Below are 56,837 nucleotides of genomic sequence, written 5' to 3' on the forward strand. Positions count from 1 at the left end.
CTCGACGGTGTCCCCTACGACCCCGCCAAACACGGCGCCGCAGCAGCGCTCAACGAGTTCGTTGCTGCCTGAGGTTGACACAGGGAGTGTCATGGTGTCTCCTGGTGTCGGATGCCGGGCTCGACGCCGAGGGCGGCGAGCAGGCGGCGGCGCAGAGCCGCGAAGCGGGGATGGTCGGTCGATCGGGGACGGGGCACGTCGACGGCGAACTCCCCGGCGATGCGCCCGCCGTCGAGCACCAGCGCCCGATCGGCGAGCAGCAGCGCCTCGTCCACGTCGTGGGTGACCAGCAGGACGGCGGGCCGATGCCGGCTCCACAGGCGGGCGACCAGGGCCTGCGCCCTGATCCGGGTGAGCGCGTCGAGCGCGCCGAACGGCTCGTCGAGCAGGAGCAGGTCGGGGGTGCGGACGAGGGCGCGGGCCAGGGCGACCCGCTGCGACTCGCCGCCGGACAGGGTGACGGGCCAGGCGTCGGCGCGGGCGGCCAGCCCAACCTCGCCCAGCGCCTCCAGGGCTCTGGTGCGGAGTCCGCGGCCGGTGAGGCCGAGCGTGACGTTCCGCCACACCGTCGTCCAGGGCAGCAGGCGGTGCTCCTGGAAGACGACGGCCCGCCGCTCGGGCACGTCCAGCTCGCCCTCGGCCTGGGTGTCCAGCCCGGCGACGGCCCGCAGCAGCGTGCTCTTCCCCGACCCGCTGGCGCCCAGCAGCGCGACGAACTCGCCGGGCGCGAGGTCCAGGTCGGCGCCGGTGAGGATCTCCCGCCCGGCGAAGCCGCGCCGCAGCCCGCGCACCCGCACCCCGGTGGTGGTCATCGCGCCACCAGCCCGTGGCGCCAGCCCAGCGTCTTGCGTTCGATCGCCCGTACGGCCAGATCGGTGGTGAGGCCGAGCAGCGCGTACACGACGAGCACGACGAACACCACGTCGGTGCGGAGGAACTCCTTGGCGTCGGTGACGAGGAAGCCGATCCCGGCGGTGGTGGCCGTCATCTCCGCGACCACCAGGCTGAGCCAGCCGACGCCGAGCGACTGCCGCAGGCCGACCAGGATCTGCGGCAGCGCGCCGGGCAGGATCACCTTGCGGACCAGCGCGAGCCCGCGCACCCCGCAGGAGCGGGCCGACTCGACGATCCGCTCGTCCACGCCGCGGATGCCGTGGAAGACGTTGATGTACAGCGGGAAGATCGGCCCGATCGTGATGAGGGCCACCTTGGCGGTCTCGCCGATACCGAACCAGATGATGAAGACGGGGACGAGGGCGAGGTGCGGCAGCATCCGCAGCGCCTGGAGCGGCGCGTCGATGACATCCTCGGCGACCTTGAACAGGCCGGCGGCCAGACCGAGCAGCAGACCGGCGGTGAGCCCGAGCGACAGCCCTTTGGCCACCCGCTCCAGGGAGGCCAGCAGGTGAACCGGCAGCTCACCGGAGCGGATCAGCTCGGCACCCGCCTCCAGCACCTGGGTCGGCGGCGGGGTGGCCGCACCGAGCAGCCCGCGGGAGGCACCGATCTGCCAGACGGCCAGCAGGACGGTGAGACCGATCAGGCGGCGGCCGCGCGCGGCCAGCCGGGGGACGAACGCCGGCGGAGCACCGCGGATCACGTCCGCGGGCACGCCGGAGGAGACGGCGGGTGATGACATCGTGAAACGGCTCCTTGAGGAGGACACGCAGGCACGTCAGGACGGACGGGGGCCCGTCACGCGTGCGGTGGATTCGGGGTGGATGCCGTGGCGCGGGACGGCGATGTCCCGGCGTGCGCGGTCACACGGTCAGCGACAGGTACGAGCGTGCGGCTGGAGGAGGCGACAGCAGGGGTGGCAGCTCATGGCCCTGACTTTAATCTCTGCTTTCCCTACTGTCCAGGTGGGTAATTAAGGAATTTGCTCAGTTCTGGCCTGTGGCTGGGGCGGCTGCCGGGATCAGGGGTACGACTCCACGCAGGACAACGGGGGGAGCGGCGATGAGAGCGCGTCGAGTGGGTGCGGGTGTGGCGCTGGGAGTGCTGGTCACGCAGGCGGTGATCGGTTGCGGGGGGTCGGAGCAGGTGCTGGACGCGTATCCGCCTGAGACGAGCGTGTCCGCGGCCCGCTCGGCGGAGCCTCCCCCGAGTCCGTCCGCCGTCGCCGCGCCGCCGGTGGCCGGGCAGGACGTAAGCGAGTGCGCGGACGGCGACTGCCGGATCGCGGTGTCGGAGGCGGTGAAGATCCGGTTCAGGGGGCCGTTCGGGCCGGCGACGCTGGCGGTGACCGAGGTGGGGCCTGATCTGGTCGAGTACACGGTGAAGTCGCACGGCGGGCAGTCCACCGGTGTGGTGAGCGGGCCGGGGTCGGGGTGTGTCACCGTGCTGCGCCGCGACGGTTCCGGGAACTCGTGCGGCGGGGTGGCGGACGCGCGGCCGAGTCCGCGGCCCGGCGCGGTGGTGATCCAGCTCGCGGCCCGGCAGGACGGGACGGCGGTCATCGACATCGTGTCGGGCTGACCCCCGGGAGAAGATCTGCCGGGGCTTGGCGATCGGCAGAAACTGGCACGAACCCGGCATGCCTAGCGTGGGGTGCAAGGGGGGCTGTCATGACTGCTGGAGAATCCCGCTATCTGCCGATCGGGGACCACGGTCTCATCGGCGACCTGCGGACGGTCGCGCTCGTCGGCACGAACGGCACCGTCGACTGGTACTGCTGCCCGCGCTTCGACGCGCCCAGCGTGTTCGCCGCGATCCTCGACGCCGACCGGGGCGGGTCGTTCGAGCTGGCCGCCGACGCCCCGGCCAGGACCAAGCAGTTCTACTTCCCCGACACCAACGTCCTCATCACCCGCTTCTTCGCCGACGACGGGGTGGGCGAGATCCAGGACTTCATGCCCGTCGCGGACGACTCGCGCGAGGCCGACCGGCACCGGATGATCCGCCGGGTGTCCTGCGTGCGCGGTTCGCTGCCGTTCCGCGCCCGGGTGGCGCCCCGTTTCGACTACGCGCGGCAGCCGCACACCGTCCGCACGGAGGGTGACCGGGTGCTGTTCGAGTCGGCGTCGCTGTCGCTGTCGCTGACGGCCAGCGTGCCGATGGAGACCGACGGGCAGGACGCGTGGGCCAAGTTCGAGCTCGCGGAGGGTGAGCAGGCGGTGTTCGCGCTCGACCGGGTGGGCCACGGGCTCGCGGCGCGCGGCTGCCCGATCGCGGAGGCCGAGGAGGAGTTCACCGCCACGGTCCGCTACTGGCGGCGCTGGCTGTCGTCCTCGCGCTACCGGGGCCGGTGGCGCGAAGTGGTCCACCGCTCGGCGCTCACGCTGAAGCTGCTCACGTACGCCCCGACCGGCGGGATCGTCGCCGCGCCGACGACCAGCCTGCCCGAGCGGCTCGGCGGCGAGCGCAACTGGGACTACCGGTACGTGTGGATCCGCGACGCCGCGTTCTGCGTGTACGCGCTGCTCAGGCTGGGGTTCACCGAGGAGGCGGAGTCCTTCATCGGCTTCCTGTCCTCGCACGTGCCGCTCAGCGACGACGGCGACACCGGCCCGCTCCAGATCATGTACGGGATCGACGGGCGCAGCGACCTGCCCGAGGAGGAACTCGATCATCTGGAGGGCTATCGGGGCTCCGCGCCGGTACGGATCGGCAACGCCGCCGCCGGCCAGCTCCAGCTCGACATCTACGGGGCGCTCATCGACTCCATCTACCTCTACAACAAGTGGGGCGACCCGATCGCCAGCGACCGCTGGGACGAGCTCTGCACCCTGGTCGACTGGGTGTGCCTGCACTGGGACCAGCCCGACGAGGGCATCTGGGAGACCCGCGGCGGCCGCAAGAACTTCGTGTACTCGCGGCTGATGTGCTGGGTCGCGATCGAACGCGCCATGCGGGTGGCGATCCAGCGCGGCCTGCCCGCCGACATCGCGCGCTGGCGTGAGGCCCGCGACGCGATCTACCGGGAGATCATGCGGCGCGGCTGGTCGCCCAGGCTGCGGGCGTTCGTGCAGCACTTCGACGAGGACGTGCTGGACGCGTCCCTGCTGATGATGCCGCTGGCCAAGTTCGTCTCCCCCACCGACCCCAAGTGGCTGTCGACCCTCGACGCGCTCGGCGACGGGCTGGTCTCCGACTCGCTGGTCTACCGCTACGACCCGGAGGTCAGCCCCGACGGGCTGAGCGGGCCGGAAGGCACGTTCTCCATCTGCTCCTTCTGGTACGTGGAGGCGCTGGCCCGCGCCGGCCGGGTCGACGAGGCCCGCCTGGCGTTCGAGAAGATGCTCACGTACGCGAACCATCTGGGCCTGTACGCCGAGGAGATCGGCCACACCGGCGAGCAGCTCGGCAACTTTCCGCAGGCCATCACCCACCTCGCTCTCATCAGCGCGGCCTTCAACCTGGACCACGCTCTCGGCTGAAAGCCCGCCGCTTTGTACCGGGCGGCACCCCAAAACGTGGGATGATCTGGATCGTGATGGGTCTGTCAGGCATGGTCTGCCATATCCGGCGCTCCAGCGCCGCCGCGGCGTCTCCCCGGCATCGCCTCGCCCGGAGTGCGATCACCGGATGAGGCACCCGAACGACGCCGACAGCGTCGGGCGGCTCGAGGGCCTGCACCGGCGGCACCTCAAGGCCGACGTCGAACTGATCGACGCGCTGGACCCGCTGACCCGGCGCACCGTCGCCGCCTGGCTCGCCGACCGGCCCTCCCCGGCGCGGCGGCAGGCCTGCCTGCGGATCCTGGCCTCGTGGCTGCGCTGGCTGCGGGCCGCCGAACCGGCGCTCGAACCGCTCGCCACCTGCGGCGCCCACGTGGACGCCTACTGCTACGCCGCCCTCACCACCGGCGTCGGCCCGTCCGGCCGTCCGCTCGCCCCGGCGACGGTGTCCCGCCGGCGTGCGATCCTGGCGTCCTTCCACGCGTTCGCCGTACGATGCGGCGCCGTCCGTCAGCAGCGCCTCGCGGACAGCGCGTCCCCGGTCACCCGGGAAGAACGTCGCCTGCTGCGGAGCGGGGTCGCGCGGCTGGCCGACGACGGCCGGTGTGCCGAAGCCCTGGCGGTCGCGCTGCTGGAGGCCACCGGCGCGTCGGTGGCCGCGCTGGCCGCCCTGACGGTCTGCGACCTGCATATGACGCCCGGCGACGACCCGCTCGGCGTGATCGTGCTGCGCGACGGGGACTGCCCGGTCCCGTACCCCCTCTCCCCTCAGGTCCAGCGCCTGCTGGCGGCGGTGTGCCGGGATCGGCGCGAAGGCGACCTGCTCATCAGCCGGCCGGACGGCCGCCCCGCCGACATCGGCTGGGTAGCCGCCGCACTCACCGACGCCGCACTCGCCGGCGGCTTACCCCGCCAGCGGGCCACTCTCCTCCACCCCCACCTCCTGTCCCGCCCGGCACCCCGCGGCTGACCGCCCACCCGGCGTTGCAGGACACCCTTCCGCGACCCGGATGATCGTCCCCCTGCGGATGCGGAGCCACCCTCCAGCATCCGCAACCACCGGCCACCCCCTCCACGACCTGGGTGACCGTTCTGACTGCGGACCCCCTCCCGGCTGCACGCCCTCCGCAGGACTGCGAGGCTCCTCCCCCGCCCGTCACCGGCTGCTCACCTTCCACGACCATGAGGAGCTACTCGCCCTCCGCAACCCGGATGATCGTTCTGCCTGGGGTGCGGTGGGAGGGGGTGAACGCCGACGGGGCTTCGGCGAGGGGGCGGACGGCGCCGATGAGGGGGCGGAGGCGGCCGTCGCGGACTCGGCGGACGAGGTCCGTCAGGCGGGCGCGGTCGGGTTCGACGACGAAGAAGACCGCGTGGCCGTCGCGGGGCCGGGCCGGGGGCGGTGAGACGACGGTGACGAGGGTGCCGCCGGGGCGCACCAGGGCGGCCGAGCGTTCCAGGACGTCGCCGCCGATCACGTCCAGCACCACGTCGACCTGGCCGGCCTGGTCGAGGGGGTCGGCCGACAGGTCCAGGAAGGCCGCGGCGCCGAGGCCGAGTGCGGTGTCCCGGTCATGCGCCCGGCCGGTGCCGATCACCCGGGCGCCCGCCTCGCACGCCAGCTGCGCCGCGAGGGAGCCGACGCCGCCCGCGATGCCGTGGATCATTACGGTCTGTCCCGCCGTCAGGCGGCCGTGGTCGAACAGGCCCTGCCACGCGGTCAGCCCCGAGATCGGCAGCGCGGCGGCCACGGTGTGCTCGACGTCGGCGGGCAGCGGGGCGAGGTTGCGGGCCTCCACCGCCACGTACTCGGCGAGCGTGCCGTTCCGCGCCCAGTCGGTCAGGCCGAACACCCGCTGGCCGACGGTCAGGCCGGTCGTCCCGTATCCCAGCTCGGCGACGGTCCCCGACACCTCGTGCCCGGGCACGCTCGGCGTCCGGTCGCGGCCTGCCCGGTCGGACCAGGTGGACGGCCAGTCGAGCTCGCCGCGGGTGAACCCGGCGGCGCAGACCCGGACGACGACGTCGTTCTCGGCGGCGTGCGGGTAGGGCTCCTCGGTCAGGGCGGGCGCGGTGGCGCGGTCTCGTACGGTGATGGCCTGCATGACGGGTCCTCGTTCGTACGGTCATGAACAGGACGAACGTACCGGCGGGCGGGGCGGTGCGGCGGGATGGCGCGCGGAGGCCGGGAGCCGGACGACGGCTCGGAGGCCGCCGCCGGGGCGCGGGGTGAGGGTGAGGGTGCCGTCGTGGGCGCGGGTGATGCTCTGGGCGATGGCCAGGCCGAGGCCGGTGCCCGGGTGGCCGTCGCGGACGCGGGCGGTGCCGCGCTGGAAGGGTTCGGTGAGGGTCGGGAGCAGGTCCGGGGGCAGGGGCTCGCCGGTGTTCTCGACGGTGAGTTCCACGGCGCCGGGGCGGAGGCCGGTCTCGATCCGGACGGTGCCGCCTTCCGGGCGGTTGTGGACGATGGCGTTGTGCACGAGGTTCGTCGTGAGCTGCAGAAGGAGCGGCGGGGAGCCGAGGACCGGGGTGATGTCGCCGGAGGTGTGGAGGGTGACGCCGCGGTTCTCGGCGAGCGGGAGCAGGGTTTCGGCGGCCTCCTCGGCCAGCAGGGACAGGTCGGCGGGCGCCCGGGTGAAGGATCGCTGGTCGGCGCGGCTGAGCAGGAGCAGCGCCTCGGTGAGGTCGATGGCGCGGGTGTTGACGGCGTGCAGGCGGTCGACGAGGCGGGCGTGGTCGTGGGCCGGGTCGTCGCGGGCCACGTCGAGGAGTGAGCGGGTGATCGCCAGCGGGGTGCGCAGTTCGTGGGAGGCATTGGCGGCGAACCTCCGCTGTTCGGCGACGTGGGCTTCGAGGCGGGCGAGCATGGTGTCGAAGGCGTCGGCGAGTTCGCGGAGCTCGTCCTGGCGGCCTTTCAGCCGGATGCGGTGGGTGAGCGACCCGTCGGCGGCCAGGCGGGCGGCGCCGGTGATGCGGGTCAGCGGGGCGAGCATGCGGCCGGCGAGCAGCCACCCGCCCAGGAGGCCGAAGAGCAGCAGGAAGAGCAGCACCGCGCCCGCCGCCGGCGCGAAGTCCTGGAGGATGACGAAGCGTCTGGGCATCAGCCCCGCGTCCGCCCTGATCACCCCCTCCACCCGCAGGTGCAGCCAGACCGCGGCGAGCAGCAGGACGCCGGCGAGCATGAGGAACCCGGCGTAGCTGAGGGTGAGTTTGAGCCGGACGCTCAGGCCGGGCTTTCTATCCACGGTCTCCTCCCTCGCCGATGCGGTAGCCGACGCCGGGCACGGTCGCGATGATCCAGGGTTCGCCGAGGCGTTTGCGCAGCGCGGAGACCGTGATGCGGACGGCGTTGGTGAAGGGGTCGGCGTTCTCGTCCCAGGCGCGGGCCAGCAGTTCTTCGGCGCTGACGACACCGCCTTCGGCGGCGACGAGGACTTCCAGCACGGCGAACTGCTTCCTGGTCAGCGCGACGTAACGGCCGTCGCGGTAGACCTCGCGACGGAACGGGTCCAGCCGCAGACCGGCGATCTCCCGGACCGGCGGCCGGTTGTAGGCGCGCCTGCGGTCGAGCGCTCTGAGCCTGAGCACGAGCTCCCGCAGCTCGAACGGCTTGGTGAGGTAGTCGTCGGCGCCCAGCTCGAACCCGCTGGCCTTGTCGTCGAGCCGGTCGGCGGCGGTGAGCATGAGGATCGGCGTCCCGCTGCCGGAGGCGACGATGCTCCGGGCCACCTCGTCACCGGAGGGCCCGGGGATGTCCCGGTCGAGGACGGCGATGTCGTACGCGTTGACGCTCAGCAGCTCCAGGGCGGTGCCGCCGTCGCCGGCGATGTCGGCGGCGATCGCTTCCAGGCGCAGGCCGTCGCGGATCGCTTCCGCCAGGTAGGGCTCGTCCTCGACGATCAGCACGCGCATGCTCCGAGGCTACGGACCGGCGGGTATCGCCCGCGTATCGAGAATCTCGTACGTGCCGACAACACCGCGCGTCCTTGACTGCGGGGCATGGGTGACAGTTCACCGGCCGCCGCCGCGCGCGGCCTGACCAAGACCTACGGACGAGGCGATGCCCAGGTGCACGCGCTGTGCGGCGTCGACCTCGACCTGCCGCGCGGACGCTTCACCGCGATCATGGGGCCGAGCGGGTCGGGCAAGTCCACGCTGATGCACTGCCTGGCCGGGCTCGACCAGCCCAGCGGCGGCACCGTCACCGTGGCCGGGACCGACCTCGGCTCTCTCGGCGACGACGCGCTGACGGTGTTCCGGCGCGAGCACGTGGGCTTCGTGTTCCAGTCGTTCAACCTGCTGCCGATGCTCACCGCGGCCGAGAACATCGTGCTCCCGCTGGAGCTGGGCGGGCGCCGGGTGGACGACGCGGTGCGGAAGCGGGTGCGGACGCTCGCCGACGCCCTCGGCGTGGCCGACCGGCTCGGCCATCGGCCCGCGGAGCTGTCCGGCGGCCAGCAGCAGCGGATCGCGATCGCCCGCGCCCTGATCACCGAGCCGGTTCTGCTCTTCGCCGACGAGCCCACCGGGAACCTGGACAGCGCCACGTCGGCGGAGGTGCTCCGGCAGCTGCGGCGGTCGGCGCGGGAGCTGGGGCAGACCGTCGTGATGGTCACCCACGAGCGGGAGGCGGCGCGGTACGCCGACGACGTGGTGACCATGCGGGACGGGCGGATCGTCTGATGCGTACCGTCTTCCTCGCGTCACTGCGCACCTACATCCGCAGGTACGTCGCGGCGGCGATCGCGGTCACCGTCGCGGTCTCCTTCGTCGTCGTGGTCGGCGTGCTCACCTCCGGAGCGATCAACGGGCTGATGGGCGGGCTGGGGGCGCCGTACCGCAATGCCGACCAGGTGGTCTCGCCTGCCGGGTGGCCGTCGTCCGACCTGGACGCGGAGGCCGTGATCGCCTACGCCGAACGACACGGCGAGAACGCCTCCGTGATCGGCCGGGCCATGCTGCCGGCGCACGCCGGCGACCGGCGGCTCCCCGAAACGGCCGTGGGGCCGATCGCCACCTCGCAGGTGTGGCGCTGGCAGGAGCTCAGCGAGGGCCGCTTCCCGGCCCGGACGGGCGAGGCCGTGGTGGACGTGTACTTCGCCCAGGCCGAGGACGTCGCGGTCGGCGACCGGATGCGGATCGGCAAGGGCGCCGCCGCGGCCGGCGTGAAAGTGGTCGGTCTCGTGAAGTCCCCCTCGCCCATCGCCCAGGCTTCCGTCTACGTCACCTGGCCGCAGTTGCTGCGGTGGCGCGAGCACCTCCATCTGGGCTCGGTGGCGGTGCGCGGGGAGGCGGGCCGGCTCCCCGAGGGCGCGAAGGCGCTGTCGCCGGAGGGGTTCGCCGCGGAGCGGCTGACCTATGTCCAGAACAGGGTGGACAGCTTGTCGGTGATGCTGCTGCTGTTCGCCGGCATCGCGCTCTTCGTCTCGGTCCTGGTCATCGCGAACACGTTCTCCATCCTGTTCGCGCAACGCCTGCGCGACTTCGCGCTGCTGCGCTGCGTCGGCGCGACCCGCCGGCAGGTGGTGCGTTCGGTACGTCGCGAGGCTGCCGTCGTCGGGGTGCTCGCGTCCCTGGCCGGGACAGTGGCCGGCGTCGGTCTCGGGTACGGGCTGACCGCCCTGATCGGCGCCCTCGCTCCCACGGTCCCGATGGGCACCGCCGACCTGCCCACGCTCTGGCTGCTGGGAGGGTTCATCGTCGGCCTGGTGGTCACCATGGTCGCGTCCTGGCTGCCCGCCCGGCGGGTGGTCCGGGTGAGCCCGCTGGCGGCGCTGCGCCCGGAGACCGCGGTCGAGGTGCACACCGCCACCGGTCTGCTGCGGCCGGCGCTCGCCGCGTTCCTCCTGGTGGCCGGGCTGTCCCTGCTCGGGACGGCCATGGTGCTGGACAGTACGGCGCTCATGCTGGCCGGCGGAGGATCGGTGTTCGCCGCCGTACTGCTTTTCGGGCCGGTGCTCATCCCGCGGCTGGTGCGGATCGTCGGTGCGCTGCTCGGGCCCGCCGGCAGGCTGGCGACCGCGAACGCCGTGCGCAACCCGCGCCGGACCGCCACCACCACCGCGTCCCTGCTGGTCGGCGTCACCCTGACGACCGCCGTCCTCACGGGGATGTCCACGTGGCAGTCGTCACTGGACGAGCAGATCGGCAGGGACCACCCCATCGACCTCGCGCTCACCTCGCCCGACGGGCCGGTCGCCGCTGATCTCCTCGACCGGATACGCCGCACTCCCGGCGTCGAGGAGGCCGTTCCCGTGGACGGCGCGGTGGCCCGGGTGAAGGGGCTCGGCGAAGCGATCCCGGTGGTCACCGCTCCGGACGCCGAGCGGGTGGCTCGCGACGGCGGAGCCTTCGCCCGGGTCGAACCGGGCAAGATCAGAATCGATTCCGAGGCCTTCGGCAAGGGCCTGCGCCTCCGCGCCGGCGACCAGGTCACGGTGCGCGTCGGCGACCGGCGCGCCCGGTTGCGGGTCGCCGTCGGCACCGGCTGGGGCCCCGCGGGCGTGGTCGCGCCCGAGACGCTGGCCGAGCTCACCGACGCTCCCGAGCCGTACGCGGTCTGGATCCGCGCCTCCTCCGGCGTCGACCCGGCCCAGCTCGGCGGCGACCTCGAGGAGCTGGCGGGGGGCGCGGCCATCGAGAACGGGTTGCGGACCTGGGAGTCGCTGGACCAGCAGTTGAGCACCTACACCTGGGCGGCGCTCGGCCTGCTGGGTGTCTCCGTCGTGATCGCTCTGGTCGGGATCGCGAACACGCTCGGGCTCTCCGTGCTCGAACGGGCCCGCGAGCACGCCATGCTGCGGGCGCTCGGGCTCACCCGCGGGCAGTTGCGGAGGATGCTGGCGGCCGAGGCGGTGCTGCTGTCGGTGGTGGCCGCGCTGCTCGGCACCGTGATCGGGGTCGGGTTCGCCTGGGTGGGTTACGAGACCCTGGTGAAGCCGGCTCTCCGCGACGCCGCCATGTACGTCCCCTGGCCGTCGCTCGGCGTCGTCGTCCTCATCGCCGCGATAGCCGGACTTCTCGCCGCCGTTCTCCCGTCCCGCAGGGCCGCCCGGGTGACCCCGGCCGCGGGGCTGTCCCTGGACTGACACCCGCATGCGTGCCCCGGCCGTCCGGGCGTGTCCTGCCGGACGGCCGGTTCCCCGGCCGGGTGCGGGGCGTTATCTCAGGCCGCCGACGGACAGTCCTCCGCGCCAGTGCCGCTGCAGGGTGAAGAAGGCGATGACGAGCGGGACGACCGACACGAGCGCGCCCAGGATGATGAGGCTCCAGAGGGAGGTGCCGCCCGCGTTGTTCGCCGAGGCGATGCCCTGCCAGAGGCCGAGCCCGACGGTGACGGGGAAGAGGCGGTTGTCGGAGAGCATGGCGAGAGGCAGGAAGTAGTTGTTCCAGGAGGCCACGGCGGACAGCAGCAGGACGGTGACCACCGCGGGCCGCATCAGCGGGAAGGCGACCTGGAAGAACGTCCGTATCTCGCCCGCGCCGTCGGACCGCGCCGCGTCGAGGATCTCGTCGGGGACCGCGTCGCGCGCGTACACGTGCATGAGGTAGACGCCGAACGGGTTGAGCAGTGACGGGAGGATCACCGCCCAGATCGTGTTGGTCAGCCCGAACTCCGAGAACATCATGAAGGTGGGAATCACCAGGGCCGTCGCCGGCACCATCAGCGCGCCGAGCACGAGCGAGAAGCTGAAGCGCCTGCCGGCGAACCGGTACTTGGCGAATCCGTAGCCGGCCAGGACGGCCAGGATCGTGGCACCGACGCCGCCCGCCAGCGCGTACAGGGTGGAGTTGAGAATCCACCTGCCGTAGATCCCGTTGTCGTAGGTGAACAGCTGCTGCAGGTTGCCGAAGTAGTCGACCCGGTCGGCGAACCAGAGGGTGTTGCCGCCGCCGAACAGGCCGGGGGCGTCCTTGGAGCTGTTGACGACCACCCACCAGAACGGCACCAGGAAGTACACGACCATGAAGCCGAGGAACACCTGCAGGGGGAGGTGGCGTTGCGGCCGGCGGACGCCGGCGCGGGACCGGGCACTCATCACAGAAAGCTCCTCCGCTTACGGGTGGCGAACAGGAAGGCGTAGACGCCGACGAAGACGATCCCGCCGAGGGCGAAGGAGATCGCCGATCCGTAGTTGAAGTTCGCGAGTCCGAAAGCCTGCTGGTAGGCGTACATGTTGGGGGTGAAGTCCGGGCCGATCGTGCCGGCCGCGAGGGATCTCAGGATCTGCGGTTCGTTGAAGAACTGCAAGGTGCCGATGAGCGAGAAGACCAGGATCAACAGCAGCGCGGGGGCGATCAGCGGGATCTTGATCCGGAGCGCGACCTGCCATGCGCCGGCGCCGTCCATGCGGGCGGCCTCGTACAGCGCCGGGTCGATGCCCTGGAGCGCCGCGTACAGGATGATCATGTAGTAGCCGGCCCACTGCCAGGTGACGATGTTGACCAGCCCGTAGAAGATCAGGTTGCTGCCGAGGAAGTCGGGTGGCGCGACGCCGAACAGCCCGAACACGTCGGAGAGCGGCCCGAAGCTCTTGCTGTAGAGGAAGCCCCACATGATGGCCCCGATGACCGTGGGGATCGCGTAGGGGAGGAAGATCATGAGGCGGGAGAAGCGGGCGAAGCGCGAGGTCAGGCCGTCCAGGATCAGGGCCATCGCGAGCGCGACGACGATCTGCAGGGGGATGGAGACCAGCGAGAAGCGGATGACGAACCATGCCCCGGAGAGAAAGCTCGGGTCGGTGAACGCCTTCACGTAGTTGTCGAGGAAGACGAAGCTGGTGCCACCGATCAGCTTCTTCTGGAAAAGACTGAGGTACAGCGCGTACGCGAGAGGCGCGATGAGCATCGCCAGGAAGACGATCCCGAATGGCCCGACGAAGAGCCATCCCATCACATGCTCGCGGAGGCGCACCTTGCCGCGTCTTTTGTGCGTCTTCTCTTGGGCGCGTGGCGCGCTCTTCTCGATCATGAGGGTCAACCTGGACTCCGGGAGGTAGGTGCTGGTCGATCGCGGGTGGGCCGCCGGTGGAGGGCGGCCCACCCTGTTACGTCACTGGACGGTGAAGCCTTGCTCTCGGGCGTAGTTCGTCACGTCTTCCTGAAGCCGGTCGGCGGCCTCCGACCCGGTGACGGCGCCGTCGATGAGCGCGCTGACCTGCTTCGTCATGGCGTCGAAGTAGTACTGGCCGAACGGGCTGTAGGTGACTCCCTTGTAGGCGTTGGCCGCGGGGACGTAGACCTCCTTGTTCGCCTGCTGGCCGTCGAAGAACTCCACCTCCAGGTCGACGAACTCGGGGGCGTTGAGCGCCTTGAGGTTGAGCGGGAAGATGATCTGGTTGGTCCAGCCGTCCGTGAGCGACTCCTGGTCGGCGTAGAGGCCGTACGCCACCTTCGCGGCGAGTTCAGGGTCCTTCGCCTGGCTCGTCACGGAGAAGGCGGATCCGCCCCAGTTCACCTGCACCGGGTTGTCCGGGTCCCACTGCGGGAGCGGCGCCACCGCGAACTTGCCGGTGTCCTCGCCCTTGCCGACCCCGGCGCCGGTGAGGTAGCCGGGCGCCCAGGCCGCCGAGATGTACGTCGCGTACTCGCCGTTGATCACCCCGGCGATGTACTCGGGCGTGAACTGGTCCTGCGTCCCGACCAGCCCCTTCTTGGCGAGTCCTCCCCAGTACTCGAGCACGTCCTTGGACGCCTGGTCGTTCAGCTTGATGCCGATCGAGCTCTCCCCCGCCTGGTAGGTGAACGGGGACGCGCCCTTCTGGATCTGGAGCGCCATCGTGAGGGCCGACACGTTCGCGGCGAAGTCGCCGAACAGCGGGCCGCCCGCGTCCTTCACCTTCTGCGCCGCCTGCTCGTACTCCTCCCACGTCTTCGGCGGCGTGATGTCGTACTTCTCGAAGATGTCCTTGCGGTAGATCATCGCCAGCGGGCCGCCGTCGACCGGCACGCCGTAGACCGCGTCACCGACCGAGACGTCCTTCCACGCGCCCTCGCTGTAGTCGGCCTTGACCTCCTCGTAGCCGTACTGCCTGATGTCGACGAGCGCGTCCTGGATCTGGAAGGTCGGGATCCGGTCCATCTCGATCATGATCACGTCAGGGGCGCCGGTGCCGGCCACGATGGCCGTCTGGAACTTGTCGTACTCGTCGCTGCCCTGGCCGACGTTGGTCCAGCAGACCTGCACCTCGTCGTTCTGCTTGTTGAAGTTGTCGACGACGAGCTGCGTGTTGGGGTACCAGCCCCACATGGTCACGACCGGAAGGTCCTTCTTCGGGATGGTGTTCGTGCAGTTACTCGCGCCGCTCGCGGTGTTCCCGCTTCCCTCCTCGCCGGACGAGCAGGAGGTGAGCGTGGTCGCGGCGGCGAGCACGGCCGCCGCGACCAGGAGCTTGTTCTTCTTCATTGGCGTGTTTCCCTCTGCCGTCGCGGCGCACAGGGGTTCGTGCGCCGCTGAGATCACTTGTGAGCGCTAACAAAGCCGGCCCGCGAGCACGGGTCGGGCTCGTTCAGCGCTTGAACAGTCGTGGTGCCAGGTCGATGAGGTTCTTCTGCCACACGTCCCAGCCGTGCGGCCCGGGGGTGATTCCGTCGAACTCGTAGCGGATGCCGAGATCGGTCAGGGTGGTCAGGGAGGTCATGAACGAGGGATAGACGAAGTCGGTCTGGTCGCCGATGTACAGGCGCAGCAGTTCGGTCCCGCGGTTGATCGCCTCCGCGTCGACGCCGGCGCCGCTGCCGAAGCCGGCCGAGAACACGGCGACGTACGCGAACTCCCCCGGATGCGTCTTGAGCACGCCGAAGGTCTGCCCGCCGCCCATCGAGAGGCCGGCCAGGGCCTGCCGCGACGGATCGGCGGAGACGTGGTAGCGGGCCCGGGCCGCCGGGGCGAGGTTCTCCAGCAGTTCCCGGGTGAAGTCGGGCACGTTGCCGTCGCCCATCACGACCACCATCGGCACCAGGTCGCCGTCGCGGAACCGGTGGTCCAGGATCTGCTTGGCGCGTCCCATCTCCACCCAGTCGGTGTAGCTCTGCCCGCCGCCGTGCTGGAGGTAGAAGACGGGGTACGGTTCGGCGCGCTCGGGGTCGTAGCCCGGCGGGGTCCAGACCAGCGCGGTCCGGTCCTGGTTCGTCACCGCGCTCCGGTAGGTCATGCTCTCGACCTTTCCGCCCTCGCCGGGGGGAACGTCCGTGAGCAGGCGTGCCTCCGCTCCGTCGACGAGGAAGGTGCTCCACGCCGGCTCGGAGGTCACCTTCGTCGGGTTCGACCCGTCCTTGACCGCGGCCCCGTCCACCATGAACCGGTAGTAGTAGAACCACGGGCCGAGCGGGCCCACCGTCGCCCGCCACCGGTCGCCCGCGCGGGTCAGCGGGATGCGCAGCCAGCTCCCGTTGGGGGCCCAGTTCCCCCAGACCGTGACTCGCTGGGCGTCCTGGAAGCCGGTCGTGGTCTCGAAGGTGACGAAACCGTCCTCGGTCACGAACGGCGTCGGGGTGGTGCCGGGCGCCGGCGGGCTGAACTCGCCCTTCAGCTCCCCGTGACCCGGGCTCGGGCCGTGGTCCGGCACCTCGCGGAACAGGCGCGGCACGAAATCGAGCAGGTTCTCCTGCCAGGCGTTCCAGTTCGCCCCGGCGTCGGGGTTGACGCCGTCGAACTCGTACCCGATCCGGGCACGGTCCAGCGCCTCGGTCAGGCGGTGGGTCGCGTTGTACGCGGGGTCCGTCACGTTCCCCGTGTACAGCCGTACCAGCTTGAGACCCCGGTCGACCGCGTGGGCGTGCGCCCCGCCGACGCCGTCCGTCAGGAGACCCGAGAACGAGCCGGCGTAGGCGTACCGGCCCGGGCGGGTCAGCGCGGCGCGCATCGCCCGCGTCCCGCCCTCGGCCACACCGGCGATCGCCTGATGTGCCGGGCCGCGATGGACGCGGTAGCGGTCCGCCACCGCCTCGCGGAGATGTCTGTCGTCATCCGGCCCGTCGCCGTCGCCGATCACGACCACCATCGGCTCCATGGCGTCCCGGGCCGACAGGTTGTCGAGGATCTGCTTGGCGCGGCCGAGGTCGAGCCAGTCGGTGGCGCGCATGCCGTCGCCGGACCGCAGGAACAGCACCGGATACTTCGGGCCCTTGCCCGCATACCCCGGCGGCGTCCAGACCAGGGCCGAGCGCTGCTTGTTCCCGCTCCGGTAGGTCAGGGTCCCGACCTTGCCGCCCTGCCCTTCCGGCACGTCCGTCAGCGGGCCCGCCGCGTCGCCCGGCACGAGGAAGGTGCTCCAGAGGGGCTTGGACGCCACGCGGGTGCTGTTCGTCGGGTCCTTGAGGCCCTTGGTCTCGTCGCCGGTGATCTGGTACGCGTACAGTCCCGGCCTGAGCGGGCCGAGGACTCCCGAGTAGACGTCGCCCCTGCGCGTCAGGCCGAACTGCGCCCAGGCGGAGGAGGGGCCGAAGTTCCCCTCGATGGCGACCTGCGACACCTGGCCCACGTTGGCCTCGAGGTAGGCCGCCGGAACGGTGAAGGACGCGAAGCCGTCCTCGGAGACCTCCAGCCACGGCGTGTCCGCCGCCGCCGGTGTCGGCGCGGTGATCACCGCCGCGATCGCCATGACCCCGACGGTGATCGCCGCCGTGACCCGGGCCACCCCAGGTAAGCGTTTACCGCCGTGATAACGTAATGAAGGCATACAAAACTCCCTTTACGGCCGTCAGCGGATGGTCCCCGACTGTTCGGCCTGATGCAGCGATGGGTTGCTGTGGGTTCTGTGTCCGCACCTCCGTTCGTTACGGATTCACCTGTTCATCCGGACGATCGGCTCTTACGAAGGTGCCGCGGTGGAGCCGCGGACCACCAGGCGGGTCGGCACCACTGTCTGGTCGGGCCCCTCCCATTCGCCGCGCACCAGCGCCTTCAGCATGCGCGCGGCCTCGCATCCGATCCGGTACATCGACTGGTCCACCGTGGTCAGCCCCGGCTCGGCCAGCGCGGACTCCGGAATGTTGTCGAAGCCCGCCACCGACAGGTCTCCGGGAACGGCGAGCCCGAGCTCCCTCGCGACCTCCATGACCGTCAGGGCCATCGCGTCGCTCGCCGCGAAGATCGCCGTCGGACGGTCCGTCCTGTCCAGCAGCGCCCGCGCGAGCGGTTCCGAGGACTCGGGGGTGAAGTCGCCTCTCGCGATCAGCTCCGGATCGACGGGGACGCCCGCTCCGGCCAGCGCCGCGCGGTAACCCTCCTCGCGCGACCACGCGGCCTCCATGCTGGACCGGCCCGCGATGAATCCGATCCGCCGATGCCCGAGCCCGAGGAGATGCTCGACCACGCTGGTGGCGCCGGCGAGGTTGTCCGCCGTCACCGACGGGGTCTTCGAGTTCCGCGCCGGGTCGATGACCACCACGGGGGTGCTGCTCCGCACCTCGCGCGAGGGCGTGACCACGATGCACCCATCGGTGAGGGTGCCCGACAGGCGGGCCAGGTGCCGCTGCTCCCAGCCCTCCGAGTACCGCCCGAAGAGGTCGCTGTTGGCGTAGATGATCAGGTCGAAGCCTGACTGGCTCAGCTCGTCCATCACGCCCTTGAGCACCTCGGCGGTATAGGACTGGAAGTTATGGGTCACCAGGCCCAGGACGTCGGTCCGGCTGCGCCGCAGGCTCGCCGCCACCAGGCTCGACTCGTAGCCGAGCTGCTCGATGGCCGAACGGACCTGTGCGATGGTTTCGGCGCTGACGCCGTAACGCCCGTTGACCACCCGCGAGACCGTCGCGGTGGAGACACCCGCTAATCGCGCGACATCACTCATCGTCACCGGCGCGCCGCCGTCGGCCATGCAGCCCTCACTCGTTGCAATCGTTATCGATTACGTTTGCGCCAAAGTAAAGGAAAAAGATTCTAGAAACAAGACCTTTCCGGCCGACCCCATGCACCAGGGAAGAACGGCGCGCCGCGGTGCCGGGGGGCGGATCAGGAGACCGGGGCGGGACCCGTCGAGTCGCGGACGCTGAGGGTGGTGGCGAGTTGCAGGTGGCGCGAGGCGGGCTGGATGCCGTCCGCCATGCCGAGGACGGTCTCGACGGCCATGCGGCCCATGCCGACGAGGGGCTGGCGGACCGACGTGAGGCGGGGGGTGGTCCACTGGGTCTGCGGTGTGTCGTCGAAGCCGGTGACGGACAGCTCGCCCGGGACGTTGACGCCGAGTTCCTTGGCCGCGGTGAGGACGCCGACGGCGATCTCGTCGTTGGCGGCGACGATCGCGGTGGGGCGGGGGTCGAGCGAGAGGAGGTCGAGGCCGTGCCGGTGCCCGGCCTCGACGGAGAACGCCTCGTGCCGGATGAGCGCGCGGTCGGGGGTGATACCGGCTGAGTCCAGGGCGGCCTGGTAGCCGTGGAAGCGTTCGAGTGAGGGGGCGGAGCCCAGCGGCCCGCCGATCCAGCCGATCCTGCGGTGGCCGAGCTTGAGGACGTGGTCGGTGGCCGAGCGGCCGCCCGCCCAGTTCGTGGAGCCGATGCTGACCAGGCGTGACTCGGACGTGTCTATCGGGTCGATGGAGACGATGGGCAGGCCGACGTCCTCGGTGGCGTGGAGCAGCGGGTCGGGGACGGCGACGGCGAGCGCGATGAGGCCGATGACGCCGGACGCCTTCCGCTCCTGCACCCAGGCGCGGGCGGCGGCGTGGTTCTCGCGGATCGGTTCGCCGGGCGGCAGGTGAAGGAGGAGTTCGGCCCGGGCCGAGGTCGCGGCCACGAGGATGCCCTGGAGCACGGTTCCGGCGTAGCGGGACTCGACGATGTCGAGGACGGTGACGAGGGTGCGGTCTCTCGGCTGCTCGTGTCGTACGGCCGTGGGCTTGTAGCCGATCTCGGCCATGACCTCCAGGACGCGGCGGCGCGTCTTCTCGCCCACGTCGCTGCGCCCGTTGAGGACTTTGGAGGCGGTGGTGGGAGAGACGCCCGCCAGCTGGGCGACATCCGCCAAGGTGGCCCGTTCGGACCGGCCCCGCCTTCGCATGCGCGCCTCCGTTGCGAACTCTACGAAATTCTTTCGAAACCTACCACGAGCCGGGTGCCGCAGCTCTTCTCGCTGACGAACCGTTGACACCGGGCGGGGGCGACACCTACTGTCCTCGCAGCAAAGAATAAGTTGCGAAACATTTTCGTAGACCAGCTCAGGACGAGAGGAGAGGCCCATGCGGCTCTCCCGGAAAGTCAGGCTCCTTTCCGCGGCATTAGCGGCGATGCTCGCGCTGACCGCCTGCTCCGGCGGCGGCACGGCCGGCGACGGACAGGTGAAGATCACGGTCTGGAGCTGGGACGGCACGGTCGAGCGGGCCGTCCCCGGCTTCGAGGCCGCCAACCCGGACATCAAGGTCGAGGTCGTCAACGCGGGCTCCTCCCAGGACGAGTACCAGGCGCTCGACAACGCCATCCAGGCCGGCTCCGGCGTGCCCGACCTGGTGATGTTCGAGTACTTCGCGGTGCCCTACTTCGCCATCCCCGGCAAGCTCGCCGACCTGGGAGAGTTCGGCGTCGACCGGCTCAAGCCGGGCTTCGTCCCGGCCGCGTGGAGCGACGTGACGGTCAACGGCAAGGTCTACGCGCTGCCGTCCGACTACGGCCCGTCGGCGATGTTCTACAACGCGGCCACGCTGAAGAAGGCCGGCGTCGAGGAGCCCCCGGCCACCTGGGACGAGTACTACGAGGCCGCCAAGAAGGTCCGCGCGCTCGGCGACGACTACTACATCGCCCAGGACACCGGAGACCTCTTCTTCCTGCTCTCCCTCATCTGGCAGGCCGGCGGCCGCCCCTTCAAGGTGGACGGCAACAAGGTCCACATCGACTTCACCGACGCGGGCACGACCAAGGCGGTCGCCTTCTGGCAGAAGATGCTCGACGAGGGCCTGATCAACACCAAGATCACGGGATGGTCCGACGACTGGAACCGGGCGCTCAACGACGGCACCCTCGCCACCCAGACCATGGGCGGCTGGCTGACCTCCACGCTGCCCGAGCGCGCGCCGGACGCCTCCGGCGACTTCCGGGTCGCCCTGATGCCGCAGTGGCAGGAGGGCGAGAAGACCGGCGCGGCGAACGGCGGCAGCGCCTTCGGCATCCCGGCCGCGGCCGAGCACAAGGAGGCCGCCTTCGCCTTCCTCGAGTACTTCACGCACGGCGACGGGCTCCCGTCCCGCGTGGACGCCGGCGCGTTCGTGCCGAGCACCTCGGTGCTGGAGAACGAGGAGTACCTGAGCAAGGAGAACCCGTACTTCGGCGGCCAGCAGGTGGGCACGGTGCTGGCCGAGGCCTCGGAGATCGTCGGCAGCGGCTGGCAGTTCCCGCCGTTCTTCGAGTGGGCGCGCTCGATCTACGGCGACATCGCCTCGCCGTACTACACCTCCGGCCAGGGCTCGCTCGCCGAGATCCTCGAACAGTGGCGGCAGCGCTGCATCCAGTACGGCAACGAGCAGGGCTTCCAGGTGGACTAGCGGCCGATCGGAAAGGACACGGCAGTGGACCAGCAGCGCGCACGGCGCAGATCGCGGATCGGGCTGGCGTTCATCGCGCCCTTCGGGGTGCTGTTCACGCTGACGCTCATCGTGCCGATCCTGTACGCCGCCTACCTCAGCCTCTTCCAGGAAAGGCTCGTCGGGGGCAACGTGTTCGTCGGGCTCGCCAACTACGGCAAGCTGTTCCAGGATCCGCAGTTCTGGGACGGGGTGTGGCGGGTCGTCCGCTTCACCCTCGTCCAGGTGCCGATCATGCTGGTCCTCGCCATGGCCCTGGCGCTGGCGCTGGACTCCCGGCGCCTGCACGGCGCCAGGTTCCTGCGGGCGTCGATCTTCCTCCCCTACGCGGTGCCGGCGATCGTGTCGACGCTCATGTGGGGGTTCCTGCTGGGGGTGAAGTACGGGCTCTTCGGCAGCCTGAACGAGGCCGCGGGCACCGACCTCGACCCGTTCACCCCCGGCACCACGCTCATCTCCATCGGCGTGATGGTGACGTGGGCGTTCACCGGCTTCAACATGCTCATCTTCTACTCGGCGCTCAAGGCGGTGCCGCGCGAGCTGTACGAGGCGGCGGCGATCGACGGGGCCGGCGAGTTCCAGGTCGTCCGGGCGATCAAGCTGCCCGCGCTGCGCGGCTCCCTGGTCGTCACGGTGATCTTCTCGATCATCGGCACCTTCCAGATGTTCAACGAGCCGCAGATCCTGCCGTCGATGGTGGCCAACAGCGGCGTCACCACCTTCTACACGCCCAACCTGTACGCCTACCACCTGGCGTTCACCGGGTCCCAGCAGGGTTACGCGGCGGCGCTCGCGCTCGTGATGGCGGCGCTCACGATCGCCGTCGCGTACGCCGTACAAGTGAGGGGTTTGCGGAATGCCTCCAGCCAGTAGCCGTCGGCTCTCCACGGTGGACAACCCCCGGAAGAGCACCGTCCTCACGGCGATGACGGCCCTGTTCACGCTGTACTGCCTGCTGCCGCTCGGATGGCTGGTCATCAACGCGACCAAGTCGCAGGCCGACTTCGTGTCGACGTTCGGGCTCGCGCCCGGCCGCGAGTTCGCCCTGTGGGACAACATCGCAGGAGTGTTCACGTACCAGGACGGCATCTTCTCCCGGTGGCTGCTCAACACCGTGCTCTACGTCGTGGTGGGCGCGACCGTGTCGACCTTCCTGGCCGCTCTCGGCGGGTACGCCCTGGCGAAGCACGACTTCACCGGCAAGCGGGTGTTCCTCCTGGTCGTCCTGGGGTCGATCTCGGTCCCGGGCATCGCGCTGGCGATCCCGCAGTTCCTGCTGTTCGCGCAGCTGGGCCTGACGAACACGCCGTGGGCGATCCTCATCCCCTCCTTCGTCAACCCGTTCGGGCTCTACCTGATGTGGGTGTTCGCCGCCGAGGCCGTGCCCACCGGCCTGCTGGAGGCCGCGCGGATCGACGGGGCCGGCGAGTTCAGGACCTTCCTCCAGATCGCGCTCCCGCTGCTCGCGCCGGCGGGGGTGACGGTCCTGCTCTTCTCGTTCGTATCGATCTGGAACAACTACTTCCTGCCGTTGATCATGCTCAAGGACCCCGCCTGGTATCCGCTGACCGTCGGCATCCAGCAGTGGAACAAGCTGGGCTCGACGGCCGGGAACGGCGCCCTCATCCAGAACCTCGTGATCACGTCCGCGCTGCTGACCATCGTCCCGCTGATCATCGCGTTCCTCGGTCTGCAGCGGTACTGGCAGTCGGGCCTGTCGCTGGGGGCCGTCAAGGGCTAGCCGACAACCATCCGTGCACGACTGTGAGGAGAACCATGACGATTCTGATCGACGGTGAGCCGCGTGAGGAGAGCGCGCTCCCCCATGTGTGGAGCCGGTGCATCGGGGCCGGGCGGGCCAATGAGGCGTTGCGCGCGGACTGGCAGCGGCAGTTCGCGGAGGTGGTGGCGGCGTGCGGTGTGCAGTACATCCGCTTTCACGGGATTTTTCATGACGACATGTTCGTGTACCGCGGGAGTTACGGCGGCGGATTCGGCCCCGACACGCCCCTTGCCTCCCCTGTGTACACGTTCAGTTATGTGAACAAGGTCTTCGACTTCCTGATCGACCTCGGCGTCCGGCCCTTCGTCGAGTTCGGCTTCATGCCGCGGGACCTGGCGACGGAGACCGAGACGCTGTTCTGGTGGGGCGCCCACTGCAGCCCGCCCAACGACATGGCGCGCTGGGCCGAACTGGTCACCAGGACGGTCGAGCACTGGATCGGCCGCTACGGCCTCGCCGAGGTGCGGCAGTGGCGCTTCGAGGTGTGGAACGAGCCAAACCTGGTGCCCCACTTCTGGACCGGGACGAAGACCGAGTACTTCGAGCTCTACGAGCAGACCGTGCGGGCGATCAAGAAGATCGACCCCGAGCTGCGCGTCGGCGGCCCCGCGACTAGCGTCTTCGTCCCCGACGACCGCTACAAGGGCGAGCGCGAGGACCGCTCCGCGATGCTCGCGACGGCGGCGGCCGACGACGTCGACGCGCTCGACTGGCGCCCGGTCTGGGTCGAGGACTTCATCGCCTGGTGCGCGGAGCGCCGGCTCCCGGTCGACTTCGTCTCCACCCACCTCTACCCCACCGACTACGCCTTCGGCGCGGACGGCGAGGCCGTGCAGATCAACCGGTACGCGGACGCCACCTTCGACGACCTGACCCTGCTGCGCGAGATCGTCCGGGACAGCCCGTACCCCGACGCGGAGATCCACATCACCGAGTGGTCGACGTCGCCGTCGTCCCGCGACTTCATCCACGACACGGTCTTCGCGGCCACCGCCATCACCCGCTCCTACCTCCAATGCGCCACGCTCGCCGACTCGATCTCGTACTGGACCTTCACCGACGTGTTCGAAGAGGGCGGCGCCGGGATCGGCCCGTTCCACGGCGGGTTCGGCCTGGTGAACGAGGAGGGCGTCCACAAGCCCACCTTCCACGCCTTCACCATGCTGAACCGGCTCGGCGACCGGCTGCTCCTCGCCACCCCCCACGGCGTCGTCACCCGGGACAGCCGCACGTCGGCCGTGTCGGCGGTCTTCTTCAACTACCCGGAGGACATGGGCAACCGGGGCGTCGGCTCGCAGAACTCGTACCCGGCGACCCGGGCCCTGGCCGAGATGGGGCCGGCCCGCAGGATCCGCCACACCATCGGCGGGCTGGAGCCCGGCACCACGTTCCTCGCCGAGGTCCTGGACTGGGAGCACGGCAACGCCGCCGAGGCCTGGTACCGGCTCGGCTCCCCGATCAACCCGTCCCGGGCCCAGAGCGAGTACCTGAGCAAGGTCGCCGACTCGCTCCTCCGGTTCACGCTGACCGTCCCGGACGACGGCGTCCTGGACCTCGACGTGGAGCTCGCCCCCTGGGCGGTGATGTCGCTGCGGCAGTCGGCGGCCTAGTCGAGGAGTTCGATGTAGCCGTCGGTGCCGTGCACGCGGATGCGCTGACCGTCCCGGATCAGCTCGGTGGCCCGGTCGACGCCCACGACGGCGGGCAGGCCGTACTCGCGGGCGATCACCGCGCCGTGCGTCATGACGCCGCCCACCTCCGTCACCAGCCCGGCGGCGGTGACGAACAGCGGCGTCCAGCCGGGGTCGGTGTAGGCGGTGACCAGGATGTCGCCCGCTTCGAGGCCGGCCCGGGCCAGGTCGGTGACGACGCGGGCGCGGCCCTCGACCGTCCCGGCCGAGACCGGGAGCCCCGCCAGCGCCCCGGCCGGGACCCCGCCGTCCGGGAAGCGGCCGTTGAGCGCCTCGCCGTCGGAGGTCAGGACGCGGGGCGGGGTGAGCGCCTGGTAGGAGCGGAACGCCTCGCGCCGCTCCCGGATGAGGCCGGCGTCCGCGTGACCGGTACGGACGACCTCTCGCAGCTCGGGGAGCCGGAGGTAGAAGACGTCCTCTCGCTCGCGCAGCGTGCCGGACCGTACGAGGCGATCGGCCTCCCGCAGGAGTGCCTGCTTGTAGACGAAGTAGCGGCTGACCATGCCGTACTTGGGGTACTCGCGGTAACCGGCGAAGGTGCGCACGCGGTCGATCATCCGCTTGGTCTCCTCGGCCTTACCCCCGTCCGGGAGGGTGCGCAGGCGTGCCAGCACCTCCTGCTCCTTGCGCCGCGAGTCCTGGAGGCCCTGTTCGAAGCGGCGCTTGCCGGCGCCCGGCTCGAAGTTCCTGACGTTGCCGAGCAGGGCGGGCAGGAGCATGACGGGGTTCTCGCTCCAGCGCGTCCTGGTGATGTCGATCTCCCCAGGGCAGCGCATCCCGTACGTGTCGAGGAAGCCGCGCAGGGCGTCCCGCGCCCCCCGCCCGCCGGGCAGCCCGGCCAGCTCGCCGAGGAAGCCGTCGCCCTCGCGGCCTTCGTCCACGACCCGCTGCAGGAACGCGGTGACCTCCGGGTACGGCCGGACGGCGTCCGCGACGTCGAGCAGCGCCAGCCCCATCTCCGAGGTGACGTTGTGCGGGACGGACTGGGTGAGCGCGTCGGCCGCGTTCCGCTCCCCCAGCGACGCCTCCAGGTGGTCGTTGAGCCAGGCGGCCGCCTCCGCCACCGCGATGATCACCTGGTAGTTCCGCTTGTCGGACACCAGGCGCTTCAGCTCTCCGAGGTCTTCCAGGATGAAGTCCAGCAGCTCCGGCCCGGACAGCCCCTCGATGTCCCGCCGCAGCGCCGCCACGGACTCCTGGTTGCGCCGGATCAGCTCGGTGACCACCTCCGGATCGGTTTCGATCGGCTCGGGCGGATCGTACGGCAGGCCCTTGCCGTCGTCGGGCCGCGTGCGGACGAAGCCGTCCCGGTCGAGGACGGTCCGCAGCGCGTCCGCGATCAGCGGGTCCGACTTGCCCAGCGTCGCGAAGAGCGCGGCGCGGCCCGCGGGCGTCGCCAGCATGGGGGCCACGTCGACGAAGAGCCGCCCGCCCGCCTCCTGCATGGGCCGGGAGGTCGTCGCCTGCCACACGGACAGGCCCAGCGGCTTGATCGGGTCGGTCATCATCTGCTGGTGGCCGACGGAGACGTAGACGTGGTTCTCGCCGTCGCCGGTCTCGGGGACGGGGAACAGGGTGGTGATCGCCCTGCTCTGTACGAGGTCGAAACCGTCGCCGGTGAGGCACCACTCGATGTCCTGCGGCCGGCCGAAGTGCGCTTCGACGCGGCGGCCCAGCCGCACCAGCTCCAGGACCTGCTCGTCCGTCAGGACCGGCCGCGTCCGGCTGTCCGGCTCGACAGGCACGTCCTCGGTGCCGCCTCCCGGCGCCGGCCGGACGGAGTGCGTCTTGGCGGCGACCGCCGAGCTGACGGTGCCGTCGCCGCTCACCCGGTAGACGTCGGCGGCGGCCCGGCCGGACACGAGCGCCTCACCGAGACCCCAGGCCGCCTCCACGGTGGCGATCTTCCGGTTGGAGGTCACGGGGTCCGCGGTGAACAGGACCCCGGCCGCCTCCGCGGGCGCCATCCGCTGCACGACCACGGCCATCGCCACCTTCCGGTGGTCGAACCCGTTGCGGCACCGGTAGGTCACCGCCCGCTCGGTGAACAGCGAGGCCCAGCACCGCCGGACGTGCCGGACGATCTCCTCGTGGCCTGCGACGTTCAGGTACGAGTCCTGCTGACCGGCGAAGGACGCGGTCGGCAGGTCCTCGGCGGTGGCGCTCGACCGTACCGCGTAGGAGGCCCGCTCGCCGCGGGCGGCGAGGGCCGCGCCGATCGCCGCCGCGAGGTCGCCGGGCACCCGCAGGTCTTCGATGAGCCCGCGGATCTCGGCGCTCAGGGCGCGGATGGCCTCGTGGTCGTCCGGTGCCACCCGCGCCAGCCGGTCGAGCTGAGCCGCGATGGACGGCTCCCGCGCCACGACCCGCCGGTAGGCGTGCGTCGTGACGCAGAAGCCGTCCGGGACGCGCACCCCGTCGAGCCGCGAGAGCTCGCCGAGGTGCGCCCCCTTTCCGCCGACGTCACCGATCAGCGTCGCATCGATCTGCGCGAACCCCAGCACGTCCTGCATGTCCGTCGCTCCCTCGTTCGTCGGGCCGGTGCGCCGGGCAAGTATGAGGCAATTTCCGGCGCCTCATGAGGGACGCGCATCTGCTATACCGTGAAAACGGCAGCCGGGTCAGCCGGGCGGCACGCGCCCGTCCTTGGCGACGGGCACACCGAGCTGGACGGCGTGGGTGAGCGTCGCCTTCTCATCCGGCAGGCCGGCGAGCACCGGGTTGAGGTGCCGCAGCCGCAGGTCGACGGGCTTCATCTCCTCCGCCTCGACGTCGTACTTCTCCAGGTCGATCCACCTGACGAGGTCCAGCACCACGCCCGGGATCTCGTCGCCGCCCTTGTACACCGGCACGCAGAGCTGACGTGAGAGGCCGACCTTCACCCCTGCCGTCGGGATGCTGCGGACGAGCACCGGGTTGAGCTGGCGGAGCGTGATCCCCCGGTCCATCGCATAGTTGGGCAGGGTGCCGTAGCAGAGCAGGTCGATGTGCCGGACGACCCGCAGCACTTCATCCGGGGGCATCACACCGTTCTTGGCGACCGGCACGCAGAGCTGCTCGGGCCGGTTCATCCGGATCTGCCGGTCGGGGTGGCCGCGCAGCAGAGGGTTGAGATGGCTGAGGGTGAGCGGCTTGCCGAGCACGGACCCGGTGACCCGGTAACACGCCAGGTCGATGTACCTGATGAACTCGAGCGCCTCTTCCGGCAGGATCTGGTTGTCCTTGGCGACCGGCACGCACAGCTGCTCGCGCTGGCCGAGCCTGACCTCGTCGATGGGCAGGCCGCTGAGCACCGGGTTGAGGTGCCGCAGGGCGAGCCCGACCGGGGGCGGCTCGTACGGGCTGGTCTTGAAGCACTCCAGGTCGAGGTAGGACACCAGCTGCCGCGGGGTGGGCAGCGCCAGGGCGCTGACGGGCGGTGCGACGAGGAAGACCATCGCGACCAGGCCGAGGATCGCCGATAACAGGCGCCGCGCTGCGAGCCGGGGACGGCGAACACCGTTCATGCTGCTCCTTCCGGGGGTGCGGGACAGGACTTGTCTCTCGACTATCCGCTTGACCCCGGAACCCGACAACCGTTATGTCCGGTCTTTGCCAGCCTTGTCCTGTTCAGGAAGGCAGTAGGGGACCACGACGCAGCTGAGGCCCAAGACCTTCCGACCAGCTCGGCGGTGATCACCGCCGTGGGGCGCCCTCGCGATCCTCGGCTCGGTGCGCCGGGTGCGCGTGTAGCCCGGTCCCGATGGTGTCATACAGCTCCGCACCGGACGTGTCGCCGCCTTCGCCGCTGGGACAGCCATCCATCTCGACTCCATGCTTCCCCACCGCCGGGCCGCCGACCGGGACGTGGATGTCACCCCAAGAGACGCGCCCTGTCTCTCGGGGAGTGGGCAGGACATGTCGTGGGAGCGCGGCCGGGCAGCCCCCCTCGGGCTGCCCGGCGCGGGTTTTCAGCCGCCGATCAGCGGCGGGCTCTCGGGGGCGGGCGACGGCTCCGGGGCCGGGGCGGTGACGAGGAGGTCCGCCAGGTGGTCGGCGATGGCGGTGATGGTGGGTTGCTGCCAGAGGAGGGTGGCGGGGAGGCGGCGGCCGAAGCGTTTCTCCAGGCGGCGCCGGACCATGACCGTCATGACCGAGTCGAGGCCCTGTTCGACCAGGGGGCGGCGGGGGGCCAGGTCGTCGGGGTCGAGGCGCATCACGGCGGCGATCTCGGCGCGGATCTGGGGCAGGACGCGGTCGCGCAGGTCCTCCGGCGTCAGGCCGGTGAACGACTCCGTGGGGCCGCTGAGGTCGTCCTGGTCGGGGGCGGGGGCGTCGATCACCGGGTAGCGGAGGCCCTTGAGGTGGCCGAGGACGCGGCCGTCGGGGTCGGCGATGAGGGCCTGGACGGTGTCGGCGGCGGAGAGGTCCACGGCCGTGTCGATGACGACGGTCTCGGGTGGGGTGCCGGTCAGGACCAGTTCGTCGATGTGGACGACCATGCGCAGGACCGGGTCGCCGGGGAAGACGCAGGGTGCGACTGACATGACGGCGTCCAGGGCGGGGGCCCAGCTCTGGGGGTCGCCGGTGCGGACGGTGGCGCGCAGGGCGCCGGGGCCGCCGAGGAGGGTCTCGATCGTCCAGTCGAAACCGGTGGAGGGCACGCCGACGGCGGCGAGCCGCTGGTGGACGAAGCCGGGGTCGATCGGGGTGAGGGCGCCGGCGTCCGGGAGCACGTCGGGTTTGACCTGGCCGGGGGCGGCCACTTCGGCGGTGACGTGGACCAGCCAGGCGGGGTCCGGCTCGCCGGGGCCGGCCGGGGTGCGGGCCGCGAGCCGGATCGCCGGGGGTTCGTGGACGACCTGGATCTGCCGGCGTTCGGCGGTCATGAGCGGGTGCGTCATCTCGACGCCGGTGAGGGTGACGTCCTCGCCCCCGGCGGCGTGCAGGAACGTGTTGACGAGCACGGCGGCGGGCACGATCTCGACCCCGTTGAGGGCGTGGCTGCCCGGGTAGGGCCGGTCGGCGTCCGCGACGCTGGTGCGCCAGATGCGGGTGTCGCTGCCCGCGACGCCGGTCCCGGCGCCGAGCAGGGTGTGGGAGCCGGGGTGGTGGCCGCGGTTGCCGTCGGAGGTGTAGGCCTCGCGCCAGTGGCGGCGGTGCTGCCAGGCGTACGGGGGCAGGTCGGTCAGGCCGCCGGCCGGTTGGAGCCTGCGCCAGTCGACCTCGACGCCGTGACAGTGGGCGGTGCCGACGGCGGTGAGCAGGGTAAGCGTCTCCGGCTGGTTGCGCCGCAGTGACGTGCCGACGAACACGTCCTCGTACCCGTGCTCCGACAGCGTCTCGGTGAGGGAGTGCGCGACCACGGGGTGCGGGGAGATCTCCAGGAACACGCGGTAGCCGTCCTGCGCGGCGGCGGCGGTCGCGGCGGCGAGCCGGACGGGGTCGCGGAGGTTCGCCGCCCAGTACGCGCTGTCCAGGACGGGCGTCGAGCGGGGGTCGGGCAGGGCGGTCGTGTACATGGGGATGCGGGGCGCCCCGAACGGCAGGTCCGCGGTGGCGGCGGCCAGCTCGACGGCCAGGGGCTCCATGTGCGGGCTGTGGAAGGCGACGTCCGAGGCCACCCGGCGCACCATGATGCCGTCGGCGGGCCACTCGTTCACCACCTCCTCGACGGCGGCGACGTCGCCGGACAGCACGGTCGAGCCGGGCGCCGACGCGATCGCGGCCACCAGGTCGGTCCGGCCGGCCAGCCGCTCGGCCGCCTCCTCGAAGGACAGGCCGACCATCACCATCGCGCCCTTGCCCTCGGCCTGGCGCAGCAGCCGGGAGCGGCGGCAGATCAGGCGGGCGCCGTCGGCGACGCTCATCGCCCCGGCCGTCACCGCCGCGGCGATCTCGCCGACGGAGTGGCCGATGACGGCCCGCGGGGTGACACCGTAGGCGTTCCAGAGCCGGGCGAGGCCCAGCTGCATCACGAAGATCATGGTCTGTACGCGGTCGATGGAGTCGAGTTCGCCGCCCGCGAGGACCCGGCGGGGAGAGAACCCGATCTCCTCGGCGAAGATCGGCTCCACCTCGTCGACCAGGGATGCGAACTCCGGCTCGGCCAGCAGTTCCCGGCCCATGCCCGGCCACTGGCAGCCCTGCCCGGAGAAGACCCAGAGCGGGCCGGGGCCGGGGTCGGGCAGCACGTCGCCGGTGAGCACGGTTTCGGCGGGGGCGTCGTCGGCGAGCCTGCGCAGCCCGGCGGCCAGTTGGTCGCGGTCCGCGGCGACGACGACGGCGCGGCGGGCCAGGTGGGTGCGGCGGAGCGCGAGCGTGTGCCCGGCCGAAGCCAGGTCAAGGGCCGGGTCGAGCCGGTCGGCGAGCCTGCCCGCGTACTGGCGCAGCGCCCGTTCGGACGCGGCCGACAGCGGGAACAGCCGCTCGCCCGCGCTCTCGGCGCGGGGCGCCTCAGAAGCGGGCGGGGCCTGCTCCAGCACGATGTGCGCGACGGTGCCGCCGTAGCCGAAGCTGGAGACGCCCGCCCGGCGCGGGTGGCCGCGCTCGGGCCAGGCCGTCGGCCCGGTCACCAGGCGCAGGCCCGACTCCTCCCAGGGGATGGCCGGGTTGAGGGTGTCCACCACGCTGGGCGGGATCTCGCCGCGGTGCAGGGCGAGCACCGCCTTGATGACGCCGGCGATGCCCGCGGCGCCTTCGAGGTGGCCGATGTTGGACTTGACCGAGCCGATGAGGCACGGGTCGCCGGGGGCGCGTTCCGCCCCGTACACCGAGGAGAGCGCGCCCGCCTCCAGCGGGTCGCCGAGCAGGGTGCCGGTGCCGTGCGCCTCGACGTAGCCGACGGTGGACGGCGCGACGCCCGCCTGGCGGCAGGCCCGGCTCATCACGTGTTCCTGGGCCTGCCCGCACGGCGCCATGATGCCATTGGTGTGGCCGTCCTGGTTCACGGCGCTGCCGATGACGAGGGCGAGGACGCGGTCGCCGTCGCGCCGCGCGTCGGACAGCCGTTTGAGCACGACGACGCCGCAGCCTTCGCCGCGTCCGTAGCCGTCGGCGGAGGCGTCGAAGGACTTGGACCGCCCGTCGGGGGCGAGGGCTCCGGCGGTGCCGAGGGTGAGGGTCTGGCCGGGGGTGACGAGCAGGTTGACGCCGCCGGCGAGGGCGACGTCGCTCTCGCCGAGCCGCAGGCTCTGCGCGGCCAGGTGCAGCGCGACCAGCGACGCCGAGCAGGCGGTGTCGATCGCCATGCTGGGCCCGCGCAGGTCCAGGGAGTAGGAGATGCGGTTGGCGACGGCGCAGGTGGCGGCGCCGATCCCGGTCCACGCCTCGATCTGGGGCAGGTCCTCCAGCAGGCGCCCGCCGTAGTCGGCCGTGCAGACGCCCATGAACACCCCGGCGTCGGTGCCGGCCAGTTCGTGCGGCGGCAGGCCGGCGTGTTCCAGCGCCTCCCAGGCGGTCTCCATCAGGATCCGCTGCTGCGGGTCCATGAGTTCGGCCTCGCGCGGCGACAGCCCGAAGAACTCGGCGTCGAAGCCCTCGATGTCGTCGAGGAAGCTGCCGTGGCGCACGGCGTCGCGGAGCGCCGCGGCGTCTTCCGGGCTGCGGTTCTCGTACCGGAGCCAGCGTTCGGCGGGCAGCGGCCGGGTCGTGTTCCGGCCGGCGGTGAGCAGGTCCCAGAACTCGTCCGGTGAACGGACGTCGCCGGGCAGGCGGCAGCCGATCCCGACCACCGCCACGGGTTCCACACGCGGGCTGTCGCCCATCTGCGTTCGTTCCCTTCGGTTCAGAGCCACGGAGGAGTGTCGACGATTTCGATGACGGCGCCGCAGACGGTCACTCCCGGGCCGGTGCCGAGCATCAGCAGGCGGTCGCCGGGGCCCAGCTGCCCGGTGGTGAGCAGGCGGTCGAGGGAGAGGACCTGGTCGCTCGCCCCGCAGTGGCCGATGGTCCGGCCGTACTCCCAGGTCGAGCGCGACATGGGCAGGTCGAGCACGGCCATGCACCGCTGTTCGACGATCTCTTCGGAGTAGTTCATGAAGGCCACCCGCGTCACGTCGCGGGCTTCGACGCCGCTGTCGGCCAGGACGTTCTCGACGACCTCGACCAGGGCGCGCTGGATGCCGAACAGCGCCGCGGTGGCCTCGCCCTTGGGCATGACCTGCCGGCGGAACTGCTCGTTCCTGGCGGCGAAGCTCATCTTGCGGCCGACGGTGACGCCCGGGGGGAACAGGGGTTCGCTGCCCCGGTGGAGCTCCTCGGCCTCGGTCACGGTGGTGGTGCGGACCGACGCCAGGCGGGCGAAGCCCGGCTCCTTGCTCAGCACGAGCGCGGCGGCGGCGTCGCCGCCGATGTAGCCGGGGCCCATCCGCCAGCGGTCCATGAGCGGGGTGCCGTAGTTGTCGGCGGAGACCAGCAGGGCGGCCTGCCTGCTCGGGGTGGAGTGCAGGTAGCCGGAGGCGAGTTCGAGGGCGGCGAACATGCCGTTGCAGCCCTGCCGGATCTCGGTGGCCAGCAGGTCGCCGCCGACCAGCTGGCGCTGCAGGTAGGCGTGCGGGGGCCAGCCGTCGGGCCCCTGGTGCCAGGTCGAGGCGTACAGGAGGAGGTCCAGGTCGCCGGGCGCCCGGCCGCTGCGCTTGAGCGCGCTCCGGGCCGCGTGCAGGGCCATCTCGGGCGCCGGCAGGTCGCCGGCGACGGCCGCGGAGGCCAGGTTGTGCAGTTCGGCCTCCTCGGCCGGGTACCAGCCCTTGGCGACGGCTTTCTCGACGGTGACGACGGTCCGCGGGACGAAGGCTCCCACTCCGCTGATGTACGTGTCCGCCCGCTGCATGGCGCTGCCCCCGTCAGACGGATTCGAGTTCACGGACCATCGCCACGATGGTCGCGACGTCGCGGAAGTTCTCGGGGTCGAGCTTGGCCGCGGGGACCGGGACGCCGAGGTCGCGGCGGATGAAGTTCAGCAGCCGCGCCGTCCGCAGGGAGTCGAGGAGGCCGGACACCAGGAGCGGGGTCGTCTCGTCGACCTTGAGGTCGTCGCCGTCCTCGACGAGGTTGTCCTGGACGAAGTCGACCAGGCGCCGGGTGAGGTCGGTCATGCGCGTGCTCCTCGGGTGACGGGGGTGGTGGAGAGGATCCTGAACGCCGCGGCGGCGACGGACGTCCCGGAGCCGAACCCGACCATGAGCAGGTGGTCGCCGGCCACGAGCCCGCCGGTGGCGATCAGGTGCTCGAAGGCGATGAACTGGTCGGCCGCGCCGCAGTGGCCCACGCGCCTGCCGTAGTCCCAGGTCGTCTGCTCCTCCTCGAGGCCCAGCCAGGACATCTGCCCGTCCAGGTCCTCGCGGCGGCCGTGCGGGAACGCCACCCGGGTGACGTCGTCCAGCCCGATCCCGGCCTCGTCCAGGGTCCGCTCGACCTGCTCCATCATGGTCTTCTGGATCGTCAGGTGGATGCCGGTGCCCTGGGCCTTGAGCAGCTTCTGGCGGAACTCCTCGTGCCGGTCGCCGAAGCTGAGGCCCCTGCCGACGGTGGCGTCCGGGGGGAACAGCGGGTAGGCGCCGTCGTTGACCGCGTCGGCCTCCGGGATGACCGTGGCGTTCACCGCCAGCAGCTCGGCCATGCCGTAGTCCTTGCCGAGGACGAGCGCGGCGGCGGCGTCGCCGACGAGCGCGCCGGGGGTCATCCGCCAGCGGTCCACCAGCGGGGTGCCGTGGTTGTCGGCGGAGACGACCAGGGCGGTGTCGCGGTCCGGGTCCGCCTGGAGGTAGCTGGCGGCCAGTTCGAGCGAGCTGATCATGCCGACGCACCCGCTGCGGATCTCGAACGCCGGGACGCTCCCGCCGAGGAGGTGCTTCTGCAGGTAGTGCTGGGGCTGCCAGCCGTTGGGGCCCTGGTGCCAGACGGACGGGTAGAGCAGCAGGTCGAGGTCGCGGGGGGCGGACTCGTCCCATCGCTCGTAGGCGTCCAGGACGGCGAGCCGCGCCATCTCGGGCGCGGGCATGTCACCGGCCACCGCCGCGCCGAGCTGCCGGAACTTCCCGACCTCCTCCTCGGGATACCAGCCTTCGCGGACCGCCTGTTCGACGCTCACGCTGTCAGGCACATAAACGCCGAGGCTCCTGACGAACATGTTGGATGTACGCACACGTCCCCTAACTCGTCTCCAGGGTTTTCGGGCAGCGGAAAACGCTTTTCCGATTAATTGCGATGGAAAACATCGGGAAATGGGCCGGGCCGGACGGCCAGAGGCAAGGATAGGGTCGCGCCGCCGGATAAATCAATATCGGCCCCGGCGACATTCCGTGATCGGCATCTGACGGAACGTGCCGGATTTCGGGAATGCCGATCCCCGCTGTTTTCACCGAATGCAATTCTGCGAAACAGCGGGGATCGGGCGCTCAGGCAGGCGCTTTCGCGCAGACGAGGTTGTTGAGTTTGAACTCGGCGGGACTGTCGTTCGTCCCGGTGGCGGTGGCCGAGAAGCCGAAGCTCTGGCTGGAGCCGGGGCCGATGTAGGAGTTGTGGCCGGCGTCGCGGGCGGTCACCTGGTTGCCGGTCTGGGTCACCGTGGCGTTCCAGGCGCTGGTGATCTGCTGGTTGCCGGGCCAGGTCCAGGTCACGGTCCAGCCCTCGACGGGGGTCGTGCCGGTGTTACGGACGACCACGTCGCCGTTGAAGGCGCCGTTCCAGGCGCCGGTGGAGTACGTGACCTCGCAGGAGGTGCCCAGCTTGAGCCCGCCGCGCAGGAAGGTCGTGAAGTTGGGCCAGGTGGGGTCCAGGGTGCCGGTGCTGACGGACTCGGCGCAGTCGGCGGTCCTGCGCACGGTCTGCGCGCCGTACTGGGCGGGGTCCATGATCTGGTCCATCATGTGGTCCGCGGCGGGGACCGAGACGAACGTCGCCTCGCCGCACACGGCCTTGATCCGCGCGTAGAGCAGCTCGCTCTGCCCGTGCGGCACCAGGAAGTCGGCCTGGCCGTGCAGGAACAGCAGCGGCGGGTCGTCGCCGTCGACGTAGGTCATCGGGTTGGCCTGGGCCACCGTGGCCGGGCAGGTCTGGATCGGGCAGCCGACCAGCAGCGATTCCGGGGAGGCGGGAGAGTTGTGGTCGAGCCCGCCGGTAGGCAGGTTCTGCTCGTTCATCTTCAGGAAGTCGGTGGGGCTGTAGAAGGCGAGCCCTGTCTGCACGGCGCTGGAGACGCCGGTCGTGCCGAGGTCGCCCTCCAGCGCGGCGACGCCGCCGGAGAAGACGGCCATCTCGGTCAGCCAGCCGCCGGAGGAGTCTCCGGCGATCGCGAAGCGATCGGGGTCGATCTGGTACGTGGCGGCGTTCGCGCGCAGCCACCGGATGGCCGCCTTGATGTCGTGCACCTGGGCCGGGAAGATCGCCTGGGCGCTGGATCGGACGCTGACGCCGGCGACGGCGAAGCCCAGCGGGTTGAAGATGGCCGCGATCTCGTCGGCGCCCTCCTTGCCTTCGTCGCTGCTCCAGGCCGAGCCGGTGTGCCAGATCAGCAGCGGCCGGGGCGTGCTGCCGGTGGACGGCAGGTAGAGGTCGAGCAGGTGGCCCTTGCTGCCGGCCGGCTGCGCGGGCGCGTAGGCGATGTCGGTGATCACCTGTGCGGCGTGCGCCGGCGGCGCGTAGGCCGCTGACAGTCCGACGGCGGCCAGGAGGGTCATCGCCAGACCGGCGATCGAGGCCGCGCGGATTCGAGCTTGCATACTGCGACTCCGGTGGGGTCGGATGATCGCCGCTCCCCGTGCTCGTGTGGTCGCGGTTCACATCGATATGGGCGGGGAGACGATATGCCACGAAAGTGAAGATGGTCAAAGATCCCCGTGCACCGTTCCCATCGAACCGGAGATGCGGCATAAATCGTACTTTATAGGCACATAGAGCCAAGATCATCAGTGCCGGGCACACTGCGCCCAATAACTCACGGAGCCTTTCGGAAAGCGATCCCCGCCTCACCGACAGTAAACCCCGGTGAATCACGGACCGGGACGTGACAATTTTCCTGGCGGCGGGTAAGTGATAATGTCCACGATCATGACCCCTCAGCCCCTGGAGGACGAATGCGAAAGGCACGCGCAGTTCTCGTCTCGGTCGTCATGCTCCTCGGAGTGTCATTGACGATCGGCGCCACCCCGGTGTACGCAGAGCAGAACGGCCAGCTGGTCGGCGTATTCAAGGACCACCCGGAGTGTGAGCGGATCGGCACCCACGGCGTCCACCACGACTGGTGGAACGACTACACCTGCCAGTGGGAGAGCCGCTACCGCTACTACTTCCTGTACGTCTGACGGATCAGTCGGCCGGGAGCAGGGTGCCGAGCGGGCCGAGATCCAGGTTGAGGTCGGCGGGAGTGAGGCCGAACCGCTCGCACAGCTCGGCCATGGCCTCCTCCAGCCGCATCAGTGTCAGCCCCACCGCCTCCAGCTGCTCCCCGGACAGCTCACCCGTGTCCATCCTGCGTACACACTGGCGCTCCACGAGCTGGCGGATCAGCTCGATCAGCGTCAGCACCAGGCGGCTCAGGTCACGCTGGACCGATTCGGCGTCCGTCTCCAGCCGCCACTCCCCAGCCTTCCGTTCCGTCATGTCGCATTCCTCCTTCGATCGCGTCGTCCTCCCGCACCGAGACCAGCAGCGCCCGCAGGGAGATCCGTACGAGGTCGACGCCGGAGATCGACAGCACCACGTCGCCCGTCACCACCACCCCGCACGCCAGCAGGCGGTCGAGCAGGTCGACGAGGGCCACCCGCTGCTCGGGCAGGCGGCCCTCCGCGGCCAGGCGGGCCCCGCGCGGCTCAGGGAGCGTCACCGGGCGCCGCCTCGTGGTCGAGCGAGGCGAACGAGTAGGGCGCCCAGGGGCCGACGAGCTCCAGGGTGACGCCCTGCCCGGCGATGCTCTCGGCCGCCCGGGCGAAGTCGGCGGCGCGCGCCTCGTCCACCAGGTAGGCGCCGTTGAGCACCATCTGCTCCCGCCGCCCGGACAGCTGCGGGTCCTGCGCCGGGTTGCGCCTCCCGGCGACGGCGATGTCCATCAGGGCCTCGTGCACGGCCTGGGCGTGCTCGGCGGCCCGGCGCAGGTCGGCCTCCCGCCCGCGCAGGGAGGCCCGGCGGCGGTTCAGATAGGCCGCGCCCGGCGACGTGTCCTGCGGAAGGGCCGCGGGTTCGGCGGACGAGGGGACGGCGTAGGCCTTCACCCCCCACTCCCACCGGCCCGACACCCGGCGCAGCACCGCGTCGAACTGGTCGTGCCGCTCGCCGAGCAGCTCCCGCACCTGGCCCTCGTCCCTGTAGACGGTGACCAGCCGGACCGGGGCCGCCGGGCCCAGCCGGGCCAGCGCCTCGACCACACGGTGGTGGGCGCGCGCGGTCTCCTCCAGCCAGGCCAGGTCCTCCATCGAGCGGCGCAGCGGCTCCTCGCCGAACTCCGCCAGCGGCACCGTGCCGACGAACGCGGCCAGGCCCCGGTGCGTCAGACGGCGGACGGGCGCGCCCGCCACACCCGTCAGGCCGTCCGGCTCCTCACACTGCTCGCGGGTGACCGCGTAAAGGTAGACGCCCTGCTCAGCGGTCACGCTCGACCGCCTCGGGCTCGGGGGCTCCCTCCACCTCGCGGGCGGCCACCATCTCCTCCAGCGCGGTGATGCGGCGGCGCAGCTTGCGGTTCTCCCTGGCCAGCTCCTGGGTGCCGCCGGTGAGCCACGGGTCGTGCTGCCACCAGTCGATGCCCATCTCGCGGGCCGTGTCGACCGAGGCGACGAGGAGGCGCAGCTTGATCGTCAGCAGCTCGATGTCGAGCAGGTTCACCTTGATGTCGCCCGCGATCACCACGCCCCGGTCGAGCACCCGCTCCAGGATGTCGCCGAGGTTGGCCGACTCGCGGCCCCCGTAGGACGGCTGGAGCGCGGACCCGGGACTGTAGGCGCCCGACCGCACCGGGGCGCTCACCGCGCACCCTCGGAGGGGTCGCCGCTGCCCCGCTTGTAGCGGCGCACCCGGCGGTAGGACAGCAGGTCGCCCGCCATGTCGAGGTCGAGCTCGTAGAGCGCCAGGATGTCGCCGGACGACGGGATGCGGCGGTCCTCCACGATCTCCACGCCGACCAGCCACCCGTCGTCGGACGGCTCGACCCGCGTGACGGCCTCCGCTTCCTTGCCGCTCAGCTCGGTCATCACGCGCAGCCCCACCTCGGCCGCCCCCGCGGCCGTAAGGTCCTCGGAACGCTCGGGCTCGCTCCTGGTCTCCTGCCTGGCAGGCACGACATCCACCCCCGTATCCCCTGACGCGGCCCCCGCGCGCGCCTCACCAGCCGATCATCCCCTGCAAGATCTCGTCCACCGCCCGGGCCTCCTCTTCCTCGGAGATCCGGCCGGCGGCCCTGGCCTGCTCCACCTCCTCGAGGCGGCGCCGGACCACGGCGGGATCGTGCAGCTCCCGCTCGACCTGGTCTCTCAGCAGCTCGCCGAGCTTGACGACCGAGTAGAGCGGCAGGAGCGGCCAGCCAAAGAGCAGCGTCCCCAATCCCAACGTCGTTCACTCCTCTCCGTCAGCTCGTGCGTACGAAGTCGTACGGCGCCATCGGCCCCAGCAAGCGCACCTCGGCGCGGCCCGACCAGCGGGAAGCCAGCTCGTCCACGGCCCGCTCGAACTCGGCCCGCCTGTCCTGACGCACCAGCGCGGCCACGTGCGCGGCGTCGCGCTCGTGCGCCGGGTCCCGCACGGCCAGCTCCTCGCAGAGGCCCCTCAGGTCCTCCACCACCGCCGCGGTGTCCGCCTCGCGCTTGGCCGCGACCGCGCGTTCGATGATCTCGCCCAGCCGGATGCGCTCGTTGCGCGTCGCGTGCTCCGAGGTGCCCGCGATCCGCTCGCGGAGCGCCGCCGCCTCGTCGTTCTCGCGCAGCACCTCACCCAGGATCGCCCGCTCGTCGTACCTGGCGTTGACGACGTACTGGGTGCGGCCCTCCAGCTCGCGCAGGGTGCCGGCGAACTCGTCGTGGTACGGCTTCAGCAGCTCCTCCACCACCGCCTCGGTGTCCGTCAGCACCGCCCCGAACCGGAACGGCAGCACCGGCACCTCAGCCGCCGCCTGGTCGAGCAGCCGCTGGTGCGCCTGGAGGTCACGCGGCCTGCCCAGCGGGCGGTCCGTCCCGACCTTGCTCACCAGCGCGCCGATCTCGCCGAACGGCACCAGCCGCACCTGCCCGGCCGGGTCCCCCACCCCCTCGGTCCCGGGCTCCACCTCGACGTCCGCCGGTACGATCCCGTACACGTAGGACGCGCTGCCGTTCACACCCGCCGGTTCCTCGGTTCCGCGTGGCGACATCTCAGCGATCCTCTCTGCGGCGTGCCCTGGCCGGTTCGGGTTCGTCCATCTGCAGGTCGTCCGCCTCGTCGCCGCCGGCCTCCAGAGCGGGCTCCCCCTGGTCCACGGCCTTGGCCTGCGTCATGCCCTGGACGACCTCGGGCAGCCCCTGCTCCGTGGACGACAGGTCGAGGCGGCCGGCCGCCTCCGCGAAGCGCAGGTAGGTGTCGACGCTGGCCACGACCACGCGGGCGTCGATCGTCAGCACCTCGATGCCGACCAGCGAGACCCGGACGAACGCGTCGATGACGAGGCCCTTGTCGAGGATCGTGTCGATGACGTCCGCGAGGCCCGTCCCCGAGGCGGCACCGCCGGCCGGCGTGCCGTGCTGCACGGTCATGTCGTCCTCCTGGTCCGTCCGCCGGACGGCTACTCACGGACCCGGCGCCGTACCGGGCGCTCGGGTTCGGAAGCCCGCCTTCTGGGCGCCTCGGACCGGCGCCGCGCGGTGACCGGGCGGCGCTCCTCCTCAGGCTCCTCCTCCGGCTCCTCTTCTTCCTCTTCCTCTTCTTCCTCCTCGAAGTCCTCCTCGGGCTCCTCTTCCTCTTCCGGCTCCTCCTCTTCTTCCTCTTCCTCCTCCGCTTCCGCTTCGGGTTCTTCCTCTTCGAAGTCCTCCTCCTGTGCCCGCTCGCCCTCTTCGGGCTCCTCTTCCTCGCCGTACTCGCCCTGTTCCTCTTGCTCCTCTTGTTCCTCGCGCGCGGCGGTCTCGTGGTCCTTGACGACCTCGCTGTCGCGGATCTCGCCGCGCCAGCCCTCCAGCTCGTCGGGGTTCAGCAGGAGGTGCGCCATCACGTGCCGCCGGAAGTGCTTGAGCTCCAGCCGTACGCGGCGCCCCTGGGCGCGCCAGAGGTTGCCGGTCTTCTCGAAGAAGCCCTGCGGGTGGTACTCCAGCACCACCAGGACCCGGGTCAGGTCGGGGGTGAGCTCGTGGAAGGTCACCGCCCCGTCGACGTGGCCCTTCTGCCCCTCCGAGCGCCAGACGATCCGCCGGTCGGGGATCTGCTCGATGATGCGGGCCTTCCAGCTCCGGTGGGACATGAAGATCTGGGCCTTCCAGGACAGCTCCTCGTCGGAGTCCTGTTTGATGGTCTCGACCTTCTTCATGAACGTCGGGAAGTCCTGGAACTGGGTCCACTGGTCGTACACCAGCCGCCGGGGCGCGCCGATGTCGATCGCCTCCACGATGTTGGTGACCTTCTCGTGGCCGCGTCCCCCGCCGCCGCCACCGCCACCGCCGGTGACGCGCTGCACCATGCTCTTCAGACCGCCCTTCAGGCCGCCCTTGAGCCCGCCCTTCAGGGCTCCGCCCAGGAAGCCGCCCTGTTTGTCCGAGCCTGTCACCGCGCTCATCAAGCTCTTGCCGCCGTTCTCCACATAGTCGGTGAGCCTGCCGGTCAGCCCTTCGATCTTGTCGCCCGCCGAGGCGAGCACCCGGTCGCCCGCGGCGCGCAGCAGGCCCTGCGCGGACTGGACCAGCCGATCCATCGGCAGGTTGCCCGCGACCCCCTTGCCTGCTTCCGCGGCCTTGCCCGCGACGTCCTTGCCGGTCTCCGCGGCCTTCCCGGCTACGCCTTTGCCGGTCTCCGCCGCTTTCCCGGCGACGTCCTGACCGGCTCCCGCGGTCTTCCCGGCGACGTCTCCGGCCTGCTTCTCGACGGTCTCCGTCGCGGCGCGGCCGGCCTTGCCTCCCGCTCCCCGGGTCACCCCGGTCGCGGCCTTCCTCAGTGCATCAGCCATCGCACTCACCTCCGTGCCTGACTGACCCGCCGGAAGGGACGCCCTCGCGTCCTCTCGTGCTTGGCCTTCCTCTGGGCCGGTACCTCGGGGGCCTCTTCCGCACGCGGTTCCTCACGTGCTTCCTCGTCGCGCCCCTCTTCCTCACGTGCTTCCTCGTCGCGCCCCTCTTCCTCACGTGCTTCCTCGTCGCGCCCCTCTTCCGCACGCGGTTCCTCGTCGTGCTCCTCTTCTTCACCGGAGGCTTCTTGCTGATCGGCCATGTCGCCCAGCGACGTCGCGCGGTCCTGCAGCCGCTGACTCATGGAGTCGATCTGCCTGCTCGCCGCGGTGAGAGCCGCCGTCTTCGCCACCTCGATCAGCTCGCCGCGGAGGCGGTCGGTGAGCTGCTGAAGCTCCACCGCGGAGCCGAGGGCTTTGACGCCCTGCGCGAGGGGTCCCCCGTTGCTCGCCTTTCCTGCCAGCCCCGCCGCCGCCAGTGCCGCCGCCATGCGCACCTTGCGGCGCCTGCCGAGGTAGTACCCGGCGAGTACGGCGAAGGCCACCCGCAATCTGTCGGACATGATGAGCCCTCCTTTCGCCGGTTGTCCCGGCCGCACTGGTCCAGCGCGGGGGCGTGGCCGGCGTCACTCGCCGACTACCCGAGAATCGGGCAAAGGACCACATTCCGCCGAACGTGGCAGAGACTTGACGTCAGCCCCGGACACGCCCCCGCAGACCCGGAAGCCGCAGGCCAGAGTGGGTTATCGTCCGCGGTATGCGTCCGATGCCGTCGGCAGACATGGTCAGCCTGATCTCGTTTCTCGCCGTACTGCTGATCTTCTTCAGCATCGACGTACGGGCGAGAGAGGAGGCGCAGCCCTCGGACCCGTGGCACGCGCGCCTGTTCGGCTGGACCTCCCGGTCCGGCGGGCTCTGCACCGCCCTGGCCCTGACCCTCGGGTGGGTGGACCTCTTCCTGCCGGACGAGAAGAGCCCGATCCATGTGGCGTTCGTGGCCGTACCGGGATCTGTCGCGGTGCTGTGCGCGATCGCGCTCGGGCTGGAGATGCTCTGGCAGCGACGGTAGCCGCAGTGAGCACCGGTGGCGATGATCGCCCTGGAGGGGCTGCCGGTCTTCTCACCTGGCGATAAGCAGGGCGCGCATTGCTGCTTTCCTCTGATCGAGCCTGTCGGAATATCGGAGCGAACTCGATCGCGCACAGAGGCCATTTGTCGTAAACCCGATCCACCTCAATTCTGGCAAAAATGCTCCTTACCAGTGATGAGGTACCATGACGTTACCGAGGACATTTCGTACGTTGACATTCAGGTCGGCGTCGCCCGCGGCGATCCATCACCGGCACCCTCGGAAGAGGCCCGGACAGGCTAGGCGACCATGTCGACACTTCTTTCTCCACCCGCACCGCTCAGCTGCGCCTCATCGGCGATGCCGCCGGTCGATTCCGGGCTACGGCTCGTACTCCGTCCGGTGCCGAACCGGCGGGCCATGGTGGACGGGGCGTGGTGGCCTTACTCCCGCGACGCAGCCGCCGAGCTGCCCGGACTCATCGCCGCCGTCGACCGGTTCCTCGACCGGGTAACGCTCCGCATCGGCGTGCATCGCGACGCGTTGCAACGCGTCCCGCACAGCATCCCGGCCCGCGGACGGCAGGTCCGCGTCGAATGGTCCCGCCACACCGACCCGAGAGTGATCACTCTCGCCTTCGCGGCGGGCGAGCCGGTCGTCTTGCTGATGATGCCTCCCGGAACCGCCGGCCCGAGGTCCGACGACACCCTGCCGACGACGCCGTCCGGTTTGCGACCTCGCCGGGCAGACGGACCGGTCATCGGACCGGTGTGACCCACCTGCCGCCTGCCGGCCGGATCGAGCAGTCCAGGTACCGCCCTCACTGGCGGCCGACCGCTCTCCGACCGGCAGGCATCCCAACCGTTTCCAGGATTTCCAGGGAGACTTCCATGACCGTCCACGACTCCGCACCGCTAGGTCGAGCGAGCGCCTCGACGCCGACCCTCATACACCTGTGGGGGGACATCGACGTCCTGACCACGGCCCGGCTGTCCCGGCAGCTGATCAACGCCCTGGACTACAGCACCGGCGTGCTCGTCCTGGACCTGTCCCAGGTCACCTTCTGCGGCGCCGACGGGCTGGGTATGCTGATCGGCGTGCAGAACCGTGCCCGGGCCCGAGGCATCACACTCACCCTGACCGGCGTTCCGCCGCGCATCGCCAGGCTGCTGCGCATCACCGGCCTCGACCACCGCTTCCCGATCACGGCCTGAGCCCCGCAGCGGAGATCAGGCCGTGGCGGGCCGCGAGGGCTCGCCGACGCTGCCGCCCTCGTTCTCCCAGGCGTTCAGGCAGTCGCCGCCGGCCGTCCCGCTGTACGGGCCGGCGGGGTCGAGGATGTCAGCGGGACGGACGCCGACGCCCCGTCGACGGCGCCTCCCGGTGGAGACGCGATTCAGGCGGAGCCTGTCCGAGACGGTGGCGGTAGCCGCGTCCGACGGAGTGGATGGAGAAAGACTGGCTGTCATCGTCGCCTGGCCTGTCAGGCCCATGGGCCGAAAAAGGTTTATCGCCGCGGGCGACGCCGGCCTGAATGCCAACGTACGAAATATCCGCGGTGTTTCTCTATTACCTCGTCCGCGAGATCAGATATCAAGAGGCATCAAGTGCGGCCAGGAGAAATCAGACGGGCTCATCACCGGAACGGGTGGCGGGACTGACCGGTCGCAGCCAGCCGAGCCGCTCGGCCAGTTGCCGGGCGCTGTCGATGACCGTGGCGATGTGCGGAGACGGGTTGTCCTGATGCCACAACAGTGACCAGGGGTAGTGAGCGGCGGGTTCGATCAGGGGACGCCAGGCGGTGCCCGGCCGGTTGGAGGTGCGGAACGAGGAGGGGACGCAGTGCAGGCACCGGTGCCGGAGCACCAGGTCGGCGGCGGCACGGCTGCTCTGCACGGTGCCCTCGTAGATGCTGGGCGCGAACCCCGCCGAGCGGCACAGCGTGATGACGAACCGGTTGAGCTCGGGGGTCTGCGACTCCTCGCCGAGGAGCAGGGGTTCGTCCGCGAGGACGGCGACGGGGACGCCGTCGAGTCCGGCGAAGCGGTGGTCGTCGGGCAGCAGCACGCCGAGCGGATCGAGCCTGATCAGTCTGGAAGTCACCGCGGCCGGGACCTGGGAGGCGTGCCCGATGGCGATGTCCAGGCGGCCGTCGGCCAGTTGGCGGTACTGCTCGGGAGTGCCGGCTTCGACCTGGTGGATGGTGATGCCGGGATGGGTGCGCTGGAGCTCTCGCAGGATCTGCGGCATGGTGTCGTAGCCCGCGTCGATGATGCCGGCGCGCAGCGTGGGCGCCGGCATGACGGCGTTGCGCGCAGCCTGCCTGGCCCGGCCCACGTGATCGAGGATCTGGCGCGCCTCCATGAGGAAGGCCGTGCCCGCCGGGGTGAGATCGACATGGTGGGTGCTGCGGTCCAGCAGGCGCACGCCCAGCTCGCGTTCCAGTCGCTGGATCTGCTGGCTCAGCGCGGACTGCACGATGTGCTCGCGCGCGGCGGCCCGGCCGAAATGCAGCTCTTCCGCCAGCGTCACGAAGTAGCGCAACTGACGCATCTCCACGCCCGCCACCCCTTCCGCCCGGGCGGCGCCCATCCGGGCCGTCTCCTCCACTCTAGGCGCCACCGGGGGTGCCCAGAGTGGAGGAGGGCCGGGCAGAGGAGATGCGTGGCCGGTGCCGGGGCCGTCCGCGGCTCTCCCCGGTCTGCGACCGGCTGCGCCGGCTACCGGTGGCGAAGCGGAAGCGCCGCCCGGCCCGGCTCTTGCCGGCCTGGACCAGCTCCGTCCGGAGACGCGATCCGGGCGGCAGCCGGGCCGGCGCGACGGCGCTGAGTGCGCACGTGATCAGGCCAGTGCACATTGCTCGCCCAGCCCGCCCGCTCGAACAGGCGGATCACGGCCGCGGACGGGTCGACCTGACCGCGATCGAGGCCGTGACGGGCGCAACTGGGCTCGCTGTGATGGCCGTTGTGCCAGCTCTCCCCGAACGACAGCAGGGCCAGTGGCCACAGGTTGGTGGAGCGGTCGTGGCGGCGGGTCTTGAACGGCCTGCTGCCGATGACGTGGCACAGGGAGTTGACGCTCCAGGTGACGTGCTGCAGCAGCGCGACGCGGATGAGCCCGGCCCACAGGAAAGCGGTCAAGGCGCCGTACAGGGTGCCGGTGATCGCCCAGCCGGCCAGGAACGGCAGCGCCAGCGACAGCGCGCACAGCGCGGGGAAGGCGCGGGCCACCCGCCTCATGGCCGGATCGCTCAGCAGGTCCGGGGCGTACCGCTCGGGCGGGGTGCGGTCCTCGGAGAACAGCCAGCCCAGGTGAGCGTGGGCAAGCCCCCGAAGCTGCCCACGCAGGCCGGTGCCGTACCGGTAAGGGGAGTGTGGGTCTCCCGGCCGGTCGGTGAAGGCGTGATGGCGGCGGTGCACCGCCACCCAGTCGATCACGTTCCCCTGGAAGCCCATGGATCCGGTGACCGCCAGCGCCACACGCAGCCGTGGTGAGGCGATGAAGGAGGAGTGGGTGAGCAACCGATGGAAGCCGACCGTCACTCCCAGCCCGGTCACCACGTACATGATCGCTGCCAGCAGCAGATCGGTGGGCGTGACTCCCCGCCCCCACGCCAGGAAGATCGCGACGCCCAGCGCTATGAACGGCAGCACCACGATCGCGGCCGTCAGCCCTACCTGTGCCGGCCCGGCCGCGTGCTCGCCTGCCTCGGGGAAGGGCGAGGTGCCGTCGTAGTCCTGACGGCGTCCCGCCGCCTGCTCGGACATAGTCATGAAATGTCTTTCCGATTCATCCGGTCCGGCGGCATAGCCCCACGCCAGGCCGATCCTGATGGTGACAGCGACGCGAGCCGTGCCCTGTGGTCACTCACCAGTCAAGGCGATCGGCGAGCCGGCGGAAACACCCGATCCGAGCAGGCCTCATCAGCTACGGCGATAGCCGTAGCTGATGAGGCGCAGGTCGAATCCGCCGACGGCGAGCTCGCACCGCTCCCGGTCCGTCGCTCACGCGGCGGCGAGCATGCCGTGCGGGTCGATCACGTACTTGCGCGCCGCGCCCTTGTCGAACTCCTGGTAGCCGCGCGGGGCCTCGTCCAGCGAGATCGGCGTGGCGTTGACCGCCTTGGCGATCTGCACCCGGTCATGCAGGATCGCCTGCATGAGCTGGCGGTGGTACCGCATGACGGGGCACTGGCCGGTGACGAAGCTGAGCGACTTGGCCCAGCCGAGACCGATCTGGATCGACAGCGAGCCCCGCTTGGCCGCCTCGTCCGCCGCGCCGGGGTCGCCGGTCACGTACAGGCCCGGGATGCCGAGCGCGCCGCCCGCCCGGGTGACGTCCATGACCGTGTTGAGCACGGACGCGGGCTGCTCCCGCTGCGCGTCCTCTCCGTGACCGCGGGCCTCGAAGCCGACGGCGTCCACGGCGCAGTCCACCTCGGGCACGCCGAGGATCTGCTCGATCTGGTCCTTCGGGTCCCCCTCGGCCACGTTGACGGTCTCGCAGCCGAAGCTGCGGGCCTGCTCCAGCCGTTCCTTGTTCAGGTCGCCGACGATGACGACGGCGGCGCCGAGCAGGAAGGCCGAGCACGCCGCGGCCAGCCCGACCGGGCCCGCGCCGGCGATGTAGACGGTCGAGCCCGGCCCCACCCCGGCGCTCACACAGCCGTGGTACCCCGTCGGGAAGATGTCCGAGAGCATGGCCAGGTCGAGAATTTTCTCCATCGCCTGGTCCTTGTCGGGGAACTTCAGCAGGTTCCAGTCGGCGTACGGCACCAGGACGTACTCGGCCTGGCCGCCTACCCAGCCGCCCATGTCGACGTAGCCGTAGGCCGAGCCGGGGCGGTCCGGGTTGACGTTCTCGCAGACGCCCGTCTTGCCTTCCTTGCAGTTGCGGCAGCGGCCGCAGGAGATGTTGAACGGCACGGACACCAGGTCGCCGGTCTTGATGAACTCGACGCCGGGACCGGTGTCGACCACCTCGCCGGTGATCTCGTGACCGAGGATGAGGCCCGTCGGGGCCGTGGTACGGCCGCGCACCATGTGCTGGTCGCTGCCGCAGATGTTCGTCGCGACCGACTTGAGGATCGCCGCGTGGGGCAGTTTGCGGCCCACGTTGGCCGGGTTCACACCCGGACCGTCCTTCAGCTCGTAGTCGGGGTAGGCGGTCTCGCGTACCTCGACCTTGCCGGGACCCTCGTAGGAGACTCCTCTGTTACCGGACATGGCTTGTCTCTCCGTTGGTACGGGGTGCGAATGGCGGATCGTCAGGCGGTGCGTCGATCACCTCCTCTGGCGGGGGCGCCACCATCGGCTGCCGCGTCCCAGCCGCTCGCGGAGCTGGTCGTGGCCCGGGTGACGGGCGAGCGGAACCTCCCCGGCGGGCTCCCGTGAGCCGGAGATCTCCCCGGCCGTCCCCTGCTCGGCCTCCTCCGGCAGCTCGCGCACCGGGCGCGCCACCTGGTCGTAGACGAGCACGGCGAGCAGGGCGCCGACGACCGGGCCGATGATGTAGACGCCGAACTGCGCCCACGGCGTGTCGCCGCCGAACACGGTCGTCGTCAGGTACGGGCCGAACGTGCGGGCGGGGTTGACCGCGCCGCCCGTCATCGGGCCGATCACGAAGATCTCGCAGGCGACGGCCATGCCGATGATCCACCCCGCCCAGCCGGACGGCGCGCGGCGGTCCACGGCCATCGCCATGATGGTGAGCATCAGCAGGAACGTCCCCATGACCTCCAGCAGGATGCCCTGCCCGTAGCTCACGCCCTCCCCCAGCGCGGTCAGCCCGGTGCCGAGCTCCGCGGCCCGGCGGCCGAAACCGCCCACGATGAGCAGGCCGCCCGCGAACGCGCCGATGAGCTGCGCCGCGATGTACGGCGCCACCTCCGCCCACGGGAACCTGCGGCCCGCCGCCAGCGCGAGGGTGACGGCGGGGTTGATGTGCGCGCCCGAGGTGGTGCCGAAGGCGTAGATGACGAGCGCGACGACCACGGCGAACGACAGCGAGATGAAGCCGAGCGCCGCGTAGCTGATCTCACCGCCGCCCATGAGCAGCGCCGCCACCACCGCCCCGGCACCGAAGATCACCAGCAGCATCGTTCCGATGGCTTCCGCGACGAGCCGCCGCGGCAAATCTCCGACCATCGCTTCCCCCTGACGACGATGGTTCTCTGCGCCATACAGCCCCTACCCAGGGGGAGGGCGCTATGCAGGGGGTCCGGGGTGGCATGAGCGGAGGCGGACGGGAATCGAACCCGCCAGGCCGAGGGACTCGGCCTCGTCGGTTTTGAAGACCGCGGGGACCACCAGGCACCCAGACGCCTCCACACCGTCACCTACCCTGCCAACCGCCCGCCCGACCCCGTACCCCCGAGAAAGCGACGAGGCGTCACTCACCCCTTTGGGACCCGTACACGAGGCGTCAGGAGGCGGCGTCGAGGCGTTCGCGCTGAGGGACGACGGTGTACTTGGGGTCGGCGGCGGAGGCGCGGCCCGCGGCGAGGATGGCGAAGCGCGTGCAGAGAGAGCCGGCCGTGAGCGCGATACCGGACAGAGCGGTGAGCGCACGGCCGCGACCGGCGACGGCTGCGAGCAGGCCGCCGCCGATCGTCAGGGCCCGCGCGGCGCGCATGAGCCTGCCCGCCCGTCCCGTCGTGTACGGCTCGCCGACGAGGCCGAGCCGGCGCTCCATCACCCCTCCCGCGACCGTCTCCACGGCGGCGCCGAGCACGGCCACGGCACGGGCAGGACCGGCCTGGGCACGTGGGGTGCCGAGCATGCCGGCCGCCCCGGCGGCGGCCATCGCGCTGCCCGCGAAGAGGAACGGCAGCTCCCGGTAGGCCTCGTGCCAGACGGGCACGGCGGTGTCGGCGACCAGGACGGCGGTGTAGGTGGCGGTCAGCGGCCCGATCACCGCGCCGGCCAGCAGCGCCCCGTCGCCGGCGAGCGGCAGGATCCCGGTCATGTCGCTGGCCAGGGCGGCGGCCGACAGCCCGCCCTGCGCGGCGAGGATCCACGAGCCGACGCTCATCGGCGAGGAGGGCTTGAAGAGCCGGAACATGTTGAGGAACCGTTCGGGCCTGCCGAGTTCGGCGGTGAGCAGCCCGGCGCCCAGCGCGGCCCCGGCCGCCGCGGCGACCCGGGCGGTGCGGTCCAGGCGGGGACGGCCGGTCAGCCGGGCCATCACCGCCATCGAGGACGACACCCCGGACAGGCCACCCAGATAGAGATATGTCGGCATGTGGGGTTCGTGCCAGAGCGGCGGCTTGAGCACCGGCCGGCCGTAGTACGACCGGAACTCCGCCTGCGGCACCATCGCCCGTTCCCGCTTCACCGCTTCCCCGCCCCCAGGAAGGCGAGCGCCACCGCGCCCGCCGCCGACAACGCCGCCATCCCCGCCCAGCGCCACATGGCGGGCAGGTCTCGTGTGGTCACCACCGGATCCGGCGGCAGACCGTACACCTCGGGCTCGTCCAGGAGCAGGAAGAACGCCCCCGCCCCGCCCACCCCGTCATCGGGGTTCTCACCGTACAGACGGGCCTCCGGGACCCCGCCGTCACGCAGGCGCGTCACCCGCTCCTCCGCGCGCGCCCGCAGCTCGTCCAGCGGCCCGAACTGGATCGAGTCGGTGGGGCACGCCTTGGCGCAGGCCGGTTCGAGACCGCCGCGCAGCCGGTCGTAGCACATCGTGCACTTCCACGCCCGCCCGTCGCCCTCCCGCCGGTCGATCACCCCGTATGGGCAGGCGGGCACGCAGTAGCCGCACCCGTTGCAGATGTCGGACTGCACCACCACGGTGTCGAACTCGGTCCGGAACAGCGCCCCGGTCGGGCAGACGTCCAGGCAGGCGGCGTGCGTGCAGTGCTTGCACACGTCGGAGGACATCAGCCACCGGTCCACGCCGTCGTCGCCGCCCGCCGCCACCGGCCGCGACTGCTCGATGAACGCGACGTGCCGCCAGGTGCTCGCCCCCAGCATGCCGGTGTTGTCGTACGAGGTCGCCTCGAAGACGAAGCCGTCGTCGGGGATCTGGTTCCACTCCTTGCAGGCCACCTCGCACGCCTTGCACCCGATGCAGACGCTGGTGTCGGTGAAGAACCCCATCCGTTCAGCCATGCCGGTACCTCTCCAGCAGGTCGAGCGCCGCCGGGCCCCTCGGCCTGCGGCCCGGCCGCACGTCGCAGGTCATCGCCTTGCTTTCCTGGATGTAGACGTTGGGGTCGAGCACCAGCGGCATCAGGTCGTTGGCGACGTCGCCGGTGACGAGGCCGCCGCTGCCCCAGCCCCAGTGGTACGGCAGGCCGACCTGGTGGACGACGCCGTCCCCGACGCGCAGCGGCCGCATCCGCCCGGTGACCAGCACCCTGGCCTCGACGACGGCGCGGCTGGTGACGATCGTGGCCCAGCCGCCGTTGGTCAGCCCCACCTCGGCGGCGAGCTCCGGCGACACCTCGCAGAACAGCTCCGGCTGCAACTCGGCGAGGTAGGCCAGGGGCCGGCTCATCGAACCCGCGGTGTGGTGCTCGGTCAGCCGGTAGGTGGTCAGCACGTACGGGAAGCGTCCTCCCGGCGCGTTGTACGGGCTCTCCGGCCGGTGGTAGGTGCGCCGCGCCGGGTTGGCCTGCTGGGTGTAGAGCGGGTTGGCGACCGGTGACTCGTGCGGCTCGTAGTGGGCGGGCAGCGGGCCGTCGACGAGCCCCACCGGCACGTACAGCCAGCCCTTGCCGTCGGACTGGAGGATGAACGGGTCGGTGCCGGAGAGCGCGTCCTGCGCGAAGGCCCCCTCCGGCGGCACGTAGTCGGGCGGCTTGCCGACCTCGCAGTCGGGCACGTCGAGCCCGGTCCACTCGCCGCGCTCGGCGTCCCACCACACGTACGCCTTGCGCTCGCTCCACGGCCGGCCCTCAGGGTCGGCGGAGGCCCGGTTGTACAGGATGCGCCGGTTGGCCGGCCAGGCCCAGCCCCACTCGGGGGCGACGGAGCTCTGCTCGCGGCCGGGGCGGCGGCGGGCCGCCTGGTTGACCTCGTCCGCGTACACCCCGCAGTAGATCCAGCAGCCGCACGAAGTGGAGCCGTCGGGCCGGAGCTGCTGCGCGGACGACAGGGCGCGGCCGTCGGGGCCGACCCCGTTGATCTCGCGGAGCACGGCCGCGGCCGACGGCTCCCGGTGCTCGCCGTGCTCCGGGTACTCCCAGGTCAGCTCGCGCACCGGGCGGTCGATCTCGTCGTCGGTCAGCCGCCGCCTGATGAGCTTGCCGAGGTGGTAGTAGAACCAGAGCTCGCTGCGGCAGTCGCCGGACGGCGGAAGCGCCTGCTCACGCCACTGGAGGAGCCGCTGGGTGTTGGTGAACGTGCCCTCCTTCTCCACGTGGCTCGCGGCCGGCATGAAGAACACCTCGGTGCCGATCTCCTCGGTGCGCAGCTCGCCGGTCTCCAGCTCCGGGCCGTCCAGCCAGAAGGTGGCGGTCTCCACCAGGGTGAGGTCCCGTACGACGAGCCAGTCGAGGTTGGCCAGCCCGAGGCGCTGCGCCCGCCCGCCGGACGAGCCGACCGCGGGGTTCTCCCCCACCACGAAGAAGCCCTTGACGATGCCGTCGATCTGGTTCATCACCGTGGTGTAGTGGCCGTGGTCGCCGGTCAGGCGCGGCAGATAGCCGAAGCAGTAGTCGTTCTCCTCGGTGGCGGCCTCGCCCCACCAGGCCTTGAGCAGGCTCACCAGGTAGGCGCGCCGGTTGCCCCAGAAGCCGGTGCCGCCGCCCTCCAGCTCCAGGTAGTGGTCCAGGCCGCCGTGCCGGGTGGCGTCCGGCATGTCCAGGTAGCCCGGCAGGAGGTTGAACAGCGTCGGGATGTCGGTCGAGCCCTGAATGCTGGCGTGGCCGCGCAGCGCCAGGATGCCGCCGCCGGGCCGCCCGATGTTGCCGAGCAGCAGCTGCAGGATCGCGGCGCAGCGGATGTACTGGGCGCCGACGCTGTGCTGGGTCCAGCCGACGGAGTAGACCCAGGCGGTGGTGCGCTCGCGGCCGGAGTTCGCGGTGACGGCCTCGGCCAGCTCGGCGAAGCCGTCGCGCGGGATCCCGCAGAGCCGCTCCACCATCTCCGGGGTGTAGCGGGCGAAGTGCCGCTTGAGGATCTGGTAGACGCAGCGCGGGTGCGACAGCGTCGGGTCGGTCGGCGGGCTGGGGTGGGCCGCGGGGCCGCCCGCCCCGTAGCTGTACGGGCCAGCCGCCTCGGCGTGCCGGGCGCCGCCCTCCTCCTGCTTGGCCGGGCCCTGCTCGCCCGTCGACTCGTACGCCCAGCTGCTCGGGTCGTACTTGGCCGTCTCCGGGTCCCAGCCGGAGAACAGGCCGTCGAGGTCCTCGGTGTCGCGGAAGTCCTCGGACACGATCGAGGCGGCGTTGGTGTACGCGAGCACGTACTCCCGGAAGTCCAGCTCGTTCTCCAGCACGTAGCTGATCAGCGCGCCGAGCAGCACGATGTCGCTGCCCGCGCGGATCGGCAGGTGCCGGTCGGCCACCGCGCTGGTGCGGGTGAAACGCGGGTCGACGTGGAAGACCCGGGCGCCGCGCTCCTTGGCCTCCATCACCCACTGGAACCCCACCGGATGGCATTCGGCCATGTTGGAGCCCTGGATGACGATGCAGTCCGCCTCAGCCAGGTCCTGCTGGAAGGTGGTCGCGCCGCCGCGTCCGAAGCTGGTCCCCAGACCGGGGACGGTGGAGGAGTGTCAAATACGCGCCTGGTTCTCCACCTGGATGGCGCCGAGGGCGGTGTACAGCTTCTTCATCAGGTAGTTCTCTTCGTTGTCGAGCGTCGCCCCGCCCAGACTGGCGATGCCCATCGTGCGGCGCACGGCCTTGCCGTCGCAGGTCTCCTCCCACGTCTCCCGCCGGGTCCGCACCACCCGGTCGGCGATCATCTCCATCGCGGTGTCGAGGTCGAGCGGCTCCCACTCGGTGCCGTACGGCCTGCGGTGGAGCACCTTGGTCTGGCGTCCCGGATGGGTGACGAGCTGCTTGCTGGCCGACCCCTTGGGGCAGAGCCGCCCCCGGGAGATCGGCGAGTCGGGGTCGCCCTCGATCTGGGTGATCTTGCCGTTCTCGACGTACACGAGCTGGCCGCAGCCGACCGCGCAGTAGGGGCAGACGGAGCGGGCCACGGTCGCGGCCTCCTCGGTGCGCGGGCGCAGCGCGTCGGTGCGGCGCGACCGTGCCGCGTCGCGCCGGCCGTCCTCACCTTTGAGCTGCCGGATCACCGGCCAGCGGGCCAGCCATCCCCTATCTGCCATGGTGCGACCCATGCCCGATTTCTCGCGTCCTATTCGCACGTCGTGACGGACGTGGCCAGCCCGTCGAGGGTGAGCCTGAGCCTCGGCGCGACGGTCCCGCCGAAGTGCGCCCGTGCCCGCGCCGCTTCCGCCTGCCGCAGGTCCAGGCCCTGGTGTGCTCGGTAGTTGGCGAAGGCGACCACCTGGAGGTCGGGCAGCACCAGCCACGAGTAGGCCTGGTCAGGCTCGGCGGAGGGGTTCCGGATCACCAGGCCGGAACCGTTGAGCGGCTCGTACGGTCCCGTCAGGCTGGGGGCGGCGAAGCCGTAGAGCCCGGTGGGGGCGCGATCGGCGGGGTGGAAGGTGTGCCGCTGGGTGCAGAAGAAGAGGTAGTACCACGATCGGTGGACGACGAGGTGCGGCCGTTCCAGTTCGTGGTTGACGCCCTCGGCCACGAGGAGAGGCGGGCGCAGCGACCAGGCGCCGGCCCGCGACTCGGCCAGGGCGACGGCGCCGGTGAAGCGGTCGTCCCACGCGGTGGAGGCGGCGACCAGCAGGTAGTCGCGGCCGTCGGCCGGGTCGCGGAACCAGCCCGGATCGCGGAACGCCCTGATGTTCCCGGGGGAGCCGTCGGTCTCGTCGGCCGGCAGGTACATCCGGCCGTCGGAGCGCAGGATCTCCCGGTGCTCGGCGTCTCGCCGCAGCGTGACCCGGCCGCCCTCGGCGACCAGGACGGGGCGAGTCTCGACGACGCTCTGCCGGTATGTCGGGCGGGCCTCGCCGCGCCGCCCGGCGGCCGTGTAGTACACGGAGACGGTGCCGTCGGGCCGGCGCACCGCCGATCCCGACCATTCGCGGCTGCCTGGCGAGGCTCCGTCGGCGAAGGCGTTCCCCAGGTCCTCCCACTCCTCGCCGTACCTGCCGAGCAGGCGGATCCGGGCCTGGTGGTGGCGCTCCTCCGGGTGGCCGAGCGCGGGGGCCGACAGGGCCATCCACAGCTCGCCGCCGTCGATCACGCTCGGCGCGCCGTCCTCCTCCTGGATCGGCCACAGGTCCCACAGGTCGTGATCAGGCAGGATCCGCGGCAGAGCCGCGGGGTCGCAGACGGGCGCCGTGGTGGTGTCGGTCGCGGTGAGCAGTTCGAGGTGACGGCGGGTCCAGCGCGCCGGTCGCTCAGCGCCCATGCGGCACCCCGACGGCGCGGGTGACCGGCTTCCCGGGTGCCGGGTCCGGGCAGCGTTCTGGTGATGCCATGAAGAGCCTGCTTTCATTCGTACGGGTGATCCGGCGGTCAGGAGCACATGCCGAGTTCGATGGCGCCGGTGATGCCGGAGTGGTCGCCGAGTTCCGGGCCGACCACGTACTCGTCCATCGCGGCCCGGACGGTCAGCGCCGGCGCGGCCGGATACCCCGCGGCGAGGTCGAAGGCGCGCGCCCGGATTCGGGAGAGCAGCCCGGGGCGCTTGGCGACGCCGCCGCCGATGACGATCCGCTCGGGCGACAGCACGTAGGTCAGGTTCACGACGGCGTGGGCGAGGTATCCGGCCTCGAGCTCCCACACCGCCGGGTCGTCCAGGTCCTCGGCCCGCCGTCCCCACCGCTGACGCATCGCCTCACCGGAGGCGAGCCCTTCCAGGCAGTCACCGTGGAAGGGGCAGCTGCCCGCGAACGCGTCCCGGGTGCGGTCGCGCGGGACGCGGATGTGCCCGAACTCGGGATGCAGGAGACCGCGCAGCAGCCGGCCGTTCACCACGGCGCCCAGGCCGATGCCGGTGCCGACCGTCAGGTAGGCGACCGTCTCCCGTCCTCGCCCGGCTCCGCGCCGCCACTCCCCCAGCGCGGCGGCGTTCACGTCGGTGTCCAGACCGACGGGGACGCCCAGCGCCGTGCGCAGCGGGGAGACGACGTCGGTATGGGACCAGCCGGGTTTGGGCGTGGCCAGGATGTGGCCGTAGGCCGGCGAGTCCGGGCGCAGGTCGACGGGGCCGAAACTGCCCACGCCGACCGCGCGGAGCGTCCGGTGCCGCCGGAAGAACCGCACCGCGCCCGCGATGGTCGTCCCCGGCGTGGTCGTGGGTATGACGCCGGTCTCGAGCACCCGCCCGCCGGCGTCGGCGACGGCGCACACCCATTTCGTCCCGCCTGCCTCGATCCCCCCGTAGAGGGGCGTCGCGCTCATCGCGTCAGCCCTTCAGGGAGCCCTGGAGCAGGGCCTTGACGAAGTGCCGCTGGAAGATGAGGAAGATCGCGAGCGTGGGGGTCAGGATCAGCAGCGATCCGGCGCACAGCAGCGGGATGTCGGTTCCCCACTGGCCCTGGAACGCGCCCAGCGCGCCGGACATCGTGCGCTTGGCCGGGTCGTCCACCAGGACGATGGCCAGCAGGAACTGGTTCCAGGTCCACAGGAACAGCAGGATGGCCAGGGACGAGATCGCCGGCATGGCCAGGGGGACGTGGATGCGCCGGAACAGCTGCCACACGTTGGCGCCGTCGATCCGTGCGCTCTCGGACAGCTCGCCGGGCATGTTGACGAAGTGCGCGCGCATCCAGAAGACGCTGAACGGCATGAACAGGCCGATGAGCGGCAGGATGATGGCCCAGCGGGTGTTCAGCAGGCCCATGTCGCGGATCTGGTAGTACAGCGGCGTGATGATGCCTTCGAACGGGAGGGTCAGGCCGAGCACGAACAGCAGGAAGACCACGCGGGCGCCGATCACGCGCAGGTGGCCGATGGCGAAGCCGGCCATCGTGCCCAGCAGGATCGAGATCGGGACCACGCCCAGCACGATGAGGGTGCTCGACGTCAGCAGCGCGACCATGTTCGCGGCCTCGAAGGCCCTCGGGAAGTTGCCCCACTGCGGGTCGTCGGGCCAGGCCAGCCCGGCCGGGTAGGTGCCCGAGGGGTGCAGGGCGGTGACGAACAGGCTGAGGAACGGCAGGAGCGTGACCGCCATCAGGACGATGAGCAGCAGCCTGCCGGTCCAGGCCTCCCGCCGCGAGATGGTCATCGGTTGCCGTCCTTCGCGAACCAC

51 protein-coding genes, 1 tRNA gene and 1 pseudogene (1 of these 53 running past the window's edge) are annotated in these 56,837 nt (G+C 71.1%); 13 read left to right on the top strand and 40 right to left on the bottom strand.

Going from position 1 to position 56,837, the window contains the following annotated elements; translation table 11 throughout:
- Positions 1-89: 89 nt before the first annotated feature.
- Together AB0J42_RS31240 and AB0J42_RS31245 are read right to left on the bottom strand one after the other, a co-directional pair.
- A complete protein-coding gene (locus tag AB0J42_RS31240; protein WP_364300769.1) occupies positions 90-812 on the bottom strand; it encodes an ABC transporter ATP-binding protein in 723 nt (240 codons plus the stop codon).
- Positions 809-1,639 carry an ABC transporter permease gene (locus tag AB0J42_RS31245; protein ID WP_364300771.1) on the bottom strand — a complete coding sequence of 277 codons (831 nt, stop codon included), beginning with the start codon at positions 1,637-1,639 and terminating at the stop codon, positions 809-811. The genes AB0J42_RS31240 and AB0J42_RS31245 overlap by 4 nt, the downstream gene beginning before the upstream one ends.
- Positions 1,640-1,959: 320 nt before the next feature.
- Between AB0J42_RS31245 and AB0J42_RS31250 the strand changes: the two genes are divergently transcribed.
- The 3 genes from AB0J42_RS31250 to AB0J42_RS31260 all read left to right on the top strand — a co-directional run bounded on the left by AB0J42_RS31250 (position 1,960) and on the right by AB0J42_RS31260 (position 5,370).
- Positions 1,960-2,478: a hypothetical protein gene (locus tag AB0J42_RS31250; protein WP_364300773.1), complete on the top strand. Its 519-nt coding sequence runs from the start codon at positions 1,960-1,962 to the stop codon at positions 2,476-2,478.
- An 89-nt stretch (positions 2,479-2,567) separates the two neighbouring features.
- On the top strand, positions 2,568-4,379 hold the full coding sequence (locus tag AB0J42_RS31255; protein WP_364300775.1) for a glycoside hydrolase family 15 protein: 1,812 nt from the start codon (positions 2,568-2,570) through the stop codon (positions 4,377-4,379).
- 148 nt (positions 4,380-4,527) lie between these two features.
- The gene (locus AB0J42_RS31260) at positions 4,528-5,370 is read left to right on the top strand and encodes a hypothetical protein (protein WP_364300777.1); all 843 of its coding nucleotides are present in this window, start codon (positions 4,528-4,530) and stop codon (positions 5,368-5,370) included.
- A 220-nt stretch (positions 5,371-5,590) separates the two neighbouring features.
- Here AB0J42_RS31260 and AB0J42_RS31265 read toward each other — a convergent pair whose 3' ends face one another.
- From AB0J42_RS31265 to AB0J42_RS31275, 3 genes are read right to left on the bottom strand one after another with little or no spacing between them, the layout of a single operon-like run.
- Positions 5,591-6,505, bottom strand: coding sequence for an NADP-dependent oxidoreductase (locus tag AB0J42_RS31265; protein ID WP_364300779.1), 915 nt, complete (start codon positions 6,503-6,505; stop codon positions 5,591-5,593).
- Positions 6,506-6,526: 21 nt separating this feature from the next.
- Positions 6,527-7,645 (bottom strand): HAMP domain-containing sensor histidine kinase, encoded by a 1,119-nt coding sequence (locus tag AB0J42_RS31270; RefSeq protein ID WP_364300781.1) that lies wholly within the window; start codon positions 7,643-7,645, stop codon positions 6,527-6,529.
- On the bottom strand, positions 7,638-8,312 hold the full coding sequence (locus AB0J42_RS31275) for a response regulator transcription factor (RefSeq protein WP_364300784.1): 675 nt from the start codon (positions 8,310-8,312) through the stop codon (positions 7,638-7,640). Before AB0J42_RS31275 ends, AB0J42_RS31270 begins: the two co-directional genes overlap by 8 nt.
- Before the next feature lie 87 nt (positions 8,313-8,399).
- On the opposite strand from AB0J42_RS31275, the gene AB0J42_RS31280 reads away from it, so the two are divergent.
- Positions 8,400-9,083, top strand: a complete 684-nt coding sequence (locus tag AB0J42_RS31280) for an ABC transporter ATP-binding protein (RefSeq protein WP_364300786.1) — start codon at positions 8,400-8,402, stop codon at positions 9,081-9,083.
- Complete coding sequence (locus tag AB0J42_RS31285) at positions 9,083-11,488, top strand: FtsX-like permease family protein (protein WP_364300788.1); 2,406 nt, start codon at positions 9,083-9,085, stop codon at positions 11,486-11,488. Before AB0J42_RS31280 ends, AB0J42_RS31285 begins: the two co-directional genes overlap by 1 nt.
- A gap of 72 nt (positions 11,489-11,560) precedes the next feature.
- Here AB0J42_RS31285 and AB0J42_RS31290 read toward each other — a convergent pair whose 3' ends face one another.
- From AB0J42_RS31290 to AB0J42_RS31315, 6 genes are all read right to left on the bottom strand, one after another.
- On the bottom strand, positions 11,561-12,439 hold the full coding sequence (locus AB0J42_RS31290) for a carbohydrate ABC transporter permease (RefSeq protein WP_364300790.1): 879 nt from the start codon (positions 12,437-12,439) through the stop codon (positions 11,561-11,563).
- Positions 12,439-13,371: a sugar ABC transporter permease gene (locus tag AB0J42_RS31295; RefSeq protein WP_364300793.1), complete on the bottom strand. Its 933-nt coding sequence runs from the start codon at positions 13,369-13,371 to the stop codon at positions 12,439-12,441. Before AB0J42_RS31295 ends, AB0J42_RS31290 begins: the two co-directional genes overlap by 1 nt.
- Positions 13,372-13,452: 81 nt before the next feature.
- Entirely contained in the window at positions 13,453-14,805 is a 1,353-nt protein-coding gene (locus tag AB0J42_RS31300) for an extracellular solute-binding protein (protein ID WP_364300796.1), read from the bottom strand.
- A 103-nt stretch (positions 14,806-14,908) separates the two neighbouring features.
- The gene (locus AB0J42_RS31305) at positions 14,909-17,038 is read right to left on the bottom strand and encodes an alpha/beta hydrolase-fold protein (protein ID WP_364300798.1); all 2,130 of its coding nucleotides are present in this window, start codon (positions 17,036-17,038) and stop codon (positions 14,909-14,911) included.
- A gap of 174 nt (positions 17,039-17,212) precedes the next feature.
- Complete coding sequence (locus AB0J42_RS31310; protein ID WP_364300800.1) at positions 17,213-18,220, bottom strand: LacI family DNA-binding transcriptional regulator; 1,008 nt, start codon at positions 18,218-18,220, stop codon at positions 17,213-17,215.
- A gap of 134 nt (positions 18,221-18,354) precedes the next feature.
- Complete coding sequence (locus tag AB0J42_RS31315) at positions 18,355-19,398, bottom strand: LacI family DNA-binding transcriptional regulator (protein WP_364300803.1); 1,044 nt, start codon at positions 19,396-19,398, stop codon at positions 18,355-18,357.
- A 178-nt stretch (positions 19,399-19,576) separates the two neighbouring features.
- On the opposite strand from AB0J42_RS31315, the gene AB0J42_RS31320 reads away from it, so the two are divergent.
- From AB0J42_RS31320 to AB0J42_RS31335, 4 genes are read left to right on the top strand one after another with little or no spacing between them, the layout of a single operon-like run.
- Entirely contained in the window at positions 19,577-20,872 is a 1,296-nt protein-coding gene (locus AB0J42_RS31320; protein ID WP_364300805.1) for a sugar ABC transporter substrate-binding protein, read from the top strand.
- A gap of 24 nt (positions 20,873-20,896) precedes the next feature.
- Positions 20,897-21,784 carry a sugar ABC transporter permease gene (locus AB0J42_RS31325; RefSeq protein WP_364300807.1) on the top strand — a complete coding sequence of 296 codons (888 nt, stop codon included), beginning with the start codon at positions 20,897-20,899 and terminating at the stop codon, positions 21,782-21,784.
- Positions 21,785-21,800: 16 nt separating this feature from the next.
- Positions 21,801-22,652, top strand: a complete 852-nt coding sequence (locus AB0J42_RS31330) for a carbohydrate ABC transporter permease (RefSeq protein ID WP_364300809.1) — start codon at positions 21,801-21,803, stop codon at positions 22,650-22,652.
- Positions 22,653-22,687: 35 nt separating this feature from the next.
- Positions 22,688-24,304: a beta-xylosidase gene (locus tag AB0J42_RS31335; RefSeq protein WP_364300812.1), complete on the top strand. Its 1,617-nt coding sequence runs from the start codon at positions 22,688-22,690 to the stop codon at positions 24,302-24,304.
- Here the strand turns inward: AB0J42_RS31335 and rph are convergent.
- The 7 genes from rph to AB0J42_RS31370 form a co-directional block, all read right to left on the bottom strand.
- Entirely contained in the window at positions 24,301-26,898 is a 2,598-nt protein-coding gene (gene rph / locus AB0J42_RS31340; protein ID WP_364300814.1) for a rifamycin-inactivating phosphotransferase, read from the bottom strand. The genes AB0J42_RS31335 and rph overlap by 4 nt on opposite strands.
- Before the next feature lie 108 nt (positions 26,899-27,006).
- Positions 27,007-27,891 (bottom strand): hypothetical protein, encoded by an 885-nt coding sequence (locus tag AB0J42_RS31345; protein WP_364300816.1) that lies wholly within the window; start codon positions 27,889-27,891, stop codon positions 27,007-27,009.
- A 444-nt stretch (positions 27,892-28,335) separates the two neighbouring features.
- Complete coding sequence (locus AB0J42_RS31350) at positions 28,336-32,112, bottom strand: beta-ketoacyl synthase N-terminal-like domain-containing protein (protein ID WP_364300818.1); 3,777 nt, start codon at positions 32,110-32,112, stop codon at positions 28,336-28,338.
- Between the two features lie 38 nt (positions 32,113-32,150).
- Positions 32,151-33,194, bottom strand: a complete 1,044-nt coding sequence (locus AB0J42_RS31355; RefSeq protein WP_364300820.1) for a ketoacyl-ACP synthase III family protein — start codon at positions 33,192-33,194, stop codon at positions 32,151-32,153.
- A gap of 13 nt (positions 33,195-33,207) precedes the next feature.
- A complete protein-coding gene (locus AB0J42_RS31360) occupies positions 33,208-33,459 on the bottom strand; it encodes a phosphopantetheine-binding protein (protein ID WP_364300822.1) in 252 nt (83 codons plus the stop codon).
- A complete protein-coding gene (locus tag AB0J42_RS31365) occupies positions 33,456-34,454 on the bottom strand; it encodes a ketoacyl-ACP synthase III family protein (RefSeq protein ID WP_364300824.1) in 999 nt (332 codons plus the stop codon). The genes AB0J42_RS31360 and AB0J42_RS31365 overlap by 4 nt, the downstream gene beginning before the upstream one ends.
- A gap of 307 nt (positions 34,455-34,761) precedes the next feature.
- Complete coding sequence (locus AB0J42_RS31370) at positions 34,762-36,084, bottom strand: cellulose binding domain-containing protein (protein WP_364300826.1); 1,323 nt, start codon at positions 36,082-36,084, stop codon at positions 34,762-34,764.
- Positions 36,085-36,486: 402 nt separating this feature from the next.
- Here AB0J42_RS31370 and AB0J42_RS31375 point away from each other — a divergent pair, with 402 nt between their 5' ends.
- A complete protein-coding gene (locus AB0J42_RS31375; RefSeq protein WP_364300828.1) occupies positions 36,487-36,666 on the top strand; it encodes a hypothetical protein in 180 nt (59 codons plus the stop codon).
- 4 nt (positions 36,667-36,670) lie between these two features.
- Here AB0J42_RS31375 and AB0J42_RS31380 read toward each other — a convergent pair whose 3' ends face one another.
- The 10 genes and pseudogenes from AB0J42_RS31380 to AB0J42_RS31425 form a co-directional block, all read right to left on the bottom strand.
- A complete protein-coding gene (locus AB0J42_RS31380) occupies positions 36,671-36,964 on the bottom strand; it encodes a gas vesicle protein K (RefSeq protein ID WP_364300830.1) in 294 nt (97 codons plus the stop codon).
- Entirely contained in the window at positions 36,903-37,187 is a 285-nt protein-coding gene (locus AB0J42_RS31385) for a gas vesicle protein (RefSeq protein WP_364300832.1), read from the bottom strand. The genes AB0J42_RS31380 and AB0J42_RS31385 overlap by 62 nt, the downstream gene beginning before the upstream one ends.
- The gene (locus AB0J42_RS31390) at positions 37,174-37,950 is read right to left on the bottom strand and encodes a GvpL/GvpF family gas vesicle protein (protein ID WP_364300834.1); all 777 of its coding nucleotides are present in this window, start codon (positions 37,948-37,950) and stop codon (positions 37,174-37,176) included. Before AB0J42_RS31390 ends, AB0J42_RS31385 begins: the two co-directional genes overlap by 14 nt.
- Entirely contained in the window at positions 37,940-38,311 is a 372-nt protein-coding gene (gene gvpJ, locus AB0J42_RS31395) for a gas vesicle protein GvpJ (protein ID WP_364300878.1), read from the bottom strand. Before gvpJ (AB0J42_RS31395) ends, AB0J42_RS31390 begins: the two co-directional genes overlap by 11 nt.
- A gap of 8 nt (positions 38,312-38,319) precedes the next feature.
- A complete protein-coding gene (locus AB0J42_RS31400; RefSeq protein ID WP_364300836.1) occupies positions 38,320-38,643 on the bottom strand; it encodes a gas vesicle protein in 324 nt (107 codons plus the stop codon).
- Positions 38,644-38,677: 34 nt separating this feature from the next.
- Entirely contained in the window at positions 38,678-38,902 is a 225-nt protein-coding gene (locus AB0J42_RS31405) for a gas vesicle protein GvpG (RefSeq protein WP_364300839.1), read from the bottom strand.
- 19 nt (positions 38,903-38,921) lie between these two features.
- On the bottom strand, positions 38,922-39,698 hold the full coding sequence (locus AB0J42_RS31410; RefSeq protein WP_364300841.1) for a GvpL/GvpF family gas vesicle protein: 777 nt from the start codon (positions 39,696-39,698) through the stop codon (positions 38,922-38,924).
- A 175-nt stretch (positions 39,699-39,873) separates the two neighbouring features.
- Positions 39,874-40,077: pseudogene (gene gvpJ / locus AB0J42_RS31415) on the bottom strand (gas vesicle protein GvpJ); the annotation flags it as partial.
- A gap of 29 nt (positions 40,078-40,106) precedes the next feature.
- Positions 40,107-41,474 (bottom strand): SRPBCC family protein, encoded by a 1,368-nt coding sequence (locus tag AB0J42_RS31420; RefSeq protein WP_364300843.1) that lies wholly within the window; start codon positions 41,472-41,474, stop codon positions 40,107-40,109.
- A gap of 5 nt (positions 41,475-41,479) precedes the next feature.
- A complete protein-coding gene (locus tag AB0J42_RS31425) occupies positions 41,480-42,034 on the bottom strand; it encodes a hypothetical protein (RefSeq protein ID WP_364300845.1) in 555 nt (184 codons plus the stop codon).
- Between the two features lie 194 nt (positions 42,035-42,228).
- Between AB0J42_RS31425 and AB0J42_RS31430 the strand changes: the two genes are divergently transcribed.
- From AB0J42_RS31430 to AB0J42_RS31440, 3 genes are all read left to right on the top strand, one after another.
- Complete coding sequence (locus AB0J42_RS31430; protein ID WP_364300847.1) at positions 42,229-42,540, top strand: hypothetical protein; 312 nt, start codon at positions 42,229-42,231, stop codon at positions 42,538-42,540.
- A gap of 360 nt (positions 42,541-42,900) precedes the next feature.
- Positions 42,901-43,314 carry a DUF5994 family protein gene (locus AB0J42_RS31435; RefSeq protein WP_364300849.1) on the top strand — a complete coding sequence of 138 codons (414 nt, stop codon included), beginning with the start codon at positions 42,901-42,903 and terminating at the stop codon, positions 43,312-43,314.
- A gap of 116 nt (positions 43,315-43,430) precedes the next feature.
- Positions 43,431-43,754: an STAS domain-containing protein gene (locus AB0J42_RS31440; RefSeq protein ID WP_364300851.1), complete on the top strand. Its 324-nt coding sequence runs from the start codon at positions 43,431-43,433 to the stop codon at positions 43,752-43,754.
- A gap of 409 nt (positions 43,755-44,163) precedes the next feature.
- On the opposite strand, the gene AB0J42_RS31445 is transcribed toward AB0J42_RS31440, so the two are convergent.
- The 12 genes from AB0J42_RS31445 to AB0J42_RS31500 form a co-directional block, all read right to left on the bottom strand.
- Positions 44,164-45,150 (bottom strand): LysR substrate-binding domain-containing protein, encoded by a 987-nt coding sequence (locus tag AB0J42_RS31445; protein ID WP_364300853.1) that lies wholly within the window; start codon positions 45,148-45,150, stop codon positions 44,164-44,166.
- A gap of 110 nt (positions 45,151-45,260) precedes the next feature.
- Complete coding sequence (locus tag AB0J42_RS31450; protein WP_364300856.1) at positions 45,261-46,313, bottom strand: fatty acid desaturase; 1,053 nt, start codon at positions 46,311-46,313, stop codon at positions 45,261-45,263.
- Positions 46,314-46,544: 231 nt separating this feature from the next.
- Entirely contained in the window at positions 46,545-47,765 is a 1,221-nt protein-coding gene (gene fdhA, locus AB0J42_RS31455; RefSeq protein WP_364300858.1) for a formaldehyde dehydrogenase, glutathione-independent, read from the bottom strand.
- A gap of 57 nt (positions 47,766-47,822) precedes the next feature.
- Positions 47,823-48,686 (bottom strand): MIP/aquaporin family protein, encoded by an 864-nt coding sequence (locus AB0J42_RS31460; RefSeq protein ID WP_364300860.1) that lies wholly within the window; start codon positions 48,684-48,686, stop codon positions 47,823-47,825.
- 87 nt (positions 48,687-48,773) lie between these two features.
- A tRNA-Sec gene (locus AB0J42_RS31465) sits at positions 48,774-48,867 on the bottom strand.
- A gap of 96 nt (positions 48,868-48,963) precedes the next feature.
- Positions 48,964-49,875 (bottom strand): NrfD/PsrC family molybdoenzyme membrane anchor subunit, encoded by a 912-nt coding sequence (gene nrfD / locus AB0J42_RS31470; protein ID WP_364300862.1) that lies wholly within the window; start codon positions 49,873-49,875, stop codon positions 48,964-48,966.
- Positions 49,872-50,657, bottom strand: coding sequence for a 4Fe-4S dicluster domain-containing protein (locus AB0J42_RS31475; protein ID WP_364300864.1), 786 nt, complete (start codon positions 50,655-50,657; stop codon positions 49,872-49,874). Before AB0J42_RS31475 ends, nrfD begins: the two co-directional genes overlap by 4 nt.
- Positions 50,650-53,826, bottom strand: a complete 3,177-nt coding sequence (fdh, locus tag AB0J42_RS31480) for a formate dehydrogenase (protein ID WP_364300880.1) — start codon at positions 53,824-53,826, stop codon at positions 50,650-50,652. The genes AB0J42_RS31475 and fdh overlap by 8 nt, the downstream gene beginning before the upstream one ends.
- Before the next feature lie 29 nt (positions 53,827-53,855).
- Positions 53,856-54,989, bottom strand: a complete 1,134-nt coding sequence (locus AB0J42_RS31485; protein ID WP_364300866.1) for a glycoside hydrolase family 68 protein — start codon at positions 54,987-54,989, stop codon at positions 53,856-53,858.
- Between the two features lie 107 nt (positions 54,990-55,096).
- Entirely contained in the window at positions 55,097-55,984 is an 888-nt protein-coding gene (locus AB0J42_RS31490) for an ROK family protein (RefSeq protein WP_364300868.1), read from the bottom strand.
- A 4-nt stretch (positions 55,985-55,988) separates the two neighbouring features.
- Positions 55,989-56,813, bottom strand: coding sequence for a carbohydrate ABC transporter permease (locus tag AB0J42_RS31495; protein ID WP_364300870.1), 825 nt, complete (start codon positions 56,811-56,813; stop codon positions 55,989-55,991).
- Positions 56,810-56,837, bottom strand: the final stretch of a protein-coding gene (locus tag AB0J42_RS31500) for a sugar ABC transporter permease (protein WP_364300872.1). The gene runs 899 nt beyond the window's last position; only the last 28 of its 927 coding nucleotides appear in the window; the start codon falls outside the window, past its right edge; it ends in the stop codon at positions 56,810-56,812. The genes AB0J42_RS31495 and AB0J42_RS31500 overlap by 4 nt, the downstream gene beginning before the upstream one ends.

It is taken from the genome of Nonomuraea sp. NPDC049649 (assembly GCF_040675175.1).
In the GTDB taxonomy this organism is placed as follows: Bacteria; Actinomycetota; Actinomycetes; order Streptosporangiales; family Streptosporangiaceae; genus Nonomuraea.

Coding starts and splice junctions, on each gene's coding strand:
- AB0J42_RS31285 (WP_364300788.1), top strand. CDS start 9,083: ATGCGTACCGTCTTCCTCGCGTCACTGCGCACCTACATCCGCAGGTAC.
- AB0J42_RS31275 (WP_364300784.1), bottom strand. CDS start 8,312: ATGCGCGTGCTGATCGTCGAGGACGAGCCCTACCTGGCGGAAGCGATC.
- AB0J42_RS31475 (WP_364300864.1), bottom strand. CDS start 50,657: ATGGCTGAACGGATGGGGTTCTTCACCGACACCAGCGTCTGCATCGGG.
- AB0J42_RS31335 (WP_364300812.1), top strand. CDS start 22,688: ATGACGATTCTGATCGACGGTGAGCCGCGTGAGGAGAGCGCGCTCCCC.
- AB0J42_RS31255 (WP_364300775.1), top strand. CDS start 2,568: ATGACTGCTGGAGAATCCCGCTATCTGCCGATCGGGGACCACGGTCTC.
- AB0J42_RS31310 (WP_364300800.1), bottom strand. CDS start 18,220: ATGGCCGACGGCGGCGCGCCGGTGACGATGAGTGATGTCGCGCGATTA.
- AB0J42_RS31345 (WP_364300816.1), bottom strand. CDS start 27,891: ATGAACGGTGTTCGCCGTCCCCGGCTCGCAGCGCGGCGCCTGTTATCG.
- AB0J42_RS31450 (WP_364300856.1), bottom strand. CDS start 46,313: ATGACTATGTCCGAGCAGGCGGCGGGACGCCGTCAGGACTACGACGGC.
- AB0J42_RS31435 (WP_364300849.1), top strand. CDS start 42,901: ATGCCGCCGGTCGATTCCGGGCTACGGCTCGTACTCCGTCCGGTGCCG.
- fdhA (WP_364300858.1), bottom strand. CDS start 47,765: ATGTCCGGTAACAGAGGAGTCTCCTACGAGGGTCCCGGCAAGGTCGAG.
- AB0J42_RS31360 (WP_364300822.1), bottom strand. CDS start 33,459: ATGACCGACCTCACCCGGCGCCTGGTCGACTTCGTCCAGGACAACCTC.
- rph (WP_364300814.1), bottom strand. CDS start 26,898: ATGCAGGACGTGCTGGGGTTCGCGCAGATCGATGCGACGCTGATCGGT.
- AB0J42_RS31320 (WP_364300805.1), top strand. CDS start 19,577: ATGCGGCTCTCCCGGAAAGTCAGGCTCCTTTCCGCGGCATTAGCGGCG.
- AB0J42_RS31355 (WP_364300820.1), bottom strand. CDS start 33,194: ATGCAGCGGGCGGACACGTACATCAGCGGAGTGGGAGCCTTCGTCCCG.
- AB0J42_RS31410 (WP_364300841.1), bottom strand. CDS start 39,698: ATGTCGCCACGCGGAACCGAGGAACCGGCGGGTGTGAACGGCAGCGCG.
- AB0J42_RS31485 (WP_364300866.1), bottom strand. CDS start 54,989: ATGGGCGCTGAGCGACCGGCGCGCTGGACCCGCCGTCACCTCGAACTG.
- AB0J42_RS31370 (WP_364300826.1), bottom strand. CDS start 36,084: ATGCAAGCTCGAATCCGCGCGGCCTCGATCGCCGGTCTGGCGATGACC.
- AB0J42_RS31240 (WP_364300769.1), bottom strand. CDS start 812: ATGACCACCACCGGGGTGCGGGTGCGCGGGCTGCGGCGCGGCTTCGCC.
- AB0J42_RS31245 (WP_364300771.1), bottom strand. CDS start 1,639: ATGTCATCACCCGCCGTCTCCTCCGGCGTGCCCGCGGACGTGATCCGC.
- AB0J42_RS31420 (WP_364300843.1), bottom strand. CDS start 41,474: ATGGCTGATGCACTGAGGAAGGCCGCGACCGGGGTGACCCGGGGAGCG.
- AB0J42_RS31430 (WP_364300847.1), top strand. CDS start 42,229: ATGCGTCCGATGCCGTCGGCAGACATGGTCAGCCTGATCTCGTTTCTC.
- AB0J42_RS31250 (WP_364300773.1), top strand. CDS start 1,960: ATGAGAGCGCGTCGAGTGGGTGCGGGTGTGGCGCTGGGAGTGCTGGTC.
- AB0J42_RS31265 (WP_364300779.1), bottom strand. CDS start 6,505: ATGCAGGCCATCACCGTACGAGACCGCGCCACCGCGCCCGCCCTGACC.
- AB0J42_RS31280 (WP_364300786.1), top strand. CDS start 8,400: ATGGGTGACAGTTCACCGGCCGCCGCCGCGCGCGGCCTGACCAAGACC.
- AB0J42_RS31440 (WP_364300851.1), top strand. CDS start 43,431: ATGACCGTCCACGACTCCGCACCGCTAGGTCGAGCGAGCGCCTCGACG.
- AB0J42_RS31425 (WP_364300845.1), bottom strand. CDS start 42,034: ATGTCCGACAGATTGCGGGTGGCCTTCGCCGTACTCGCCGGGTACTAC.
- AB0J42_RS31260 (WP_364300777.1), top strand. CDS start 4,528: ATGAGGCACCCGAACGACGCCGACAGCGTCGGGCGGCTCGAGGGCCTG.
- AB0J42_RS31495 (WP_364300870.1), bottom strand. CDS start 56,813: ATGACCATCTCGCGGCGGGAGGCCTGGACCGGCAGGCTGCTGCTCATC.
- AB0J42_RS31290 (WP_364300790.1), bottom strand. CDS start 12,439: ATGAGTGCCCGGTCCCGCGCCGGCGTCCGCCGGCCGCAACGCCACCTC.
- AB0J42_RS31380 (WP_364300830.1), bottom strand. CDS start 36,964: ATGACGGAACGGAAGGCTGGGGAGTGGCGGCTGGAGACGGACGCCGAA.
- AB0J42_RS31460 (WP_364300860.1), bottom strand. CDS start 48,686: ATGGTCGGAGATTTGCCGCGGCGGCTCGTCGCGGAAGCCATCGGAACG.
- AB0J42_RS31295 (WP_364300793.1), bottom strand. CDS start 13,371: ATGATCGAGAAGAGCGCGCCACGCGCCCAAGAGAAGACGCACAAAAGA.
- AB0J42_RS31300 (WP_364300796.1), bottom strand. CDS start 14,805: ATGAAGAAGAACAAGCTCCTGGTCGCGGCGGCCGTGCTCGCCGCCGCG.
- AB0J42_RS31490 (WP_364300868.1), bottom strand. CDS start 55,984: ATGAGCGCGACGCCCCTCTACGGGGGGATCGAGGCAGGCGGGACGAAA.
- AB0J42_RS31315 (WP_364300803.1), bottom strand. CDS start 19,398: ATGCGAAGGCGGGGCCGGTCCGAACGGGCCACCTTGGCGGATGTCGCC.